55 protein-coding genes and 2 pseudogenes (1 of these 57 cut by a window edge) are annotated in these 55,814 nt (G+C 71.2%); 34 read left to right on the plus strand and 23 right to left on the minus strand.

Going from position 1 to position 55,814, the window contains the following annotated elements:
• Positions 1–91 precede the first annotated feature (91 nt).
• The 7 genes from OHB04_RS31865 to OHB04_RS31895 all read left to right on the plus strand — a co-directional run bounded on the left by OHB04_RS31865 (position 92) and on the right by OHB04_RS31895 (position 4,031).
• Positions 92–1,345 carry an aldehyde dehydrogenase family protein gene (locus OHB04_RS31865; protein ID WP_326808810.1) on the plus strand — a complete coding sequence of 418 codons (1,254 nt, stop codon included), beginning with the start codon at positions 92–94 and terminating at the stop codon, positions 1,343–1,345.
• Between the two features lie 149 nt (positions 1,346–1,494).
• A complete protein-coding gene (locus OHB04_RS31870) occupies positions 1,495–1,833 on the plus strand; it encodes a TcmI family type II polyketide cyclase (protein WP_326808811.1) in 339 nt (112 codons plus the stop codon).
• Complete coding sequence (locus tag OHB04_RS31875) at positions 1,830–2,090, plus strand: acyl carrier protein (protein ID WP_326691098.1); 261 nt, start codon at positions 1,830–1,832, stop codon at positions 2,088–2,090. The genes OHB04_RS31870 and OHB04_RS31875 overlap by 4 nt, the downstream gene beginning before the upstream one ends.
• The gene (locus tag OHB04_RS31880) at positions 2,087–2,854 is read left to right on the plus strand and encodes an SDR family NAD(P)-dependent oxidoreductase (protein ID WP_326691099.1); all 768 of its coding nucleotides are present in this window, start codon (positions 2,087–2,089) and stop codon (positions 2,852–2,854) included. Before OHB04_RS31875 ends, OHB04_RS31880 begins: the two co-directional genes overlap by 4 nt.
• Complete coding sequence (locus tag OHB04_RS31885; protein WP_326691100.1) at positions 2,854–3,234, plus strand: TcmI family type II polyketide cyclase; 381 nt, start codon at positions 2,854–2,856, stop codon at positions 3,232–3,234. Before OHB04_RS31880 ends, OHB04_RS31885 begins: the two co-directional genes overlap by 1 nt.
• A 4-nt stretch (positions 3,235–3,238) precedes the next feature.
• Entirely contained in the window at positions 3,239–3,700 is a 462-nt protein-coding gene (locus OHB04_RS31890) for an anthrone oxygenase family protein (RefSeq protein ID WP_326808812.1), read from the plus strand.
• A gap of 115 nt (positions 3,701–3,815) precedes the next feature.
• On the plus strand, positions 3,816–4,031 hold the full coding sequence (locus OHB04_RS31895; RefSeq protein WP_326691102.1) for a hypothetical protein: 216 nt from the start codon (positions 3,816–3,818) through the stop codon (positions 4,029–4,031).
• Positions 4,032–4,156: 125 nt separating this feature from the next.
• Here OHB04_RS31895 and OHB04_RS31900 read toward each other — a convergent pair whose 3' ends face one another.
• Positions 4,157–4,837, minus strand: coding sequence for a GntR family transcriptional regulator (locus tag OHB04_RS31900; protein WP_326691103.1), 681 nt, complete (start codon positions 4,835–4,837; stop codon positions 4,157–4,159).
• A gap of 115 nt (positions 4,838–4,952) precedes the next feature.
• Here OHB04_RS31900 and OHB04_RS31905 point away from each other — a divergent pair, with 115 nt between their 5' ends.
• From OHB04_RS31905 to OHB04_RS31925, 5 genes are all read left to right on the plus strand, one after another.
• Positions 4,953–5,720, plus strand: coding sequence for a sulfite exporter TauE/SafE family protein (locus OHB04_RS31905; RefSeq protein WP_326691104.1), 768 nt, complete (start codon positions 4,953–4,955; stop codon positions 5,718–5,720).
• Positions 5,710–7,062, plus strand: coding sequence for an amidohydrolase family protein (locus OHB04_RS31910; protein WP_326808813.1), 1,353 nt, complete (start codon positions 5,710–5,712; stop codon positions 7,060–7,062). The genes OHB04_RS31905 and OHB04_RS31910 overlap by 11 nt, the downstream gene beginning before the upstream one ends.
• A gap of 70 nt (positions 7,063–7,132) precedes the next feature.
• Positions 7,133–8,377 (plus strand): MFS transporter, encoded by a 1,245-nt coding sequence (locus OHB04_RS31915; RefSeq protein WP_326808814.1) that lies wholly within the window; start codon positions 7,133–7,135, stop codon positions 8,375–8,377.
• The gene (locus OHB04_RS31920; RefSeq protein WP_326691108.1) at positions 8,374–9,084 is read left to right on the plus strand and encodes a fumarylacetoacetate hydrolase family protein; all 711 of its coding nucleotides are present in this window, start codon (positions 8,374–8,376) and stop codon (positions 9,082–9,084) included. The genes OHB04_RS31915 and OHB04_RS31920 overlap by 4 nt, the downstream gene beginning before the upstream one ends.
• Entirely contained in the window at positions 9,074–9,973 is a 900-nt protein-coding gene (locus tag OHB04_RS31925) for a polysaccharide deacetylase family protein (RefSeq protein WP_326691109.1), read from the plus strand. Before OHB04_RS31920 ends, OHB04_RS31925 begins: the two co-directional genes overlap by 11 nt.
• Before the next feature lie 79 nt (positions 9,974–10,052).
• Here the strand turns inward: OHB04_RS31925 and OHB04_RS31930 are convergent, their stop codons facing one another.
• Both OHB04_RS31930 and OHB04_RS31935 read right to left on the minus strand, forming a co-directional pair.
• Positions 10,053–11,471 (minus strand): multicopper oxidase family protein, encoded by a 1,419-nt coding sequence (locus tag OHB04_RS31930; protein WP_326691110.1) that lies wholly within the window; start codon positions 11,469–11,471, stop codon positions 10,053–10,055.
• A 129-nt stretch (positions 11,472–11,600) separates the two neighbouring features.
• On the minus strand, positions 11,601–11,969 hold the full coding sequence (locus tag OHB04_RS31935) for a SchA/CurD-like domain-containing protein (RefSeq protein WP_326691111.1): 369 nt from the start codon (positions 11,967–11,969) through the stop codon (positions 11,601–11,603).
• A gap of 252 nt (positions 11,970–12,221) precedes the next feature.
• On the opposite strand from OHB04_RS31935, the gene OHB04_RS31940 reads away from it, so the two are divergent.
• The 13 genes from OHB04_RS31940 (at position 12,222) to OHB04_RS32000 (ending at position 24,739) form a co-directional block, all read left to right on the plus strand.
• On the plus strand, positions 12,222–12,656 hold the full coding sequence (locus tag OHB04_RS31940; protein ID WP_326691112.1) for a cupin domain-containing protein: 435 nt from the start codon (positions 12,222–12,224) through the stop codon (positions 12,654–12,656).
• A complete protein-coding gene (locus OHB04_RS31945) occupies positions 12,653–13,942 on the plus strand; it encodes a beta-ketoacyl-[acyl-carrier-protein] synthase family protein (protein WP_326691113.1) in 1,290 nt (429 codons plus the stop codon). The genes OHB04_RS31940 and OHB04_RS31945 overlap by 4 nt, the downstream gene beginning before the upstream one ends.
• Positions 13,939–15,282, plus strand: coding sequence for a ketosynthase chain-length factor (locus OHB04_RS31950; protein ID WP_326691114.1), 1,344 nt, complete (start codon positions 13,939–13,941; stop codon positions 15,280–15,282). The genes OHB04_RS31945 and OHB04_RS31950 overlap by 4 nt, the downstream gene beginning before the upstream one ends.
• 11 nt (positions 15,283–15,293) lie before the next feature.
• A complete protein-coding gene (locus tag OHB04_RS31955; protein WP_326691115.1) occupies positions 15,294–15,752 on the plus strand; it encodes an SRPBCC family protein in 459 nt (152 codons plus the stop codon).
• The gene (locus OHB04_RS31960; RefSeq protein WP_326691116.1) at positions 15,749–16,210 is read left to right on the plus strand and encodes a DUF1772 domain-containing protein; all 462 of its coding nucleotides are present in this window, start codon (positions 15,749–15,751) and stop codon (positions 16,208–16,210) included. Before OHB04_RS31955 ends, OHB04_RS31960 begins: the two co-directional genes overlap by 4 nt.
• A 59-nt stretch (positions 16,211–16,269) precedes the next feature.
• On the plus strand, positions 16,270–17,022 hold the full coding sequence (locus tag OHB04_RS31965) for an SDR family NAD(P)-dependent oxidoreductase (RefSeq protein WP_326808815.1): 753 nt from the start codon (positions 16,270–16,272) through the stop codon (positions 17,020–17,022).
• The gene (locus tag OHB04_RS31970) at positions 17,022–17,381 is read left to right on the plus strand and encodes an antibiotic biosynthesis monooxygenase family protein (protein WP_326808816.1); all 360 of its coding nucleotides are present in this window, start codon (positions 17,022–17,024) and stop codon (positions 17,379–17,381) included. Before OHB04_RS31965 ends, OHB04_RS31970 begins: the two co-directional genes overlap by 1 nt.
• Positions 17,371–17,682 carry an antibiotic biosynthesis monooxygenase family protein gene (locus OHB04_RS31975; RefSeq protein ID WP_326691119.1) on the plus strand — a complete coding sequence of 104 codons (312 nt, stop codon included), beginning with the start codon at positions 17,371–17,373 and terminating at the stop codon, positions 17,680–17,682. Before OHB04_RS31970 ends, OHB04_RS31975 begins: the two co-directional genes overlap by 11 nt.
• A 132-nt stretch (positions 17,683–17,814) precedes the next feature.
• Positions 17,815–19,512 carry an acetyl-CoA carboxylase, carboxyltransferase subunit beta gene (accD, locus tag OHB04_RS31980; RefSeq protein WP_326808817.1) on the plus strand — a complete coding sequence of 566 codons (1,698 nt, stop codon included), beginning with the start codon at positions 17,815–17,817 and terminating at the stop codon, positions 19,510–19,512.
• Between the two features lie 73 nt (positions 19,513–19,585).
• A complete protein-coding gene (locus tag OHB04_RS31985; RefSeq protein WP_326691121.1) occupies positions 19,586–20,140 on the plus strand; it encodes an acetyl-CoA carboxylase biotin carboxyl carrier protein in 555 nt (184 codons plus the stop codon).
• A 2-nt stretch (positions 20,141–20,142) separates the two neighbouring features.
• Positions 20,143–21,486, plus strand: a complete 1,344-nt coding sequence (locus OHB04_RS31990) for an acetyl-CoA carboxylase biotin carboxylase subunit (protein ID WP_326691122.1) — start codon at positions 20,143–20,145, stop codon at positions 21,484–21,486.
• Between the two features lie 116 nt (positions 21,487–21,602).
• Positions 21,603–23,849, plus strand: coding sequence for an MMPL family transporter (locus tag OHB04_RS31995; protein WP_326691123.1), 2,247 nt, complete (start codon positions 21,603–21,605; stop codon positions 23,847–23,849).
• Positions 23,846–24,739 carry a methyltransferase domain-containing protein gene (locus OHB04_RS32000; protein ID WP_326691124.1) on the plus strand — a complete coding sequence of 298 codons (894 nt, stop codon included), beginning with the start codon at positions 23,846–23,848 and terminating at the stop codon, positions 24,737–24,739. The genes OHB04_RS31995 and OHB04_RS32000 overlap by 4 nt, the downstream gene beginning before the upstream one ends.
• Positions 24,740–24,822: 83 nt before the next feature.
• Here the strand turns inward: OHB04_RS32000 and OHB04_RS32005 are convergent, their stop codons facing one another.
• The 15 genes from OHB04_RS32005 to OHB04_RS32075 form a co-directional block, all read right to left on the minus strand.
• Positions 24,823–25,398, minus strand: coding sequence for an NADPH-dependent FMN reductase (locus OHB04_RS32005; protein WP_326691125.1), 576 nt, complete (start codon positions 25,396–25,398; stop codon positions 24,823–24,825).
• Entirely contained in the window at positions 25,395–27,167 is a 1,773-nt protein-coding gene (locus OHB04_RS32010; protein WP_326808818.1) for an AMP-binding protein, read from the minus strand. Before OHB04_RS32010 ends, OHB04_RS32005 begins: the two co-directional genes overlap by 4 nt.
• A 32-nt stretch (positions 27,168–27,199) precedes the next feature.
• Complete coding sequence (locus tag OHB04_RS32015; protein ID WP_326808819.1) at positions 27,200–28,690, minus strand: aminotransferase class III-fold pyridoxal phosphate-dependent enzyme; 1,491 nt, start codon at positions 28,688–28,690, stop codon at positions 27,200–27,202.
• Positions 28,691–28,763: 73 nt separating this feature from the next.
• Positions 28,764–30,236 carry an aminotransferase class III-fold pyridoxal phosphate-dependent enzyme gene (locus tag OHB04_RS32020; protein ID WP_326808820.1) on the minus strand — a complete coding sequence of 491 codons (1,473 nt, stop codon included), beginning with the start codon at positions 30,234–30,236 and terminating at the stop codon, positions 28,764–28,766.
• Between the two features lie 43 nt (positions 30,237–30,279).
• A complete protein-coding gene (locus OHB04_RS32025; RefSeq protein WP_326808821.1) occupies positions 30,280–31,356 on the minus strand; it encodes a type III polyketide synthase in 1,077 nt (358 codons plus the stop codon).
• Entirely contained in the window at positions 31,353–31,847 is a 495-nt protein-coding gene (locus OHB04_RS32030; protein WP_326808822.1) for a hypothetical protein, read from the minus strand. The genes OHB04_RS32025 and OHB04_RS32030 overlap by 4 nt, the downstream gene beginning before the upstream one ends.
• A complete protein-coding gene (gene ubiG, locus OHB04_RS32035) occupies positions 31,844–32,686 on the minus strand; it encodes a bifunctional 2-polyprenyl-6-hydroxyphenol methylase/3-demethylubiquinol 3-O-methyltransferase UbiG (protein WP_326691131.1) in 843 nt (280 codons plus the stop codon). The genes OHB04_RS32030 and ubiG overlap by 4 nt, the downstream gene beginning before the upstream one ends.
• Positions 32,686–33,540 (minus strand): acyl-CoA dehydrogenase family protein, encoded by an 855-nt coding sequence (locus OHB04_RS32040; protein WP_326691133.1) that lies wholly within the window; start codon positions 33,538–33,540, stop codon positions 32,686–32,688. The genes ubiG and OHB04_RS32040 overlap by 1 nt, the downstream gene beginning before the upstream one ends.
• Before the next feature lie 29 nt (positions 33,541–33,569).
• On the minus strand, positions 33,570–34,772 hold the full coding sequence (locus OHB04_RS32045; RefSeq protein WP_326808823.1) for an acyl-CoA dehydrogenase family protein: 1,203 nt from the start codon (positions 34,770–34,772) through the stop codon (positions 33,570–33,572).
• Positions 34,765–35,067: a hypothetical protein gene (locus OHB04_RS32050; RefSeq protein ID WP_326691136.1), complete on the minus strand. Its 303-nt coding sequence runs from the start codon at positions 35,065–35,067 to the stop codon at positions 34,765–34,767. Before OHB04_RS32050 ends, OHB04_RS32045 begins: the two co-directional genes overlap by 8 nt.
• A gap of 251 nt (positions 35,068–35,318) precedes the next feature.
• Complete coding sequence (locus OHB04_RS32055) at positions 35,319–37,031, minus strand: MFS transporter (protein ID WP_326808824.1); 1,713 nt, start codon at positions 37,029–37,031, stop codon at positions 35,319–35,321.
• Between the two features lie 101 nt (positions 37,032–37,132).
• Positions 37,133–38,362 carry a cytochrome P450 gene (locus OHB04_RS32060; RefSeq protein WP_326691138.1) on the minus strand — a complete coding sequence of 410 codons (1,230 nt, stop codon included), beginning with the start codon at positions 38,360–38,362 and terminating at the stop codon, positions 37,133–37,135.
• A 115-nt stretch (positions 38,363–38,477) separates the two neighbouring features.
• Positions 38,478–38,903, minus strand: a complete 426-nt coding sequence (locus tag OHB04_RS32065; protein WP_326691139.1) for a VOC family protein — start codon at positions 38,901–38,903, stop codon at positions 38,478–38,480.
• A gap of 244 nt (positions 38,904–39,147) precedes the next feature.
• Positions 39,148–39,552, minus strand: coding sequence for a VOC family protein (locus OHB04_RS32070; protein ID WP_326691140.1), 405 nt, complete (start codon positions 39,550–39,552; stop codon positions 39,148–39,150).
• A 119-nt stretch (positions 39,553–39,671) separates the two neighbouring features.
• On the minus strand, positions 39,672–40,358 hold the full coding sequence (locus OHB04_RS32075; RefSeq protein ID WP_326691141.1) for an SDR family NAD(P)-dependent oxidoreductase: 687 nt from the start codon (positions 40,356–40,358) through the stop codon (positions 39,672–39,674).
• A gap of 218 nt (positions 40,359–40,576) precedes the next feature.
• Here OHB04_RS32075 and OHB04_RS32080 point away from each other — a divergent pair, with 218 nt between their 5' ends.
• From OHB04_RS32080 to OHB04_RS32105, 6 genes are all read left to right on the plus strand, one after another.
• Positions 40,577–42,232 (plus strand): multicopper oxidase family protein, encoded by a 1,656-nt coding sequence (locus OHB04_RS32080; RefSeq protein WP_326691142.1) that lies wholly within the window; start codon positions 40,577–40,579, stop codon positions 42,230–42,232.
• A 162-nt stretch (positions 42,233–42,394) separates the two neighbouring features.
• Positions 42,395–43,618, plus strand: a complete 1,224-nt coding sequence (locus OHB04_RS32085) for an FAD-dependent monooxygenase (protein WP_326691143.1) — start codon at positions 42,395–42,397, stop codon at positions 43,616–43,618.
• A gap of 285 nt (positions 43,619–43,903) precedes the next feature.
• Positions 43,904–45,307 (plus strand): NAD(P)/FAD-dependent oxidoreductase, encoded by a 1,404-nt coding sequence (locus OHB04_RS32090; protein WP_326691144.1) that lies wholly within the window; start codon positions 43,904–43,906, stop codon positions 45,305–45,307.
• The gene (locus tag OHB04_RS32095; protein ID WP_326808825.1) at positions 45,304–46,959 is read left to right on the plus strand and encodes a peptide MFS transporter; all 1,656 of its coding nucleotides are present in this window, start codon (positions 45,304–45,306) and stop codon (positions 46,957–46,959) included. The genes OHB04_RS32090 and OHB04_RS32095 overlap by 4 nt, the downstream gene beginning before the upstream one ends.
• Complete coding sequence (locus OHB04_RS32100; protein WP_326808826.1) at positions 46,956–48,041, plus strand: methyltransferase; 1,086 nt, start codon at positions 46,956–46,958, stop codon at positions 48,039–48,041. The genes OHB04_RS32095 and OHB04_RS32100 overlap by 4 nt, the downstream gene beginning before the upstream one ends.
• 26 nt (positions 48,042–48,067) lie before the next feature.
• Positions 48,068–48,934, plus strand: coding sequence for an LLM class flavin-dependent oxidoreductase (locus tag OHB04_RS32105; protein ID WP_326808827.1), 867 nt, complete (start codon positions 48,068–48,070; stop codon positions 48,932–48,934).
• A gap of 92 nt (positions 48,935–49,026) precedes the next feature.
• On the opposite strand, the gene OHB04_RS32110 is transcribed toward OHB04_RS32105, so the two are convergent.
• Positions 49,027–49,671 (minus strand): transferase, encoded by a 645-nt coding sequence (locus tag OHB04_RS32110; RefSeq protein ID WP_326808828.1) that lies wholly within the window; start codon positions 49,669–49,671, stop codon positions 49,027–49,029.
• A 127-nt stretch (positions 49,672–49,798) separates the two neighbouring features.
• Between OHB04_RS32110 and OHB04_RS32115 the strand changes: the two are divergent.
• A pseudogene (locus tag OHB04_RS32115) lies at positions 49,799–50,673 on the plus strand (glycosyltransferase family 2 protein).
• Here OHB04_RS32115 and OHB04_RS32120 read toward each other — a convergent pair.
• Positions 50,670–50,846, minus strand: coding sequence for a hypothetical protein (locus OHB04_RS32120; protein ID WP_326809618.1), 177 nt, complete (start codon positions 50,844–50,846; stop codon positions 50,670–50,672). The pseudogene OHB04_RS32115 and the gene OHB04_RS32120 sit on opposite strands and share 4 nt — an antisense overlap.
• Positions 50,847–50,953: 107 nt before the next feature.
• Positions 50,954–51,895 (minus strand): annotated as a pseudogene (locus tag OHB04_RS32125) (NAD-dependent epimerase/dehydratase family protein); the annotation flags it as partial.
• A 72-nt stretch (positions 51,896–51,967) separates the two neighbouring features.
• Here OHB04_RS32125 and OHB04_RS32130 point away from each other — a divergent pair.
• On the plus strand, positions 51,968–53,323 hold the full coding sequence (locus OHB04_RS32130) for a helix-turn-helix domain-containing protein (protein WP_326808829.1): 1,356 nt from the start codon (positions 51,968–51,970) through the stop codon (positions 53,321–53,323).
• Between the two features lie 135 nt (positions 53,324–53,458).
• Here OHB04_RS32130 and OHB04_RS32135 read toward each other — a convergent pair whose 3' ends face one another.
• Together OHB04_RS32135 and OHB04_RS32140 are read right to left on the minus strand one after the other, a co-directional pair.
• Positions 53,459–54,808, minus strand: a complete 1,350-nt coding sequence (locus OHB04_RS32135) for a cation:proton antiporter (RefSeq protein ID WP_326691152.1) — start codon at positions 54,806–54,808, stop codon at positions 53,459–53,461.
• Positions 54,809–54,903: 95 nt separating this feature from the next.
• Positions 54,904–55,458 (minus strand): hypothetical protein, encoded by a 555-nt coding sequence (locus tag OHB04_RS32140; protein WP_326808830.1) that lies wholly within the window; start codon positions 55,456–55,458, stop codon positions 54,904–54,906.
• Positions 55,459–55,588: 130 nt separating this feature from the next.
• Here OHB04_RS32140 and OHB04_RS32145 point away from each other — a divergent pair, with 130 nt between their 5' ends.
• Positions 55,589–55,814, plus strand: the beginning of a protein-coding gene (locus OHB04_RS32145; protein ID WP_326691154.1) for a MarR family winged helix-turn-helix transcriptional regulator. Its footprint extends 278 nt past the window's final position; 226 of the gene's 504 nt are visible here — the first part of the coding sequence; its start codon is at positions 55,589–55,591; its stop codon lies beyond the right edge, outside the window.

A 55,814-nucleotide genomic window follows, 5' to 3' on the forward strand; every position in this document is an offset into this window, starting at 1 on the left:
CGGCGCCGGGTTTTTCTGCGGAGGGGCAGAAAAACCTAACCCGGCGGGCTCAAGGACGAGTTGAGACCGCCCGCGTGCGAGGAGCCTCCCGATGAGCCAGCCGTCCATGCCCGTGCTGGAGTCCTTCACCCGTGCCTGGCCCGACCTCGAAGCGGCACACGAAAGAGCCATGAAGGCCGCCTCCGTGCTGCTCGGGTGCCGCGACGAGCTGCTGGCCGTGCTGACCCGGGTCGCCACCTACAGCAGCGCCCGCGACGAACTGCTGCGCTCCGTCGGCACGCTGTCGGGCGCCCCCTGGGAGCTGGCGCGCAACTGCCCGCCACAGCTGAACCGGCTCTCGGTCATCCTCCCGCCGGACAACGTCCTGTACTCCTACGTGCTCCACGGCCTGGTGCCCGCGCTGTACTGCGACGAGGTCGTCATCCGTCCCTCGGCGCACATCCGCGACACCGCCTACGGGCTGCACAAGGCGATCACCCGCAAGCTCCCGCCGGACCTGGCCGCGCGCATCCGGCTGTCCGACGCCTCCGCCGCCGCCTTCGGGCCCGTGTGCGCCGAGTCCGACGCGGTGGTCGTCACCGGCGGCCACGACAGTGCCCGGCAGCTGATGGCCGACGTCGGCGAGAGCCCCCTCGTCCTCCTCGCCGGATCGGGCCCCAACCCGCTGATCGTCGGCCCTCGCACCGACCCTTCGGCGGCCTGCCGGACGGTCCTGCGCACCCGGCTCCACAACTCCGGCCAGGACGCGCTGTGCCCCGACGTGCTCTTCGTGCACCGGCTGCGGCTCGACGCGCTGGTCGAACAGCTGCGCGCGGAGCTGTCCGTACTCACCGTCGGCGCCCGCAGCTGGCCGGACGCCGTGCTCACCTCGCTCGTGCACCCGGAAGCGGTGGAGCGCACGGCCGCGTTCCTGGCCGAGCACGCCGGCTGTCTCGTCGCGGGCGGTACGGCCGACCCCGAACGGATGCTGGTGGAGCCCTCGCTGCTCGTCTTCGACGAGGACGCCGCCTTCCACCCGCCCGAGCTGCTCGCGCCCGTCTTCTGCGTCGTGCCCTACGAGGACCCCGAGATGCTGCGCGAGTGGGCGCGGGCGCCCGAGGAGCTGGAGCGCGGCATGTACGCCTCCGCGCTCGGCGAACCCCGGCTGACCGGCGAGACGCTGGGCACCGCGGTCCTCACCCGCAACGCCACGGCGCTGGACGCCAAGGACGGCAACCAGCCCTTCGGCGGCTACGGAGCGCGCGCCAGCGCCGTGCGCCGCGACGGCAGGATCATCGGCAGGCCGCTGCTGCTCTCCCAGGAGGCGGCCCTGCGCCGCTCCGTGATCACCGGCCCGCTGCGCTGAGCGCCGCCCCAGCGTCGGGCGGGGCCGTGGGCACTTGGATCGAGCGGAACCCGCAGCCGGATCGAGCGGGGCTGTAGAGGCCGCTGGCACGCTGCGCGCAGCCCGCCAGATGCGGACTTCTCCCAGCCCTTTCCCGAAGGAGGCCGACGGTGGCGCACCGGACGCTCATCGTGGCGCGGATGGAGCCAGGCAAGGCCGACTCCATCGCCAGCATCTTCCAGGAGTCGGACGCGAGCGAACTGCCCCACATGGTGGGCGTCTCGCGGCGGACGCTCTTCACGTTCCACGACCTGTACTTCCACCTCGTCGAGGCCGACGAGGACATCACCCCCAACCTCTACCGCGCCCGCAGCCACCCGCTCTACGACGACATCAACACCCGCCTCGCGCAGTGCGTGTCGCCCTACGACCCGAACTGGCAGGAGCCCAAGGACGCGATGGCCAACCCGTTCTACGTCTGGACGAAAGAGGGAGGGAGGATCCAGTGAGCGAGTTCACCCAGCGCGAGCTGGCCGACAAGCTGCTCGAGTGCGCCGGTGAGTCCGAAGGGGTCGACCTGACCGCCGAGGACGCACTCGACGTGCCCTTCATCGACCTGGGATACGACTCCCTGGCGCTGCTCCAGGTGACCGGCGTCATCAAGCGGGAGTACGGCGTCGAGCTGTCCGACGACGCCGTCGTCGAGGCGGAGACGCCCCGGCTGCTGCTCAAAATGATCAACGCGAGTCTGCCCGAGGCGGCATGAGCGCCGGCGAGGCCCAGGCAACCGTGCCGGGTCCAGGGCTGGCGGGCAAGCGGGTCCTGGTAACCGGCGGCACCCGCGGCATCGGCCGGGCCACGGCCCTCGCCTTCGCCGCCGCGGGCTCCCGACTGGTGGTGGCACACCGCACCACGGGTGAGGACGCCCGCACGCTGGCGGACGAGCTGAGCGCGAGCGGCGCCGAGCACCACCTGGTGCGCGCCGACGTGAGCACCAAGGAGGGAGCCGAGCGCCTGGCCGAGGCGTGCGGCACCCACCTGGAGGGCCTGGACGTCCTGGTCAACAACGTCGGCGTCGACGGGCACAGCAAGTTCGCCGACCTGGACGAGGCCGAGTGGCACCGGCTGATCGACAGCAACGTCACCTCGGCCTACCTCGTCACCCGCGCGACGCTCGACCTGCTCGCCGACGGCGCCTCCGTCATCAACGTCGGCGCCTCGGTCGCGCTGCGCGGCCGGGCCTTCGGCGTCCACTACTCCGCCTCCAAGGCGGCACTCGTCGGCTTCGGCCGTGCGCTGTGCAAGGAGGTCGGAGCGCGCGGGATCCGCGTCAACACGGTGGCGCCCGGCGTCACCGAGACCGAGCCCGGCGGCGGGCTGCCGCCCCAGCTCGTCGAGCGCCTCGCCGGTATGACCGCGCTGGGCCGGCTCGGCAGCCCCGCCGACGTGGCCGGCGCCGTCCTCTACCTCGCGGGCGACGCCTCCCGCTATGTCACCGGGGCCACGATCACAGTCGATGGAGGAATCTGATGCCGTACGCGGCGATCACATACCGGGTCAAGCCCGGCCACGAGGAGGAGATCGCGGAGATCTTCGCCGCTTTCAAGCGCGTCGACACCCCCGAACTGCCCGGCGACGACGGCCAGGCGGCCGGGCGGCTGCTTGGCACCGGCGTGTTCATCAAGGACGACGTGATGGTGCGCGTCATCCACTACGAGGGCGACTTCGCCGCCGTCGGCAAGCACATGGCCACGCAGAAGGGGGTGCACGTGCTGGAGGAGAAGCTCCAGCCCTACCTCTCCGAGGAGCGCGACACCTCCTCGCCCGCGGCCTTCGCGGCGTACTTCCGCGACGCGACGATGCGGTCGATCGCGCAGCTCACCGTCGACACCCACCCCGCGGGGGCCTGAGGCGATGAGCGTGGACGAGGTGCTCGGTACCGCCGTGCTCCTCGGCAGCGGCGTCACGGCGGGGGTGCTCTTCGCCGTGGCGCTGAGCGTGCTGCCCGCGCTCTTCGCGATGCCGACGGGAACGTATGTGTACGCGCACAAGTTGCTGGGGCGCAACTGGGATCCCACGATGCCGGTCGTCGTCCTGTCGTCGACGGGGCTTGCCGTCGCGCTGGCCGTCGTGGCCGACGGGGTGGGCGCGCGGACTCTTTTTGCCGTCGCCTCGGTGCTGCTGCTCGGCGTTTCCGCCGTCTCCCACCTGGCCAATGTGCCGATCAATCGGCGGGTGAAGGCGGTTGAGGACCCGGAGGTCCTGCCCGCCGACTGGGAGGACCCGCGGCCGTTGTGGCGGCGGTGGCATTTGCTGCGGACCGTGCTTGCCGTGCTGGCGCTTTTGCTCAACGCCGTCGGGGTCGCGGTCCTTTAGAGAGCCCCTGCCCGGCCCTTTCCCGTTTGTGGGCCCGTCCGCCTTGAGCCGGACCACAAGGTCGTCATTCGTACTGGTCATACGGTGGCGCCAGCAGCAATGGGCCCAGAGACCCGTGCCGCACACCCAGCCCAACAGGCTCGACGGCACGTTCGGCCCCCAGGTGCGCTTCCAGGCCCTCGCGCCGGACGCGGAGCGCAACAATCCGGCGTACGGCTACCAGTACTTCGGCGAGGTCGACATCGACGGCTCGTCCGAGGTCATGACCGTACGGCTGCGCGACATCGACGGGAAGGTGCTCCACTCCGTGGGAATCGACCCGCAGCGCTGAGGAATCCGCAGAACCAGCAAGGCCGCGGGCCGGGACGCGCCGTTCACGTCCCGGCCTTCAGTCCGGGCTCTGGCTCGGCGACGAGGCCGCAGGCGCGCAAGGGCCGCGCCTGGGCCGGCAGCCGGTCACCCCCGGCCGTGGGCGTCGCTGTAGACGCGCATCGCCGACAGGATGTGCTCCTCCGCGGCGCGGCGGGCGGCGTCCTCGTCTCCAGCGATCATGGCTTGGCATATTTCGTGGTGCTGGGTGAGTACGGTGCGCGCCCACTCTCCGTCGGAGAGGTTCGACACCGTGGAGATCGCGATGCGGTCCCACACCCGGTGCAGCGCATCCGTCAGGAAGACGTTGCCGGGAGCTTGGCCGAATGCCCGGTGGAAGGCCAGGTTGGCCCGTGCCGATTGCTTCGCGTCGCCCTCCGCGACCGCTCGCTCCACTTCCTCCGCGGCCTTCTCGATGGTGCGGAGGTGCGCAGGCGCGATCTGCCCGGCTGCTTGCAGGCGGGCGGTCTGGGCCGCGGCGAGCCCTTCCAGCGCGGCGCGCAGATCGTAGAGCTGCTCGATCTCGGCGCTGCTGAGCGTCGCTACCGCGACACCGCGCGCCATGGGTACGACGAGACCGTCCGCCTGTAGCCGGCCCAGTGCCTCGCGCACCGGCGTGCGGCTCACTCCGAGCTCATGCGCCAAGGCGGCCTCGGTGAGCCGCTCGGCCGGTGCGAGCTCCCCTTCGGCGAAGCGTCGGCGCAACGTCAGATACACGGTGTCGGCGCTGCTCGCCGCCGGGTTGGAAAGCGATCCGATGTGTTCCACGGGTCAGAGCATACAGGGCATACGTTGCATGCAAAGAGTGCGTCCGATCATGGATCACTCGTTGACATGCATTGCATGCAATGCATACCTTCCCTGCGGAAGGGAGGTGGTGGACGTGGCGGTGACCGATCTGTGGGAGCTCGGGCTCCTGGCCGTGGTCGGCCTGCTGGCCGGCGCTGTGAACGCGGTGGCAGGCGGGGGCTCGATGATCTCTTTCCCCGTGCTGGTGGCCGTGGGTGTCCCGCCGGTCACGGCGAACGTCACCAACTCTGTCGCGGCCCTGCCTGGCTACCTCGGCGGCTCGCTCGGCTACCGGGCCGAGCTGGCAGGCCAGGGCCGGCAAGTCGGCAGACTCGCCCTGGTCGGGGTGCCCGGCGCGATCGGCGGGGCGCTCACCTTGCTCGCGGTGAGCGACGAGGTGTTCCGCGCCGTCGTGCCGTGGCTGGTTCTCGCGTCCGCCGTGATGCTCGCCGCGCAACCCCGGCTCGCCGCCTTGGCAGCGCGGCGCGGTGCCGGGCCGAACCGGATCGGACTGCTGTCCTCGCAGTTCGTGGTGGCCTTCTACGGCGGCTTCTTCGTCGCAGGGCTCGGCATCGTCATGCTGGCGGTCCTCGGCGTGTTCCTGACCGGCACGACACATCGACTCAACGCCCTCAAGGGCGTGCTCTCGCTCATCGTCGGGTCGGTGTCCGCTCTCGCGTTCGTCGCTCTCACCTCGGTGGCCTGGGGCCCTGCCCTGCTCCTGGCCGTCACCGGACTCGTCGGCGGCCGACTGGGCGTGTGGGCCGCGCGGCGCATATCGCCGTCGGCACTGCGCCGGGCGGTCGCCGTGTGGGGTGTGGGTGTCGCCACAGCACTGGAAGTGAGCTTGCATGTTTCCTGAATCCGAAGACCTGCCCGAGCGTCAGGAGCTGGTCCTGGCCGGCGTCACTGCGGTCACGATGGACCCGCGACTGGGCGACCTTGAGCACGCGACGGTGATCGTGACCGATGGCGTGATCACCTCGGTCACCGCCGACGCGCACGCGGCCACCCCACCCGGCGCCACGGTGATCGACGGGAGCGGACTCATCGCGTTGCCCGGCTTCGTCGACACGCACTGGCACCTGTGGAACAGCCTGCTGCGCGGCTCCGTCAGCGACGCGCCCGGCCGCGACTACTTCGCCGTCAAGCGCGCGCTCGGCCCGCACCACGACCTTGAGGACTTCTACTGGGCCGCCCGGTTCGCTCTCGCCGAGGCGGTCACCGCCGGCATCTCCACCGTGCACAACTGGGATCACAACGTCCGCTCGCCCGAGGACGCTGATGTCAACGTCAGCGCCCAGCTCCATGCCGGCGTCCGCGGCCGGTTCTCGTACGGACCGCGCGACTCCACCCCGGCCGACGAGTCGATGGACCTCGACGACCTCCGGCGCTTCTCCGCGCGCTGGCCCGCCGAGCGGCTCGACGGCCTGCTGGACTTCGGTGTGGCGCTGCGCGGCCCCTACCGCACGCCGGCCCGGGTCTGCCGGAGCGAATGGGGAGCCGCCCGTGAGCTGGGCCTGCCGATCACCATGCACTGTGACCGCTGCCTGCGCGAGGAGGGCTGCCGTTCCTGCGGCCTCACCCGGCTCGCCGACGAGGACCTGCTCGGACCCGACGTGCAGATCGTGCACGCCGTCCACGCCTCGCCGCCCGACGTCGCCGCGCTGGCCGCCACCGGCACGCGCGTGTCGCTCAGCCCGATCACGGAGCTGCGCACCATGGGCTTCCCCCTGTTCAGCGAGTTGTTCAAGGCTGGGGTGCCCGTGTCGTTGTCGACGGACACCCTGGCCATGCCGACCGCACCTGATGTGTTCACGACGCTGCGCACCGTGGAGGCCGTCGAAGCCGCCCGAACCGGGTCGTCCGAGGTCACGCCGCGCCGGCTGTTGCAGATGGCAACGCTCGAGGGCGCGCAGGACCTCGGCCTCGGCGACGTGACCGGGTCGATCACCCCCGGCAAACGGGCCGACCTGCTGCTGGTCGACGCCCGCACCCCCAACCTCCTGCCGTCGGGCGACCCGGCCGAGGCGCTGGTCCGGCAGGGCCGAGCCACCGACATCGTCACGGTCGTCGTCGACGGCCGGGTACTGCTCGACCGGGGCCGGCTCACCCAGCCCTCGGCGCGAGCCGCGATCTCCGGCGCCGATGACCGCCGCGACGTGCTCGTCGCGCGGGCCCGTGCCGCCGGTGACTGGAAATGAGGTCTTCCATGGCAGCTCCTCCCGCACAGCCACAGTTCTCCCGCGGCGACAACGATCCGGCGGTGCACGGATGACCATCAGTGCGGCATCGGCCCGGCCCGCGCCCCCCGCCGTCGTGGGCGCCCCCGCTGTCGCCATGTACGGACTGCTCCTGCTGGCGTACTCGGTGAACGCGATGGACCGGATGGTCTTCCCCGTCCTGCTCTCCGAGGTCCGGCAGGAATACGGATTCAGCCTCGACCAGTCCGGCTTGCAGTCCACGATCTTCGCCCTGGGAATGGGGATCGTCGGCATACCCGCCGGAATCGCACTCGCCCGCTTCGGCCGCAAGTTGCTCGTCGTCATCGGCACCGCCGCCTTCTCCGCCGCGACCGTGCTGACGGTCTTCAGCACCGGCTTCGCCGACATGCTGGTCTGGCGGGTGCTCTCCGGTGTCGGTGAAGCGCTGCAACTGGCCGCGATACTGACCGTCGCCGCAGGAGCCTTCCCACGTCACCGGGGACTGGCGATCGGGGCCGTGAACATGGCGTTCGCCACCGGCTCGGTCGTCGGGCCCGTGGCGGCAACCGCTCTCCTGGACCATTACGGCACATGGCACGCGCCGATGTTCGCGTTCGGCGCGCTGGGCCTGCTCGTGACCATCGCGGTGGTCTTCTTCGTGCCGCGCCGGTTCACCGAGGCGACCGGCGAGCAGACGCGGGAGCACACTGTCGGCGGGTCCCGTTCGGTCCTGAGATGGAATCCGATGCTGCTCGCCGCCATCACCGTGCTGTTCGGTCTCGCCGACTTCGCCTACATCGGCCTCTACGCGACCTACCTTCGCGACGAACTCGGCTTCACCTCGGGCCAGGCCGGTCTCGCCGTCGGGCTGTCCGGGCTGGCCGCGTTCGCCTCGCCACTCGGCGGCTGGCTCACCGACCGGGTCGACCCGCGCGTCTGCCTCGGCTCGATGAACACGCTGGCCGCCGCGGCGGCAGCCGCGCTGTTCCTCGGCCCGCACGATCCGGCCTGGCAGGCCGTGCTCTCGTTCCTGTTCGGGCTGTTCGCCAGCGGCGGGGCGTACGTCGCCCTCGCCGGCCTGCTGGTGAAGTCCGTTCAACCCGCCATCGCGGGACATGGCTCGGGCATGTTCATCACCTGCGTCTACGTTGCCGCCGGCGTCTCCGGCTGGGTCTTCAGCCGGTTCGTGGCCGCCCTCGGGTGGACCGGTGCCGGACTCGTGCAGATCACCGGCTTCTCCCTGGCCGGCGCGCTGCTCGCCCTGCTGCTGCGCCCGGCCCTGTTCAGCACCACAGCCCGATCGGAGTTCTCATGACGCTGCTGTTCACGCCACCGACCGTGTCGGTGCCCGTCTCCGGAATCGCCGAGCGTTTCCCCGTGCGCCGGGTCTACTGTGTCGGCCGCAACTACGTCGACCACGTCCGCGAGATGCGCGAGGGCGACGAGCGGGACGACCCGTTCTTCTTCCAGAAGCCGGCTGACGCGGTCGTCGGCGGCGACACCCCGGTGCCCTACCCGCCCCGCACCTCCGACTTCCAGTTCGAGGGCGAACTCGTCGTGGCGATCGGCGCCGAGGGCGTCGACGTACCTGCGGCGCAGGCGCTGGAGCTGGTGTTCGGCTTCGCGGCCGGTATCGACCTGACCCGCCGCGACCGTCAGCGTGACTGCCGGGAGCGGCGGATCTCCTGGGAGGCCGGCAAGGCATTCGACGCCTCCGCGCCGTGCGGGCCGATCACCCCCCGCGAGTCGGCGGGCGACCTCGCCACGGCCGAACTGCGGCTCGCGGTCAACGGCGAGGTCCGCCAGCGCACCCCGCTCGCGCTGATGATCTGGAACGTCGCCGAGATCATCGCTCACCTGTCCACCGACTACCGGCTCCGCGCCGGCGACCTTGTCTACACCGGCACACCCGCCGGCGTCGACTCGCTCGTCCCGGGGGACGTCGTCCGCGCCGAAGTCAGCGGCCTCGCACCGCTGTCCGTCACCATCACCGAGAACGGGAGTCACCACGATGCCCGGTAACGCCGGCATGAAGCCCACCGAGCGGATCGACTACGACCCCGTCGAGGGGCGCGCTGCCCTGCACCTTCCGGACGGGGCACGCGTAGCCGTCTGGCTCATCGTCAACATCGAGGAGTGGTCGGACACCGAGCCGATGCCGCGCACCGTACTCTCCCCGCCGGCCGGCGGGGTGCCCTCGCCGGACGTACCGAACTGGGCCTGGCACGAGTACGGCAACCGAGTCGGATTCTGGCGGATGCTCCGGGTGATCGACCAGCACGGCATCCCCGCGGTCCTCGCCGTCAACGGCTCCGCGATCACCGCCTACCCGCAGATCACCGAGGCCGCCCTCCGGCGCCGGTGGGAGTTCATCGGCCACGGCTTCACACAGAAGAACATGCAGAAGGTGCCCGACGAGCGGCTCGACATCCAGCGCACCCGCGACGCGATCACCACCGCAGCGGGCAAGCCGCCCCGCGGCTGGCTCGGCCCAGGTCTCACCGAGACCTGGGAGACCCCCGACCTGTTGGCCGAAGAGGGCTACGAGTACGTCTGCGACTGGGTGCTGGACGACCAGCCGACCCAACTGCGCACCCGCACCACTCCCATCGTCAACGTGCCCTACACACAGGAGTGCAACGACGTGGCGATGATGCTCATCCAGCACCACGCCGCCGACGAGTACCGGCGCCGTGCCGTCGACCAGTTCGATCAGCTCCTCGCCGACGCCCGCGCCGACGGCTCCGCGCGCGTCATGGCACTGGTCGTCCACCCCTACATCATGGGCGCGCCACACCGGCTGAAGTACCTGGACCTGGCCCTGCAACACATCCGCAGCCACGCCGAGGCGACCTTCTGCACAGGCGGGCGGATCCACGACTGGTATACCGGCCGGACCGCCGCAGAGTGACGATCCCGACCGTCGGGAGATGCCGGCGTCGGTCTCCAACGGAAGGCCACTACGCGCGATTCTTCGGCGGCCGGGGCACTCAGCGACCGATCTCCATCTGCCCCATCATCCCCATCTGGAGATGCCCCAGCATGTGGCAGTGGTACATGAACCGCCCCGTGTAGTCCGTGAACCGGAGCTGGACCCGGGCGCTCTCGCCGGCCATGACGGTGATGGTGTCCTTGAGACCGGCTTCGCCCGCCGCGGGCGGTTCGCCGTTGCGGTCCAGGATGCGGAAAGCGTCCAGGTGGGGATGCAGCGAGTGGGGGATGCCGAACTGGGTGTCGGCGTTGGTGATCCGCCACGTCTCGGTGACGTTCAGCCGGGGCCGGATGTCGACCCGGTCGGTGTCGAACGGCTTGTTGTTGATGAGGTGCTCGCCCGTCCGGGCGTTGAAGGAGAGGGTGAACTCCCGCTCCACAGCGGAGGTCCCCAGGTCCGGGACGGACCGCAGGGTGGCGGGGACGCTGCTCGGGTCGGGCGCGGTGCGCACCACGTCGAAGCGCATGACCTCGGGGGCCTCGCCCTCGTACGGGTAGGTGTTGTTGAGCACCAGCTTCCTGCCCACCGCGTAGCGGCCGAAGTCCACGACGATCTCGTGGCGCTCGCCGGGCCACAGCTGGAGCGTCCGGGTGGGGACGGGCGCCGGCAGCAGGCCGCCGTCCGTGCCGATGTGGGTGAACTCCTCGCCGTCACCGAGCTGGAGCAGGAAGAGCCGCTCGTTGGAGGTGTTGACCAGCCGCAGCCGGTACTTGCGCGCCGCCACCTCGAAGTAGGGGCGGGGTGAGCCGTTGACCAGGAGGGTGTGGCGGCCCTCGAAGTCGTGCAGGTCCCAATCCAGCGCCCCGTTCTCGCCGAACTTGGCGTCCCGCAGCTGGAGCGGCACGTCGTAGCGCCCCTTGGGCAGCGGCAGCCGGTCCTCGAAGTCGTCGGTGAGGACATAGGTGGCGGCCAGGCCGCGGTAGATGTTCTCCGCGTGCGAGTGGTGCGAGTGGTCGTGGATCCACAAGGTGGAGGCGCGCTGCTGGTTCGGGTAGCGGAAGATCCGCTTCCCGCCGGGCTTCACCTCGTTCTCGGGGTGGCCGTCCGAGCCCCCGGGGACGTGGCCGCCGTGCAGGTGCATGGAGAAGGGCACGTTGAGCGAGTTGATCTGCTCGATGACGACGGGCCTGCCGCGTCTGGCCACGATCAGCGGGCTCATCACGCCGTTGAAGGAGCGGATGCGGGTCCTGGTGCCCGGCAGCAGCGTGACGTCCGCCTCGCGGGTGGTGAGCCGGTAGAAGTCGTGGCCCGCCAGCCGGGTCGGCCGCAGCGGTGTCCGCACCTTCAGCGGCACCCTGAACGGCGACTCGGCGGCGCGTGCGACACCGGAGCGCCCGCCGATGACCAGGCTCGCCGGGACGGTGGACAGGACACCGGCGGCGGCGCCGGCACGGAGCACGTTTCTGCGGGTGAGCACGGATTGCTCCTTTCGGAGGCGGACGAGGGTGCTGAGCAGGGGGTGCCCCTGGCTGTGCTTTGCAGGGTGCGAGTCCGTCGTGGCTGGTCGCGCAGTTCCCCGCGCTCCTTTGGGCGCCCGGCCGGAGGCTTACTTGTCCCGGACCGACATCTGCGCCATGCAGGTCAGCAGGCTGCGCCGGAAGGTGGCCACGAAGCCCTCGACGGTGTCGGTGTCGCGGGGCCTGGTCAGGTACGGGGCCAGCTTCGCCTCCACCTCCTCGACCCCCGGCTGGGTCGCCATGTGGCGGGCGATGACGTCCAGGTCGCCCTCGTACTCGATGACCCGGACCATCGTGTCGTCGCGGATGAAGACGGCCGTGGACAGGATGCGTGCCGCCTCCTCGCCGCCCTCGCCCTTGACCACGGGCGAGCCGACCCTGCGGAAGCCGGTGAAGATCTCGGTGATCTCCTTCTCGTAGCCGGGCTTGATGTCGTAGGTGATGGCGGCGAACGGCATGGACGCTCCTCCTCATGGCGGCAGCGGGGCATTGGTGGCAGCCGGCCTTGACGGCAGCCGGGCCGAGGTCCGGCCCCGCCATTCGCACCCAGGCCGCTAGTCGCCCGCTCGAAGGCGGCTGGTGCGCTCTCCCGCCCCCGCAGGCTCCGTCAACGGCGGCTTGAGCGGGTTTGTAGGTGTGGCTGCGACGGTGCTCAGCGCCGCGGACCCGCGAGAAGCCAGCCGAGAACCAGGGATCAGGAGGCGGGGTCAGTGACCACCGAGATCACGCGCACCGTCCGGGTGCACGCCGACGACGTCGAGGCCAACACCCGGCGCGGCGGCGACATCAGGACCACGCTCAGCCCGAAGACCACCGGATGCACCAGCGGTTTCGGCGGGGTGCTCACCCTGGCGCCGGGCGAGCACGTCACCGAGCACTACCACCCGTACTCGGAGGAGTTCCTGCACCTCGTCACGGGGCAGCTGGAGATGACGATGGACGGCCAGGCCGTCCCGCTCGGCCCCGGCGACTCGCTGCTGATACCCATCGGCGTACGGCACCGGCTGGTGAACACCGGCACGGAGACCGCGCACGCCGCCTTTCACCTGTCCCCGCTGGCGCCCCGGCCCGACCTGGGGCACGTGGACACCGAGAAGGTCAGCAGGCCCGAGCAGCCCAACCCCGCGGTCGGCGGTGCCTCGTGAGCCGTAGGGCCGTCATCACCGGAGTCGGCGTGGTCGCCCCCGGCGGCGTGGGACGAGAGGCGTTCTGGAAGCTGCTGTCGGACGGGCGCACCGCCACCCGCCGCATCTCGCTGTTCGATCCGACGTCCTTCCGCTCCCAGATGGCGGCCGAGGTCGACTTCGACCCGGTGGCCGCCGGGCTGGGCCCCCGCCAGATCCGGCGCATGGACCGCGCGGCCCAGTTCGCCGTGGTCAGCGCGCGGGAGGCCGTCGAGGACAGCGGCTACGACTTCGCCGCCGCCGACCCCGCGCGCACCGGAGTGAGCCTCGGCAGCGCCGTGGGCTGCACCATGGGCCTGGAGGAGGAGTACGTCCTGCTCTCCGACGGGGGCAAGCACTGGCTGGTCGACCACACCTACGGAGTCCCGCACCTGTACGGCTACATGGTGCCCTCCACGCTCGCCGTCGAGGTCGCCTGGGAGGTCGGCGCCGAGGGACCCGTGGCGCTGATCTCCACCGGCTGCACCTCGGGCCTGGACTCCATCGGGCACGGCGTGCAGCTCATCGAGGAGGGCACCAGCGACGTGGTGCTCGCGGGGGCGACCGACGCCCCGCTCTCCCCGATCACCTCCGCCTGCTTCGACGCCATCAAGGCCACCTCGCCCAACAACGACGATCCCGAGCACGCCTCCCGCCCCTTCGACGCCGGGCGCGACGGATTCGTCCTCGGCGAGGGCGCGGCCGTGCTGGTGCTGGAGGAGAAGTCGGCCGCCGAGGCGCGCGGGGCGCGGATCTACGGCGAGATCGTCGGCTACGCGGGCCGCAGCAACGCCTTCCACATGACCGGGCTCAAGGCCAACGGGCGCGAGATGGCCGAGGCCATCAAGGTCTGCCTGGACCGCGCCCGGCTCGACCCCACAGCCGTCGACTACATCAACGCGCACGGCTCCGGCACCAAGCAGAACGACCGGCACGAGACCGCCGCCTTCAAGCGCAGCCTCGGGGAGCACGCCTACCGCGTCCCGGTCAGCTCGATCAAGTCCATGGTGGGCCACTCGCTGGGCGCCATCGGCTCCATCGAGGTCGCCGCCTGCGCCCTGGCACTCGACCGGCAGGTCGTCCCGCCGACCGCCAACCTGCGCGAGGCCGATCCCGAGTGCGACCTGGACTACGTGCCGCTGACCGCGCGCGAGCACGCCATGGACGTGGTCCTCAGCGTCGGCAGCGGCTTCGGCGGGTTCCAGAGCGCCACGGCGTTGGCCAGGCCGGGCGTCGTGGACCACGAGAGGGAGGCGAACGCCGCATGAGCGCCGTCACCGAGCCCGCGCCGCGTTCCGCCACCGGGGTCACCACCGCCGTACGCGCCCCGGTCGTCACCGGGCTGGGCATCGTGGCACCGACCGGCGGCGACACCGCGGCCCACTGGCGTGCGGTCCTGGACGGCACCTCCGCCATCGGCCGCATCACGTTGTTCGACCCCTCGTCCTACCCGGTGCGGCTCGCGGGCCAGGTGCCAGGCTTCTCCGCCAAGGAGCGGGTGCCCAGCAGGCTCATCCAGCAGACCGACCGCTGGACCCACCTGGGCCTGGCCGCCGCCGAGGCGGCCCTGGCCGACGCCGGGGTGCACCCGGCCGAACTGCCCGAGTACGAACTGGCCGTGGTCACCGCCAGCTCCTCCGGCGGCACCGAATTCGGGCAGCACGAGATGGAGAACCTCTACCAGCACAGCCCCGACTGGGTCGGCGCCTACCAGTCCATCGCCTGGTTCTACGCGGCCACCACCGGACAGGTCTCCATCCGGCACGGGCTGCGCGGCCCCTGCGGGGTGCTGTGCTGCGAACAGGCCGGCGGGCTGGACGCCATCGGCCAGTCCCGCAGGCTGATCCGTACCGGCGCCAAGCTGGTGATGACCGGCGGCACCGACGCCTCGCTGTGCCCCTACGGGCTGACGGCCCAGCTCACCACCGGACAGCTGTCCACCGTGCAGGACCCGGCACGCGCCTACCTGCCCTTCGACAGCGAGGCCGGCGGCTACCTGCCCGGTGAGGGCGGCGCGCTGCTCGTCGTCGAGGACGCCGACGCCGCCGAGGCACGCGGCGCCCACGTCTACGGCCGTGTCCTGGGCTACGCCGCCGGCTTCGACCCCCCGCCGGACTCCGACCGGGCCCCCGCGCTGGCCCGTACGGTCCGCGCGGCGCTCGCCGACGCCGGCCTCGAACCCGGCCAGGTGGACGTGGTGTTCGCCGACGCGCTCGGCGTGCCCGAGGCCGACCGGGCCGAGGCCGCCGCGCTCGCCGAGGTGTTCGGGCCGCGCGCCGTGCCCGTCACCGCGCCCAAGACCCTGACCGGGCGGCTCTACGGCGGGGGAGCGGCCCTGGACGCCGCGACGGCGCTGCTCGCGCTGCGCGACCAGGTCGTCCCGCACACCGTAGGACCCTCCGGGCCCGCGCCCGGCTACGAGATCGACCTCGTGCTGGGCGAGCCGCGCCGCCAGGAGCTGCGCACCGCGCTGGTCGTGGCGCGGGGCTACGGCGGCTTCAACGCGGCGCTCGTGCTGGGACACCACGGATTCCCGGCACCCGACGACTTCCTGGCACACAGCGAATCCCCGGAACTCAGCGAATTCCCGGAACACAGCGAGAAGTGAGAGGAGACGACATGGCCGGCCACACCGACAACAGCATCGTCATCGACGCACCCATGGACCTGGTCTGGGACATGACCAACGACCTCAAGTCCTGGCCCCAGCTGTTCAGCGAGTACGCCGCCGTCGAGGTGCTGGAGGAGAACGACAAGGGGATCACCTTCCGGCTCACGATGCACCCCGACGAGGACGGCAACGCCTGGAGCTGGGTCTCCAAGCGCCTGCCCGACCCGGTGCGGCGCGAGGTGAACGCCCACCGGGTGGAGACCGGGCCCTTCGAGTACATGAACATCCACTGGGAGTACGTGTCCGAGGGCGACGGCGTCAAGATGCGCTGGGTCCAGGACTTCCACATGAAGGAAGCGGCCCCCGTCACCGACGACGGCATGACCGAGCACCTCAACCGCAACACCTTGGTCCAGATGAAGCTCATCAAGGAGAAGGTCGAGGCAGCCGCTGCGGGGAAGCGGTGATCGCGTATCTCGCTCCCCTGGTGGTGCTGTTCAACGGGCTGGCCGCCGGGGTCCTCTTCGGCACCCAGCTCGGCGGCTGGCCGCTGCTGGCCGCGCTCCCGGCGGACCGCTACGTGCACGCGCACGCGTTCTTCGCCACCCGCTACGACCCCGCCATGCCCATCTGTCTGCTGGGCACCCTGGCCGGCGACATCTGGCTGGCGGTGATCAGTCCGGGCGCGGCGGCCCGCGCGCTGTTCGTCGCGGGCGCCGTGCTGGCGGCGGCCACCGTCACCATCTCGCTCACCAAGAACGTGCCCGTCAACAAATGGGTGCGGAACCTCGACCCGGACGACCTGCCGCCCGACTTCGCCGACCGCGACCCGCGATGGCGCTGGGGTGCCTGGAACCAGCGCCGCAGTGCGCTGACCGTGCTCGCACTGGTCGCCAACTGCGCGGCCCTCACGATCCTGCTGTGACGCAAGCTCCCGACAGACACATTCACCCGGAGACCCCCGACTCACTTGGAGGAATACTCATGGATCTCGGCCTCAAGGGCAAGAAGGCCCTGGTCACCGGCGGAACCAGGGGCGTGGGCCGGGGCATCGCGCTCGCCCTGGCCGAGGCCGGTGCCGATGTGCTGACCTGCTATCAGAACGAGAGCGAGGCGGTGGCCTCACTGGAGACCGCGCTCAAGGAGACCGACGGCGACCACCACGTCGTGTGCGCCGACGTCTCCGACCCCCACAGCGTGGGCGCTCTTCTCGCCGAGGCCCGCACCCGCTGGGGCCGCCTCGATGTCGTCGTCAACAACGCCGGCGCCATCAGCCACATCCCCTACGCCGAACTCCCCCTGGCGGAGTGGCGGCGGATCGTGGACACCAACCTGACCGGCGTCCACCTGGTCACCCAGGGCGCGCTGCCGCTGCTGGGCGAGGGCTCCTCGGTCATCAGCATCGGCTCCAAGGCCGTCGAGGCGGGCATCCCGCTGCGCTCCCACTACACCGCGACCAAGGCCGCACTCGTCGGCCTGAACCGCTCCCTGGCCAAGGAGTTCGGCGGCAAGGGCATCCGGTTCAACATCGTCGCGCTCGGCGTCGTCGAGACGGAGAACCTGCACAAGATGCCCGAGGACCAGCAGAAACTCATGATCGAGCGGTACAGCGCCAAGACCGCGCTCGGCAGGCTCGGCACCCCCGACGAGGTGGCGGGCGCCATCCTCTGGCTGGCCAGCGACCTGTCGCGTTATGTCACCGGCGCCACCATCGGCGTGGACGGAGGGATCTCCTGATGAGCACCAACACCAAGGGCGCCTACCGGGTGCAGCTGCGGATGCAGATCAACCCCGGTATGGAGGCCGACTTCGAGAAGGTCTGGCAGGGCAGCACCGAGGCCGTCACCGGCCACCCCGCCTGCCTGGGCCAGTGGCTGGCCAAGTCCACCGACGAGGAGGCCGTCTACTACATCGTCAGCGACTGGGTGGACGAGCCCGGCTTCCGCGCCTTCGAGACCAGCGAAGCCCACCTCGCCCACCGCGAGCGCCTGCACCCCTACCGCTCCCAGGGCTCCTTCAACACCATGCACGTGGTCGCACACATCGATGGCACGGCGGGCACGGCGGGCACGGCAGGCGGGGCACATGCCCGGTGAAGTCCGGGTGCTGGTCTACCAGGCGGCACACGACGAGGAGCAGCTGGCCGCGGTACGCGAGGCGTACCACCTGGTCAGCAAGCGGATGGCGGGGGTGCCCGGCATGCTCGGCAACGAGCTGCTGCGCTCACCCGCCGACCCGAGCGCGCTCGTCGTCGTGAGCCGCTGGACCGGAATGGCGGCCTTCCGCGAGTGGGAGGAGGGCACGGCCCACAAGGACGACACGGCCCCGCTGCGGCCGTACCGCGATACGCGGCTGAAGGTGCCGTTCGGCATCTACGAGGTCGAGGCCGAGTACTGAGGGCCCCACATTTCTCCGCCGCCCCTCCTTCCGCCGCCCCTCTTCCTCAGCGCCGCGCTCCCTTTCCGCCGCGACGGCGCGTACCCCTCGGCGCGGACCGGCGGTGCCGAACTCAGCCAACCAGGAGCACAGATGACGACCCCCGCAAAGCTGAAAGGCCCACCGACAGCGGCGGAACAACCCTCGTGGGTCTCATGCACGAACTGCCGCTCCCTCGTCTACGGCAAGCGTTACAAACGCCTGCTGAACGTGTGCCCCGAGTGCGGGACACACGCGCGACTGGACGCGCCCGCGCGCATCGCGCAGCTCTTCGACGAGGGCAGCGTCGTCCCCCTCGACGTACCGGAGACCCAGATCAACCCGCTGGACTTCGTCGACCAGCGCCCCTACGCGGAGCGCCTGACGCAGGCCCGCCACAAGACGGGCCAGCAGGACGCCGTCCTGGCGGTCAGGGGCCGCATCGAGAACCGTCCACTGACGGCCGCCGTCATGGACTTCCGCTTCTTCGGCGGCAGCCTCGGCGTCGCCGCGGGCGAGGCCGTCACCACGGCGGCCGAGACCGCGCTGCGCGACCGTACCCCCCTCCTCCTCGTCACCGCCTCCGGCGGAGCCCGGATGCAGGAGGGCGCGCTGTCGCTGATGCAGATGGCCAAGACCAGCAACGCGCTGGCCGAGCTGGACGAGGCCGGGCTGCTGACCGTCACCCTGGTCACCGACCCGACCTACGGCGGAGTGGCGGCCTCCTTCGCCACGCTCTCCGACGTGGTGGTCGCCGAACCGGGCGCCCGCATGGGCTTCGCGGGGCCGCGCGTCATCGAGCAGACCATCCGGCAGAAGCTGCCCGAAGGCTTCCAGACCGCGGAATTCCTGCGCGACCACGGGCTGGTGGACGGCGTGTGGGAGCGCAGCGAACTGCGGCCCAAGCTGGCCCGGCTGCTGGCCGTCGCCGACACGCCGGGGCCCGAGTGGGGCGGCGGCGAGTCCGACCCCGTCGTCCGCGACAGCCAGCTCCTGGACCAACTCCCCGCCTGGGACTGCGTCCAGCTCGCCCGCGAGGCGGAGCGGCCCACCACGCTGGAGCACATCGGCTACTGGCTGGACGGCTTCGTGGAGCTGACCGGGGACCGCGCGGGTGAGGAGTGCGCGGCGATCGTCGGCGGCATCGGCCGGCTGGACGACCTGCCGGTGATGGTCATCGGGCACCAGAAGGGCCACACCACCGCCGAACTCGTCCGCCGCAACTTCGGCATGCCCTCGCCGGCCGGGTACCGCAAGGCCGCCCGGCTGATGCGGCTGGCGGCCAAGCTGCGCCTGCCCGTCGTCACCCTCATCGACACCCCCGGCGCCTACCCGGGCATCACGGCCGAGGAGACGGGGCAGTCCGGTGCCATCGCGGAGAACCTGCGGCTGATGGGCTCGCTGCCCGTGCCAGTCGTCGCCGTGGTCACCGGGGAGGGCGGCAGCGGTGGCGCGCTGGCACTCGGCGTCGCCGACCGGGTGCTGATCTGCGCGAACGCGACCTACTCGGTGATCAGCCCGGAGGGCTGCGCCGCGATCTTGTGGAAGAACGCGACGGAAGCCGCCGTGGCCGCCGACGAACTCGCCCTGGACGCCGCCTCGTTGCTACGGCTCGGCGTCGTCGACGGGGTGATCCCCGAACCCGAGGGCGGCGGTCACACCGACACCACGACGATGAGCGACGCGGTGCGCCGCGCCGTCGTCGTCGCCCTGCGCGAATTGCGCTCCGCGCCGGATGTGGAGGGCTCAACCGTGAGCCCGGTGCCGGCGCGGAGGCGCCGCTTCCGATCCTTCGGCCTCGCGGAGACCTAGAAGGGGACGGGACATGCAAGGGGGCAACGGACGCAACGGAAACGGCAACGGCAGGTACTACGGAGAGACACTCATGAACGAGCTGACCAAGGAAAGTCCGCGCGCCCAGTCCGACGACGCGCTCGCCGGGCTGGACTACGACAACAGTGGCCTCGCCCTTACCGATATCTGCCGGAGCATCGCCGAGGTCGTGCGCGTGGGCCCCGACAGGCCGCGCAGGGTACGCATCGCGCTGGGCGCCGCCAGCATCGAGGTCGAGTGGGACAGCCAGGAGACCCCCGGCGCCCCGGCGCCCGCGGGGCAGTACCTGGGCGGGGCCGGCGCGGCGGGGGGCGCCGGGGCCGAGGTCCAGACCGTGTTCGAGGGCCACCGCGAGTGCGCCCCGCTGGTGGGCACCTTCTACGCGGCCCCGTCGCCCGGCGCCCCGCCCTTCGTCCAGCCCGGCGACCGGGTCGAGACGGGCCAGCAGCTCGGCATCATCGAGGCGATGAAGCTGATGAACCCGCTGGAGGCCACGCGCCCAGGGCGGGTCGTCGAAGTGCTGGTCGGCGACGGGGAGCCGGTCGAGTACGGCGAGCCGCTGGTGCTCATCGACCCCGACCTCACCGACGTGGACGAGGGGGCCTGACCGTGGGATTCGGCACCGTCCTGGTGGCCAACCGGGGCGAGATAGCGATACGCGTCATGCGCACCTGCCGGGAGATGGGCATCCGCACCGTCGCCGTCCACTCCACGGCCGACCGCGACAGCAGCCACGTACGGGACGCCGACGCCGCCGTGCAGATCGGCCCCGGCGCGCCCCGCAAGTCGTACTTGTCGGCCCCGGCCGTCATCGAGGCGGCGCTGCGCGCCGGGGCCGACGCGGTGCACCCGGGCTACGGATTCCTGTCCGAGGACCCGGACTTCGCTGAGATCTGCGCCGAGAACGGGCTCACCTTCATCGGGCCGCGCCCCGAAGTGCTGGCCCGGCTCGGCGACAAGGCCGAGGCCAGGGCGCTGATGACCGACGCCGGGCTGCCCGTGCTGCCCGGCAGCCCCGGCACCGTCGACAGCGCCACCGAGGCCACCGACCTGGCCACCAGGATCGGCTACCCGCTGATCATCAAGGCCGTGGCGGGCGGCGGCGGACGCGGCATGACCGTGGTGCGCCACGCCACCGACCTGCTGCCGGCCTACCGGCAGACCCGCGCCACCGCGCAGGCCATCTTCGGCGACAACCGCGTCTACATGGAGCGGTATTGCGACAGCGCCCGGCACATCGAGGTGCAGGTCCTCGCCGACGGGCACGGCACCGTGCTGCACCTGGGCGAGCGGGACTGCTCCGTCCAGCGGCGGCACCAGAAGCTCATCGAGGAGAGCCCAGGACCCGGACTGCACCCGCAGCTGAGATCGGCCATGGCCCGCGCCGCCGTGCGCGGCGCCCGCGCCATCGGCTACACCGGAGCCGGCACCTTCGAGTTCCTGGTGCACGACGAGGGCTTCTCCTTCATGGAGATGAACTGCCGCATCCAGGTCGAACACCCGGTCACCGAGGCCGTCTACGGCATCGACCTGGTGCGCGAACAGATCCGCGTCGCCGCCGGTGAAGCGCTGCGCATGGGCCAGGAGGATCTGGTGCCCCGCGGGGTCGCCGTCGAGTGCCGCGTCAACGCGGAGGATCCCGCACGCGACTTCGCCCCCGCGCCCGGCACCCTGGAGGAGTTCGTCCCCCCGGGCGGCCCCTTCGTCCGGGTGGACACCCACGGGCGGGCCGGGTGGAAGGTGCCCCCGCAGTACGACTCGCTGCTCGCCAAGGTCATCTGCTGGGCGCCCGAACGGGACGAGGCGCTGGACCGGATGGACCGGGCGCTGGGCGAGTTCCGCATCAGCGGTCCCGGTGTGCACACCACCGTGCCGCTGCTGCGCGACATCCTCAACGACCGCGTCTTCCGCGAGGGCAGGCACATCACCTCCTTCCTCGACAACCGGGGCTGACTCGACAACCGGGACTGACTCGACAACCGGGGCTGAGAAGCCGGCCCTCCGCCGCTCAAGGCGCGCTTGAGCCGGAGAGGGAAGCATGGACAGTCCCCCGACCGCAGGGAGCCGTGATGGAATCCGTCATCCGCGTCGCGATCAGGCGGCCCCGCACGGTGATCGCCGTCTGGCTGGTGCTGGCGGCGCTCTGCACACCCTTGATGATGGGCCTGACCGGCGCCCTGAAGGCCGGCGGCTTCGAGAACCCGCGCGGTGAGGACCGCAAGGGACAGCAGGCACTGGAGCGGGACTTCCACGAACCGGAGGAGACCCTCCAGGCGGTGTTGCACGACCCGGACGGCGAGGTGACCCGCGCCGTGCCCGAGGCGGCGCGGCTGGCCGAGGGCTCCCCGAAGGTCACCTCCGTCCAGGACTACCGGCAGCAGTCCGCCTGGCTGTCAAAGGACCGGCACACCACCTTCCTCCAGCTCGGCTTCGACGCGGACGCCACCACGGTGCAGGGCGAGATCGACGGCCTGCGCGAGCGGCTGGACGCGGCGCTGGGGGAGCGCGGGGTCAGTGTCAAGGTCACCGGCGAGCAGGCCCTCGACTACGACATGAGCGTGCAGTCCGAGAAGGACACCGTCACCGCCGAGCTGATCGCCTTCCCGCTGCTGATCATCGTGCTGCTGCTGGTCTTCCGCTCGGTCGGCTCCATGCTGGTGCCTATCGTGCTGGCCGGGGTCGCGCTCGTGGTCGCCATGGCGGCCGGCACGCTGCTGGCCCAGGTCACCGACCTCTCGGTGCTGTTCATGAACGCGGTCACCATCATCGGCCTGGCCGTCTCGGTGGACTACTGCCTGTTCATCATCAAGCGCTACCGCGACGAACTGGCCGACAGCGCCGAACCACAGGCCGCGCTGGAGACCGCGATGCGCACCGCGGGCCATGCCGTGCGCTTCAGCGGGCTGGCCGTCGTGGTGGCGCTGCTGGCGCTGCTCATCCCGCGCATGATGGTGTTCACCAGCATCGCGCTCGCCGGGATCGTGGTCACCCTGATCGCGCTGGCCATCTCCATGACGCTGCTGCCCGCCGTGCTCCGGCTGCTGGGCCCGCGCATCAACTGGGCCTCGCTCAAGCCCCGCAGGGCGCGCGCCGCGAAGGACGCACCAGGGCCGCTGGCCCGGCTGCACCGCAGGCCGCTGCCGCTGCTGCTGATCTCCGTCGTGGTCTTCACCGCGCTGTCGCTGCCCATACTGAACGTCCGCCTCCAGGCGCCGGTGGCCAGCGCCTCGATCCTGCCCGAGGACGCCGAGTCCCGGCAGGGCATCGAACGGCTCCAGAAGGACCTGGACTCCCAGGACCTCTTCCCGCTCCAGGCCGTCTTGACCGCACCGCGCGGCACCTCGCCCGGCGAGCTGCTGGCGGCGGTCGACAAGGCGGCGAAACGGGCCGAGGGGCTGGCCGGGGCCGGCTCGGTGCGGGCCGTCACGACCCTCGGACTGCCCAGGACGGCCCAGGAAGCCGCCGCCGCCGGGCGGTTCGCCGGCCTGCCGCGCGAGGCCCGTGCCGCCTTCGAGGGGCTGTGGTCCCACCAGGACGGGCGCTACGTCAGCCGCGTCGTGGTCGTCGCCAAGGACGAGCCCGACAGCGACGGCGCCCACGACCTGGTCCGCGATCTGCGCGACGCGCTGCCCGGCGCCGAGGTCGTGCCGGGGCTGGACACGAAGGTGACGGGGGCGACAGCGCACGGCGTGGACTTCGACGACGCGCTGATCGGCGCGCTCCCCGCCATCCTGGGCGCCGTCGCGCTCATCACCCTCGCGCTGCTGACCCGGGCCTTCCGCTCCTGGCGGCTGCCGCTGCTGGCGCTGGTGCTGAACGCCATGGTGGTCGGCGCCGGCCTGGGGCTGCTCACCCTCATCAGCCAGGGTGCGCTGGGCCAGCGCATCGACAGCACCACGCCGGTGCTGCTCTTCGCCATCATGTTCGGGCTGAGCATGGACTACATGGTCATCATGATCGCCCGCATGCGGGAGCGGTACCTGCTGGTGCCCGACCACAGGAGCGCCGTCACCGAGGGCATGCGCAACACCGCGGGGCTGGTCAACGGGGCCGCCGTGATCATGGTGGCGGTCTTTGTCTCCTTCCTCGCGGCGAAGATCAGCGTCGTGCAGCAGCTCGGCCTCGGACTGGCGCTCGCCGTCGTCCTCGACGCCCTGGTGATCCGGCTGCTGGTGATGCCCGCCGCCTTGAACCTGCTCGGCCCGCGCGTGTGGGGCCGGGTGCCCGCAGCGTCCTCCGCACCCTCCGGCGGTCCGGCGCCGGAGCCGCGGCCCCCGTCCAACCCGGCGAACCCCAGCGAAGAGGTGAAGCTGTGAACACCCCGGCAACCGATACCGGACTATCGCTCTCCGGTTCCGTGGAGGAACTTCACGACGCCGTACGCGAGCACTACGACAAGCTCATCGACCTGTACGAGCAGCTGTGGGGCGAACACATCCACCACGGCTACTGGGACCTCGACCGCCCCGACGTCCCCCGCCACCGGGCCCAGGAGCGCACCACCCGCGAACTGACCGCCTTCGCCCGGCTCCCCGAGGGCGCCCGTGTCCTCGACGCCGGCTGCGGCATCGGCGCCTCCGCGCGGCTGCTCGCCACCGGGCACGGCTGCCAGGTCGACGGCATCACCCTCAGCGAGGAACAGGTCGGCCGTGCCCAGGAGAAGGCCACCGCGGCCGGGGTCGCGGACCGCGTCCGCTTCCGGCTGATGGACGCCATGGCCACCGACTACGACGACGAGACCTTCGACGCCGTCTGGGCCATGGAGAGCTGCGAGCTGATGCCCGACAAGAAGGCGTTCCTCGCCGAGTGCCGGCGCGTCCTCAAACCCGGCGGCACCCTCGCCGTCGCCACCTGGTGCTCGCGCGACGACCGTCTCGCCCCGGCCGAGGTCCGCCTGCTGCGCAGGCTCTACCGCGACTTCGCGATCTCCTTCGTGCTCCCCCTCGACCACTACGCGAAGCTCTGCGCGGAACTGGGCCTCACCGACGTCGAGACCGCCGACTGGACCGACCACGTCCGCGCCACCTGGAAGCTCTCGGCGGACATCGTCAAGCCCGTCGTCCGCGACCCCCGCGTGGTCCGCGACCTCATCAAGGCGAAGGGGTTCAACACCTTCCGCTTCCTGAACTCCGTCCCGCTGATGAAGCAGGCCTACGACAAGAACGTGATGCGCTACGGCGTCTTCCGCGCCACCAAGGCGGGGTGAGCCCCGGCGCGCGACAAGCGCCGGGCGGACCCGTGACGGGCCCGCCCGGCGATTGCTGTGTATTCCTGTTCTCGCAATTTCCGTCAGGCGCGGGTCAACGCAGCCGTGCGGGAGGCGAATTCCGTCACCTGGCCGACCATGATCTCCAAGCGTCGGAGGGTGCGGGCCGAGGACCAGACGGCGTCCTCGGTGGGGGCCATGTCCGCCGAGTTGACGGTCACGCTCATCGGCGTCACCCAGCCCCGCAGGCACATGATGGCGTTGCGGACCTCCGCGACGGCGTGGGCGGCGCCGTGTTCGCTCCAGCCGACGGCCACGGCGCCCGCGGCGCGCCCGTCCAGGTAGGCGGGCGCGTCGCCGGCGAGGTCCTCCAGATAGTCGAGGGAGTTCTTGAGCAGCCCTGACATGCCGCCGTGGTAGACGGGGGTGGCGACGATCAGGCCGTCGGCGCGGCGCACGGCGGCCAGCAGCCGCCGCGCGTCCTCGGTGCGGTGCTCGCAGCCCGGCTCGTACAGCGGCAGTCCGAGCTGGGGCGCCGGCAGCACGGTGACGTGCGCGCCCTGCCGGGCGGCCAGCTCGGCGCACACCCGCAGCACCTGCACGCTGAAGGAGCCGGGGCGCAGCGAACCGCCCAGCAGGGCGAGTTCGGGGCCGCTCACGGCAGCGTCCCCTCCGCCAGCATCCGGGCGAGCAGCGGTCGCTGCGCCTTGCCGCTGGGCGTCTTGGGCAGTGTCTTGCGGGGGACGACGACGACCTCGGCGGGCAGCAGTCCGGTGGCGCGGCTGACGGCCTGCTCGACGCGTTTGCCCAGCAGGGCCGCCTCCTCCGGGTCGGCGTGCAGCCGGGATTCGACGACCAGCACCAGCCGCTCGGTGCCCTGCACGGGGTCCAGGACGCCGACGGCGGCGACCCCGCCGGGGCGCACGCCCTCCACCGTGGTGGCGGCCAGCTCCAGCGGCTGCGGCTGGTGGTTGCCGCCGGCGATGATGATGAGGTCCTTCGAGCGGCCGGTCACGAACAGCTCGCCGTCCAGGCGGAAGCCCAGGTCGCCGGTGTTGAGCCAGCCCTCGCACAGGTCCTCGGCTGTGCGCTCGGGCATGCCGTAGTAGCCCGTCATCATCGAGTCGCTGGCCACCTGGACCGCACCCGAGTGGCCCTCGGGCAGCTCGCGGCCCCCGTCGTCGGTGATCCGTATGCGGATGCCGGGCACGGCCAGACCGGAGGAGACGTACTCCTGCGCGTCCTGCCCGGACAGCGGCGGCACCGCCACACCCCGGTCGGCCATGGCGGTGCGGGAGAGCACCTCGACGCGGGGCAGCGAGTCGACGGGCGCGAAGGAGGCCGCGAGGCCCAGCTCGGCCATGCCGTAGCAGGGCCGCATGCTCTCGGGCCGGAAGCCGTGCGGCAGCATCGCGCGGGTGAAGTCCCGCATGGTGCCGGCCTCCACGACCTCGGCGCCGTTGAAGGCCGAGCGCCAGCAGCTCAGGTCGAGCCCGGCCAGGTCCATGCGGTGCGCGGTGGAGGCGACCAGCCGGTAGGCGAAGTTGGGCGCCGGGGAGACGGTGCCGCGGTAGCGGTGGATGGTGCGCAGCCAAAGCTGCGGCCTCGTCGCGAAGGACAGCGGGCGGAACAGCGCCGAGGGCAGGTCGTGCAGGAACGTGGACAGCAGCCCGCCGACCATGCCCATGTCGTGGTGGAGCGGCAGCCAGCTGATCATGATGTCGCCGCGCCGGTAGGGGATGCCCTCGCCGATGGAGCGCGCGGCGGCGAACATGCCGCGGTGGCTGAGCATGATGCCCTTGGCCGAGGAGGTGGTGCCAGAGCTGAACTGGATCAGGGCCAGCTCCTCGGGATCGGCGTCCACCGCGGGCTCCGCGACCTGGCCCTCGGTGAACGGCGGGCAGACGACGGCGAGTCCGAGCGGCGCCAGGGCCTCGACGGCCGCCTCGCGCAGCATCTCGTCGCAGACGACGGCGGTGGGCCCGGCGACCTCGACCATGTGGGTCACCCGGTCCAGCCACAGCTTGCGGCGGCCCACCGTCAGCGGCGGCTCGGCCAGCATCGGCACGGCGCCCAGCAGCGCGGCGCCGTAGAGCGCGGCCACCAGTTCGGGCGAGGTGTCCAGGCACATGATGACCCGGTCCCCGCGGCCGAGCCCGGCGGCGGCGAGCGCCGCGCCCGCCGCGTGGGCGCGCTCGTGAAGCTGCCCCACGGTCATCCGTTCGGCGTCCTCGGGGGACTCGCCGTCCGCGGGCGCCTCGGACGCCTCGGGCAGGTAGTAGGCGACGGCGTCCGGCTCGCGCGCCGCACGGTCCACCAGCGCGGCGGCCAGGGTGCGCGCGCCGGTCAGCCGGGCGGGGGTGGGGTCGGGCCGCCACTCCCGCCGGTCGGGATGCACTGCTGCTCGGGTACTGGTCGTGCTTGTCATATCCGCTCCGGCGGTGGCTCGTCGATGGTCGGTCAGGGCAGGACGAACGGGAAGCCGTGGGTCTCCAGCTCCTGCGCGGAGCCGGTGACGGCGGCCGTCAGCTCGTCGATGTCGGCCTCGGAGTGCGCGTCGCCGAGGTAGATCATCGGCATGCTCAGCGTGAAGACACCCCTGCGCCGCAGCAGCAGGGTCAGCAGGAACGAGCCGAGCGCGTTCACGGCGGAGGCGAACTCGCGGTAGTCGGCGTAGCTCTCCTCGGCCACGAAGCCGAACGTGCCGCAGTACTCGCCGAAGCCCAGCAGCCGCAGGGGAATGCCGGTGCGCTCCCGGAACCCGGCCAGCGCGCCCTGGAGCCGGCCGGCCTTGGCGTTGATCCGCTCGTAGAAGGCGGGCCCCGCCTCCTTCAGCAGCCGCAGCGAGGAGAGCGAGGCCGCCAGCGCCAGGTGGTTGCCCGAGTGGGTGTTGACCAGGAAGGTCTTGGTGCCGATGTCGCCCGCCGACAGGCCCGAGGTGCGCATGATGTCCAGCAGCTCGGCCCGGCCGCCCAGCACGGCCAGCGAGAGGCCGAGCCCGGAGGTCACCTTGCCGTAGGCGATCAGGTCGGCGTGCAGCCCGAAGCGCGCGGCTGCCCCGCCGGGCCCGAAGCGGAAGCCGGTCAGCACCTCGTCCAGCACGAACGGCACGTTCAGGGTGCGGCAGCGCTCGGAGACCTCGCGCAGCTCGGGGATGGTGTGCTCGGTGTACGGGAACGACTGGCAGGCCGGGTCGGCGATCACGCACGCCAGCTCGTGCCGGTGCCGCTCGATCAGGGCGAGCGCGGTCGGCGCGTGGTGGGGCAGCACCAGGACGTCGGCGGGGGCGGCCCCCGCGAAGGCGGAGGCGGGCCGCACGCTGCCGTCGTCCCGCACGGCGGGGAAGGGCGCCAGGCCGGGGGTGCCGTGCGCCAGGAACGAGGTGTTGTGCGCGGCGACATCGTGGACGCCGTGCCAGCAGCCCTCGAACTTGGCCACCAGTTGCCTGCCGGTGTGCGCCCTGGCCAGCCGGATCGCGGCGCCCGTGGCGTCGGTGCCGGAGTTGAGGAAGGCGAACTTCTCACAGTGCGGCAGGAACTCGCCCAGCAGCTCGGCCAGTTCGGTCTCGACCCGGTTGAGGTAGCCGTTGCCGGTGTTGCCGCTGGTCAGCTCCTCGCGTACGGCGTCCAGTACGGGCCGCGGGTTGTGCCCGAAGAGGGACTGGCCGCCGAAGCCCACGTGCATGTCCAGGTAGGTGTTGCCGTCGACGTCGGTGATGCGGCTGCCTTCGGCGCGCACCACGGCGGGCGGGAACTGGGGTGCGTGGAAGGGCAGGAAGGCGTGGCTGGAGGAGGCCAGCGCCCCCGCGCGCCCCGCCAGCTCCGCCGAGCCGCGCTGCCGCTCGGCCAGCTCGGTGAGCAGCTCGCCCACCCACGGCTGGGACAGCAGCTCGGTCGCGAGGTCGGCGGCGCTTTCGGCGGTCTTGGACCGGGGAATCTCGGAAGTCGTCATAGGAAGGTCCGTCCACTCTCGAAAGGACAACAGGCGGCCCGGCGCCCGGACGGAGTGCCCGGACGCGGCGCGCTCAGGGCAGTACGAACGGGAAGTCGTGCTTGGCCAGCTCCCGCGCCGAGTCGATGACGGCGCCGGAGATCTCGTCGATGTCCGCGTCGCTGTGCACGTCGCCGGTGAACAGCATCGGCAGGCTCAGCGTGTAGACGCCGCGGCGGCGCAGCATCAGCGTCAGCAGGAACAGCCCGATCGGGTTGACCGCCTCGGCGAAGGCGCGGTAGTCGTCGTAGGACTCCTCGGCGGTGAAGCCGAACGAGCCGATGAAGTCGCCGAAGCCCAGCAGCCGCAGCGGGATCCCCGTCTCGGCGCGGAAGTCCGCAAGACGGGTGCGGATCAGCTCCACCTTGGCGCGGGTGCGCGCGTAGTACGCGTCGCCCTGCTCGTGCAGCAGGCTCAGCGAGGCGTAGGAGGCGGCCAGCGACAGGTGGTTGCCGGCGTGCGTGGTCTGTACGCACGTCTTGCGGCCCAGGTCGGTCAGCGCCAGGCCCGAGGTCGTCATGTGCTCCAGCAGCTCGGCCCGGCCGCCCAGCACCGACAGCGGCAGCCCGAGCCCGGTGACGACCTTGCCGTAGCAGTACAGGTCGGCGGGGATGCCGAAGTACCCGGCGGCGCCGGAGGGCCCGTAGCGGAAGCCGGTCAGCACCTCGTCCAGCACGAACGGCACGCGCAGCGCCTTGCAGCGCTCGGCGACCTGCCGGATCAGCGGCACGGTGTGCTCGGCGTAGGGGTACGAGGAGGAGACCGCCTCGCCCAGCACGCACGCCAGGTCCTCGCGGTGCCGTTCGATCAGCGCGAGCGCGGCCTCGGCGTCGTTGGGCAGGATCAGCAGCTCGGACGGGGGCGCGGGCGCCACCCCGGTCAGCGCGGGCAGCGGCGCCACCCCGTGCTCGCCGATCTCGGGGAAGGGCTCCACCGGGTGGCCGTGGTACCAGAAGGCCGTGTTGTGCGCGGCGATGTCGTGCACGCCGTGCAGCGAGCCCTCGAACTTGGCGACCATGCGGCGGCCCGTGTGGGCGCGGGTGAGCCGGATCGCGGCGGCCGTGGCGTCGGTGCCGGAGTTGAGGAAGGCGAACCGCTCGCAGTGCGGCACGAACTCGCCCAGCAGGGTGGCCAGGCGCTGCTCGACGGGGTGCAGATAGCCGTTGCCCGTCGAGCGCCCCAGCAGGTCGCGCACGGCCTCGACCACGCGGGGCGGGTTGTGCCCGAACAGCGCCTGGGCGCCGAAGCCCAGGTGGCTGTCCAGATAGGTGTTGCCGTCCACATCCGTGATCCTGCTGCCCCGCGCCTCCTCGGTGACCAGCGGGAACTGGGGTGCGTGGAAGGGCCAGAAGGCGTGCGAGGACACCGACTTCTCCCGCACCTGCCCGGAGACGGCGAGGGACTCCCGCTGCCGCTCGGACAGCTCGGTGAACAGGTCGGTCACCCACTGCTGGGTGAGCAGATCGGCGACCAGGTCCTGAATGCTGGGGGATTCACGTGTCGTCATCGGACACCGCTTTCGTCTGTTGCGGATACGAGGGGAGCCGCGCTCAGAACCTGATCAGCGCGGACTCCATGGTCAGACCGGGGCCGAAGGCCATGAAGACGCCGTACTCGCCGGGCGCGGGGCGCAGGTCGCGCATCAGGTGGTCGAGGATCAGCAGCACGGTGGGGGAGGAGCAGTTGCCCCGCGAGCCGAGGACGTCCAGCGAGGGCCGCAGCACCTCGGCAGGCAGCCCCAGCCGCTCCCCGATGAAGTCGATGATCTTCGGCCCGCCGGGGTGGATGCCCCAGTACGCGATGTCCTCGGTGCTCAGCCCGCGCGGCTCCAGCAGCCGCTGGACGAAGGGCCCGATGGTCTCCGACAGATACAGCGGCACATACGGCGACAGGGTCATCCGGAACGCGTCGTCCATCACCTTCCAGGTCATGGCCCGGAAGCTCTCCGGGTGCGTCTCGGTGTGCGTGCCCAGGATCAGGGGTCCGGAGGTGGCGGGCGGCTCGCCGGCGTCGGCGGCGGCCAGCAGCACGGTGGCCGCGGCGTCCCCGAACAGGCCGTGCACGACGACCTGTTCCTTGGTCACCTCCGGCCGCAGATGGACGGAGCAGACCTCGGCGCAGGTGACCATGGCCAGCTCGTCCGGCCGGGCCGTCAGCGAGTCCAGCGCCACCTTGATGCCGTTGAAGGCGGCGTAGCAGCCCATGTGGCCGACGAAGGTGCGCCGCAGATCCTCGCGCAGCCCGAACTCCTTGGCCAGCAGCATCTCCGGGGTCGGGCCCGCGTAGCCGGTGCAGCTGACGAAGGTGTAGCTGCCCACATCCGCCGGGGCGACCGTACCGGCGGCCCCGTCGAACACGGCGGCGACCGAGTCCCGGCCCATCGCGAAGGCGTGCTCCTCCCAGGCGGCCATGCGCTCGCGCATGCTGGGGAACCCGTCCGCGTAGTTCTTGTGCGGCGGCCAGGCCATGTAGCGCTCGCGGACCTGGGTGTTGAGGAACAGGCTCTCGGCCTCGGGGACTTCCTTGTACAGCTCGCGGTAGAAGGCGTCGAACATCTCCTGCTGGCCGACCGGCTCGCCGACCGAGGCAGGGGCGAGGCCGACGATGCGCGCCGCCGTGGCCGTCATGACACTCCCGCTCTCTGCTGCTCCGCGGCTTCCTTGATCGCTTCCAGGAATCCCTCGGTGGCCTCGTCGGTCTCCTTCTGCGCGAACGGCTCGATGAGGACGACGACCACGGGCGCCACGTCCACCGACGCCTCGGTACGGGTCTCGATGCGCACCCGCTGCTCGCCCTCCCCGGCGCCGTCCTCGATGTGGAAGGTGCCCCAGGAGCGGAAGTTGTGTTCCCCGTGCGGCTCCCAGGTGATCGCGTCGGGGTCCGAGGTGTCGAAGCGTGCCTCGTACTCTGGGGTGAAGGTGACGGCACCGTTGGAGACGGTGGCCAGGCGGTAGTGGTAGACCTCCTCGGCGGCCCCGCCGCCTTCGACACGCTCCAGCGACTCCACACCCGGCATCAGCCGGCCGCAGCCGGTCACATCGCCCAGCAGCGTGCGCAGCCGCTCCCTGCCGCAGCGCACGGTCACGCTCTTGTCGCTGGCTGATCGGACCCACGTCATGGCTGTGCCCTCCTGGGCTTGTCGGTGCTGGTGGCGGCGGATCCGGAGCCGGCCGGGCCGGACTTCACCGCGTGGCCGATGTAGCTGACCGCCGTCGAGGAGGTCGGCCCGAACTCGCCCAGCGGGCGACGGCGCGCGATCGCGGCCAGCAGCCGGTGGCGGGGCGCCGTGGGGGCCAGGCCGCGCGGCCTGGCCGGCGTCAGCCCGTGCCGCGCGAGGACGGCGTGCAGTTCGCGGGGGCGGATGAACATCCGCCAGTTGTGGGTGCCCGGATGGATGATCTTCAACAGCCGTTCCAGCACGAGGATGGCCATCAGATAGCTGGCGGCCGTGCGGTTGATGGTGTCGAAGACCAGCACCCCGCCCGGACGCAGCACCCGGGCGCACTCGGCGACGGCGCCGGGCAGGTCGTGCAGATGCTCCAGCACGTCCGAGAGCAGCACCGCGTCCAGGCTGCCGTCCTCGGCGGGCAGCTCGTAGGCCGAGCCCACCCGGTAGGTCACCTCGACGCCGGTGGTCCGCGCGTGGGCGCGCGCGGTCTCCACGGAGCCCTCGGACAGGTCGAGTCCGGTCACGGTGTAGCCCAGTTCGGCCAGCCGCTCGCTCATCAGCCCGCCGCCGCAGCCGATGTCCAGGACGCGGACGGCGGACCTGTCCTCGCCCAGGCGGGCGCGCACGGTGGTGTCGAAGTACCGCACCCGCGCCGGGTTCATGTCGTGCAGCGCCCGCAGCGGACCCTCCGGGTCCCACCACGAGTCGCCGATCTCGGAGTAGTAGTCGTTGTCGATCGCCGCCGAGGACGGGTCCAGGGCGCTCAGATGCCTGCCGGTCGCGGCCATCACAGCCACCTCGGCGTCTCGGCCGGGTCGATCCCGAACGCGGCCTTGCCGATCAGCTCGGCCGCGGTGTCGGCGTCGTAGGCGTCGTGCGCGCCGGGGGAATCCGCGCGGGTACGGGGCCCGGTCTTCAGATCCTGCCAGATCCGGGCGATGCTCCGCTCCGCCTCGCCGCCGTGCCCGCGCACCCGCTCGTACGCGGCGGAGACGACCTGCTCGGCGGCGGCAGCGGCCTGCACCCGGGGTACGGAGCTGTCGGCCCGGGTGGTGTGCTGCCCGCCCTCGTCCTCGGCCCGCGCGCAGTGCTCCAGCAGCGCGGTGGTCGCGGCGAGCGCCGCGCGCATCCTGGCGACGGCGAACTGGGTGCCGGGCAGCAGCGCCGGCGGCGGAGTGTCTTGTTCCGCTCCGGTCGAGCGCTCCTTGAGGTCGGCGACGGCCAGTGCGTAGGCGCGCTCGGCCAGCCCGAGCAGCACCGCGGCCTCGGCGTGATCGCCCAGGCGCGCGGCCCTCCCGCTGACGCCGCCCACGCCGTTGCCGTGCTCACCCGTCGAGGCGAGGCGGGCCGCCAGCGCGAAGGCCGTCGGCCCGCACCCGCCCGCCACGATCCGCAGCAGCGCGCAGGTGCGCACCAGGGTGCCGGTGGTAAGGCCCAGGTCCGGGCCGAGCGCGGCGGTCAGCTCGGCGAGGTTCTCGGTGATCCGCGCGCTGTCGGCCTCGCGTCCGCCACCGCCGGTGCGGTCGTGCTCGCCCGCGTCGGTGCGGCGCTTGCCGAAGGTGGCCGCGAGCTGCGCCGCCTCCTCGGTGCGCCGGGTCCAGGGCTCGGTCCCGGTCGCTTCGGCGGCTTCGGCGTTGCTCATCCCCACTGGTCCCTTCCTCACGGTCGCGGTCACGGCGCCGCCCCCGCCCACCGGGGCTCGGCGAACAGCGGTACGTCCAGGGCCTGTTTGCCGGCCCACTCCAGGACGACATCGGAGGCGGGCGGCACCAGCAGCCCGGCGACCACGTCCCGGTACATGCGCTGGAGCGGATCGGCCGAGGCCAGCCCGGAGCCGCCCTGCACCTGCATGGCCAAGGTCACCACCTCGTGCGCGAGGCGGGTGACGGTGAACTTCATGACGCTCATGTCGATGTAGTGGCCCAGCGGGTCGGCGGTCTCGTGGTCGGCGTGGATCGCCGCCTCCAGATACGCCTCGGCCGTCGCCAGCTTGGTGGCCATCTCCGCCACCTTGAACTGGATGCCCGGCAGATGGGCGTTGGGCTTGCCGATGACGCTGATGACCCGCTTGCGCTGGGTGGCGACCACGTGCTCCAGCGCGCCGCGCGCGATGCCGACGAAGCAGGAGGCGAAGCTGCACCAGGCCCAGTGCACCCCGTTCATGAACAGCAGTGGCAAGGTGCCCCGTTCGCCGATCGACCACTTCTCCTCGACGAACAGGTCCTCCAGGGCCAGCGAGTGGCTGCCGGTGGCGCGCATGCCCGCCGCGTCCCACTCGGCCGTGACCCGCACGCCGCGCTCGGGTTTGGGGATCAGGAAGGCCATGGGCTGCGGCAGCCCCCGGTCGTCGGTGGTGGCCGCGGAGAGGAACAGATGGGTGGCGCCGGGGAACCCGGTGAAGAAGCCCTTGCGCCCGTTGAGGACGTAACCGCCCTCCACCGGCTCGGCCTTGGTGGTCGGATGCCACCAGTTGCCGCCCACGCCCGGCTCGCTGAAACCCCCGGCGATCACGGCGCCCTCGGCGACCTGGCGGCAGGCGCGCTCGGCGCTCTCGCCGCCCAGGTTGGCGATCATCGCGAGGCCGTGGACGTGCATGTTCACCGAGAACGCCGTCGAGGCGCAGCCCGCCGCCAGCACGCGCTGCGACCGGCACAGCTCGGCCAGGCTCGCGCCGGCGCCGCCGTACTCCTCGGGCACGGTCATGGCGGTGTATCCGCTGGAGACCAGCTCGGCGAGGTTCTCGTGCGGGAAGCTGGAGTCGGCGTCGTGCGCGGCGGCGCGCTCGGCGAACCGGGGCGCCAGCTCCCGGGCCAGCGCTACGTAGTCGGTGGGACCGGTACGGCCGCCGGTGCGGCCCGCTCCGCCGCTAGACATACGGAACCCGGCCCGGCAGCGCCGCGGGCTCGGAGGCGGCCAGCGACTCGGCCATCGAGCCGACGCTGTCCGACTCGGACGCGAAGGTCTGATCGAGCCAGTGCATCAGGTCGAAGTCCGGGTATGCCTCCCGGATCCTGCGCCCCAAAGCCTCCAGGTTCATCGAGTCGAAGCCGAGGTCCTCGGTCAGCGAGGACTCGGGCGCGATCTCCTCCATCCGGAGGCTCGGCTTGACCGCGACCAGATGGACGGCCAGGGCACGCATGTGGTCGGTAACGAAAGCTCCATCGAGCACGTCGATCATCTCCCGGTCTGAGGACGGTCCCGCCCCTCCTCCCGGGAGTCCCGGGGGAGGGGGCAGGCGGACCGTGCCAGGAGAATGCCGACCCGGACTCGCAGCAGGCTTTAGGCCGTGTCCGGCGGCCGGACCGGGGCCGGCAGCGCCGGGGGCGACCGGGGCCACCCCGTTCGCCCCCATCTCCCCGGACACGACCGGAGCCCCCGCCCGGTCAAGGCGGGGGCTCCGGTCGTGTCCGGGCACATGGCTCAGCTCTTGGGCTCCGCCTGACCGTCTTCCTGCTCTTCTTCGCCCCAGCTCTCGTAGCCGCGTACCTCGCGCGGCATGGACTGGGCCAGCAGGGCGACGACCACGAGACCGCCGACGGTGAACCACACGAACTTCCCGAAGGTGTCGGTGAACATCTCCGCGCGGCTGTCCGCGACCACCGTGTCCACGGCCTTCTTCACCGCGGGGTCACGCCCGGCCTTCTCCCACACCTGGGCGCAGCTCTTCGGCTGGTTGTCCGGGTTCTCCTCCGCCGCGTAGTCGAGGAAGCAGGGCCGCAGCCGGGCCGAGATCTCCCGGACTTCGGCGGCCGGTGCGCCGGCGGCGGACAGCTTGCTGCGCAGCTCGTGCTCGTTCCCGTCGAACGCGCCGCCCGCGGCGGAGGCGAGCGGCGAGAACAGCAGCACGCCCAGCAGCGCCGCGCCTGTCGCGTTGCCGAGCTGCACGGCCGCGCTCAGTGAACCGGCCGCCGCCCCGGCGTCCCGGCCCTCGACGTGTGCGCCCGCGACCGTGAAGGCGGGGCCGATCACCCCGCCCATGCCGAGGCCCGCGAGGAAGAGGCCGGGGGCCAGCTCCCACCAGCTCGCGCCCGGTTCCAGCACCAGCGCGAACCACAGCATGCCGCCCGCCATCACCAGCGCGCCCGTGGTGAGCAGATGCCGTCCCAGCTTCCCCACCAGCCCGTCGGCGGCACCCGAGGTGAGGGCGGCGCCGATGGCCCACGGCAGGAACAGCAGACCGGTGCGCATGGCGCTGTAGCCCAGGCCGATCTGGAGGGTGAGGGAGATCGCCAGGAAGAAGCCGATCATCGTGGCGTCGAAGACGAACAGCACCACCGTGCCGGCGCTGAACCCCGGCTGCCGGAACAGCCGCAGCGGCACCAGCGAGGAGTGGTCGCGCCGCTCCTTGGCCCGCGCGTGCAGCGCGTAGACCAGCATCACGAGTGGCGCCGCGACCATCGCCGCGATCATCCAGGCCGGCCACCCGCTGGTACGTCCCTGCACGAGCGGATACAGCAGGAGCAGCAGGCTCGCGCTCACCAGCAGCACGCCGAGCAGGTCCATCCGCAGCGGGAAGTCCGACTTCGTCTCCGGCACCAGTACATACGCCGCGAACAGCGCGGCCACCCCGATCGGCACGTTGACGAGGAACACAGCGCGCCAGCCGAGCCCGAACACGTCGTACGCCACGAACACGCCGCCCAGCAGAGGTCCTGCCACGGCAGCCAGCCCGGTGACCGCGCCGTACGCGCCGCTCGCTCCGCCGCGCTCGTTCGCCGGGAAGATCGCGTAGACCGTCGCCATGATCTGCGGCACCATCAGCGCCGAGGCGACGCCCTGCACAGCACGCGCGGTCACCAGCGCCTCGACGTTGGGGGCGATGCCGCACACCAGCGAGGAGAGGGTGAACAGAGCGATGCCCAGCAGGAAGAGCCGCTTGCGCCCGTAGCGGTCGCCCATCCGGCCGCCGGTGATCAGGCCGAGTCCGAACGCCAGGGTGTAGGCCGTCACCACCCATTGAGAGGCCGCGTACCCGGCGCTCAGATCGCTCCGGATGTCGGGTAACGCGATATTGACGATCGTGACGTCGAGCAGGTCCATGAAGGCCGCAGCGAGCAGTATCCCCAGCGCCAGCCAGCGCTTGGGATACGGCCCGGCCGTCGAGGTCACCGAATTGTCCGCTGTGGTGGTCATAGAAGCTCCGCACTGTCGGTGCTGTGAGGTGGTGTGCTGTCGGGGTCCGTGAGGTGCGGTTCAGGAACGGGGCGCGGGGTGCTGGGGAGTCGGGCGCGTTGTCACCAGGCGACGGGCAGCTCCTCCAGACCGCGTATCAGCGATCCCGAGCGCCAGCTCAGGCCCTCCTCCGGCACGGCGAGGCGCAGTCCCGGGAAGCGGTCCAGCAAGGTGCCCAACGCGATCTGGAGTTCCATCCTGGCCAGTTGGGCGCCCAGACAGAAGTGCGCGCCGTGCCCCATCGCCAGGTGGTGGTTGGTCTCGCGGTGGAAGTCCAGCTCGTCGGGGTGGCCGAAGGCCGCCGGGTCGCGGTTGGCCGCGCCCAGGTCGACGATCACGGCCTCGCCGGCGGCGACCGGCACCCCGTGCAGCACGGTGTCCTCGGTCACCAGGCTGGCGAACGCCGAGCCCGCACCCGTGGGGACGTACCGCAGCAGTTCTTCCACGGCGCGCGGCATCAGCTCGGGGTGCTCCCGCAGCTCCTGCGCGCGCTCGGGCTCACCCAGGAGCACATAGGCGAAGTTGGTGATCTGGTTGAGCGTCGTCTCGTGGCCGCCGATCAGCAGCGCCACCCCGAGCCACACCAGCTCCTGCTCGCTCAGGCTGTCCTCGTCGTCCCGTGCGGTCACCAGCGCGCCGAGCAAGTCGTCGGTGGGGTTGGCGCGGCGCTCGGCGATCAACTGCGCGAAGTAGCCGAAGAAGCTCCCCATGGCGGCCTTGACCTCGTCCGAGTCGAAGGCCGTGGTGCCCATGATTCCCTCGGTGAAGGCCCGGAAGTGCTTCTCGTCCTCCACGGGAACGCCCATGATCTCGCAGATCACCCGCACCGGCAGCGGCACGGCCAGATGCCGCACCAGGTCGGCCGGGGCACCGTCCCGGGCCATGCCGTCCAGCAGCTCGTCCACGGCCTTCTGGATGCGCGGGCGCATGGCCTCCACGCGGCGGGCCGTGAACGCCTTGCTGACCAGCCGGCGCAGCCGGGAGTGTTCGGGCGGGTCGATGGTCATGATCGTCCCGGCCGGCGGGGGTTCGGGCAGCAGCCTCGGTATCCCGGGGTTCTCCGCCGCCGCCGCGCGGCTGACGGCGGGCGAGGACATCACCTCGCGCACCGCTTCGTACCCGGTCGCCAGCCAGGCGGTACCGCCGTGCGGCATGTTCACCCGGATCATCGGCGCTTCGGCGAGCAGCGAGGCGTAGCCGGGGTGCAGGTCGAGCCGCGTGGGCTCGCCCAAGGGGTAGTCGATGGTGGGTGCATGCTGTTGTTGCCGCGGGCGCGGACCTGACGTGGTCACACCTGGCTCCCTTCGGGGATGGTCGTTCGCGCGGAAGGTCGCAACGATGTGACCGGAATCACCGGCCAGGATCGCAGTCGGCCCTTGAACCTGGCTTGAGCGCGAGGGGAACGACTCAGGTGCCGCTCCACCCGTGGTCGTGGTTGCTGTGCGTGGTGATCTGCACGTAGTTGCCCTCGGGATCGGTCACATAGGCGTGCCGGTCGCCCCAGGGCTGGTCGCGCGGGTCCAGCACGACGGGCGCGCCCGCCTCCCGCAGCGCGCCCACCGTCTTGTCGACGTCCTCGACGATGACGGTGATGTCGAAGCGGTGGCCGCCCGAGCCGCCCAGGCCGGGCAGCCCTGTCGACCGGCGTACGGCCGTCTCGTCGGCCAGGGTGATGTGGAAGGCGCTCCACTTGAGCGTGATGAAGACCGGCTCCTCCTTGGTCGGGAACCGGTATGTCTCGACGAAGCCGATGGTGCGGTAGAAGGCGGCCATGGCCTCGATGTCCCCGGTGAACAGCGTGGGCTGGCCCGCCCGGATCTCGTCCCCTGTCACGTTGGATACCTCTTTCCCGTACCTGGTGGATAGGGGAGTACGCGGTGTGGTTCGCACACCGCGTACTCCGGGTACGGCCGTCGCGTATTCCGCCGGACACGGCCGTGGTGGGCTCCCGCCTCCCCCAGCCTTCGGCCGGAGGTGCCCCCAGAGCAGGGGAGACCCCGATCAAGGACTTCCGGCCGCCTTGCGATCGCACGCACCGGACGACGCTCCGTCCGGGCAAACATCGCCGGTCACGGCACTAGTCGTTCGAGGGCGGGGGCGGCTGGACCTCGGGGGTGCGCTCGCCGATGTTGAAGAGGGTGCCGAGGGAGTCCTTGAAGTCCGCGGACAGACCCCAGTGCTGCTCACTGATGTCCTCCGCGATCTCGACGCCACGCGACCGCAGTTCGGCGACCGTCTTGTGGATGTCGTCGCAGTAGAACGCCGTGTGCGAGCGCTGCCCCGCGGTGCTGGGCATGCCCTCGGGGCGCTGCGCCAGGATGAGGATGGCGCGCTTGTCCGGCGTCACCACCTCGACCCACCCCGCGCCCGGGCATTCCTCCGAGTCCAGGTGTAGCCCGAAGCCCATCTTCTGGGTCCAGAACTCCTTGGCCTTGTCTTGGTCGTCCACGAAGATGAAGATCTTGTTCACGCCGTTGATCACTGGGAATACCTCCGCTGGAGGGGTGGGATGCACTGGCCGCCCCAGGAGTAACCATCCGCACTCGAAGATGTCTGGGGACGTGGTCGTGGGCCGCCGGTGGCGGGGGCGTGGCCGGGGGACTACCAGCCGATGACGGCGTCCCGGCGGAGGAAGACCCCCGAGGGCCCGTCGTCCGGCAGCGTCGCCGCGCGCACGATGTGCTCGGCCGCCTCCCGCGGCGTCTGCGGCGCGTCGGGCCGCATGCGGGTGCGGACGAGACCCGGGTTGATCGCGTTCACGAGCACCCCGGTGCCCTCGGTCTCCTGCGCGAGCATCACCGTCAGCGCGTTGAGGGACACCTTGGAGACCGAGTAGGCGGGGCAGGCGTCGGCGATGCCGAGGGTGAACGAGCCGGTGCCGCTGGAGATGTTGACCACTCGGCCCCAGCCCCTGCGCACCATGCCCGGCACCAAGGCACCGGCCATCCGCCACGCGCCCAGGAGATTGACGTTCAGCGTACGGTCGACCAGCGCGAGGTCCGCCCGGGTCGGCCGCACGCCCCAGTCGAGCTGCACCCCGGCGTTGTTGACCAGGATGTCCACCTCCCCGGCCTCGGCCGCCAGCTTCGCGACGGAGTCCGGGTCGGTGACGTCCAGCGCGGCGGCCGTCGCCCCCTCGCCCAGCTCCCGGGCCACGGACCGTGCCTCGGCGCCGTCGCGCGCCGTGATGACCACGCGGTGGCCGCGCGTGTGCAGAAGCGTCGCGACGGCGTGCCCGATGCCGCGGTTGCCGCCGGTGACCAGAGCGGTCCTGGAGACGCCAGTCATGGGATCGCCTTCCGTTTCGTCGTGCTGGGCTTCGTCGTGCCGCCCGGCTTCGTCGCCGCGGCCGGCCGCGCACGGCCGCGGCAGGATGCCGGGCTCCGGTGGAGCGACGCTGGACCTCGCAGCGGTACGCGCGTAGCCGCCGGCAGCCCGCCGGCGCGTATGAACATCAACTGGCCGGACACCAGCATTCGTTGAGTGCGCTCCGGCATGATGAGGCGATGACCGACCAGCCACACCGCGTGACCGATGACCGCACAGGACCGGACCCGGCCGGCACCGGCGAGCATGCCGACTCTGGAGGCGGGCCGCCGGTGCGCAGGCGCCGCGGGGTGATCCGGCGCCGGGTCCTGATCACCGCGGGCTCGGTGCTCGGCCTGGGGGCGCTGACCGGTGGCGCGTACGGCCTGAACTTCACGCTCGTCTACCGCGACCGCAAGCTCTCCAACGTCGGGGAGCTGGACTTCTCCAACCGCGTCGCCATTCCCCGGCTGCTCGAACCCGACAAGGACGCGCGTGGCAGGCGGCACTTCGAGCTGAAGGCCCGTCCGGGCACCAGCACGCTCCTCCCCGGCAAGAAGACCCCCACCTGGGGCGTCAACGGGGCCTTCCTCGGCCCGACGCTGCGGGCCAGGCGCGAGGACACGGTCTCGGTGACGTTCAGCAACGGCCTGCCCGAGACCACCTCCCTGCACTGGCACGGCATGCATCTGCCCGCCGACATGGACGGTGGCCCGCACCAGGCCGTATCGCCCGGCGGGGTGTGGCGGCCGACATGGCGCGTCGACCAGCCGGCGGCGACGCTCTGGTACCACCCCCACCCGCACGGGGAGACCGCCGACCACGCCACACGCGGCATCGCGGGGATGTTCATCCTGGAGGACGAGCACTCCGAGGACTCCGGCCTCCCGAAGACCTACGGCGTGGACGACGTGCCGCTGATCCTTCAGGACCGGGCCTTCCAGGACGACGGTTCCTTCTCGCTGAAGGGAACCTCGTTCCGGGAGGAAATCTCCGGCGTCGGCACGAGCGGCGTCCTGGGCGACAAGATCTTCGTCAACGGCACCTACAACCCCCATTTGAACGTCGCCACCACACTGCTGCGGCTGCGGGTGCTGAACGCGTCCAACGCGCGCGTCTACAACCTCGGCTTCACCGACGGCCGTTCCTTCCACCTCGTCGCCCAGGAGAGCGGCCTCGTGCCTGCCCCGGTCCAGCTGCGGCGCCTCCAGCTCTCGCCGGCCGAGCGTGCCGAGATCGTGGTGCCCTTCGAGCCGGGCGACCGCGTAGTGCTGCGCAGCTACGCGCCCGACCTGGGCGTGGGCTTCCCCAGCGGGCGGCTGGACGGCGGCGAGGACACCTTCGACCTGCTCCAGTTACGTGCCGCGAAGAAGCTGCGCCGGTCTGCCGAACTGCCGGCGAAACTGTCCGGCGCGCCCCAGGCGATCAAGGAACCCAGCTCCGCGCACCGCCGGGATTTCGAGCTGTCCGGCTTCCAGATCAACGGCCGCACCATGGACATGAACCGTATCGACCAGGTCGCCCCCGCCAAGGCCGTCGAGGTGTGGGACGTCCAGGCCATAGACGGCACCCCGCACTCCTTCCATGTGCACGGCACGAGTTTCAGCGTCATCGGCTACGGCGGCGAGCCGACCCCCGAACGGTTGCGCGGCCTCAAGGACACCGTCTATCTGCCTTCGCAGAAGACCGTGCGGCTGGCCGTGCCGATGCCTGAGTACACCGACCCCGGCACGCCGTACATGTTCCACTGCCACATGCTCAAGCACGAGGACCAGGGAATGATGGGTCAGTTCACCGTCGTCAAGCCGGGAACCGAGCGCTCGGCGCCGCGCCGGGTGCCCGGCGGCCACCACTGAGCCAACGCGGCCACCACTGGGCCAACGCGGCCACCACTGAGTCTCCCGAGCCACGACTGCGCCTCGCAGGCCACACGTTCGAGCGGTCCGCAAGCGCGCCTTCGTACTCTCCGGGCACTGCGGCAGAAGCGCTGCCCGGTCTGACGACAAGCGAGGACGACCATGGGTAACGGAGAAGCGCCAGGACCGCTGAGCACCGGGCCGGGTCCGCGCAGGGCGCTGCTGATCGGCTGCGGAATCGCCGGGCCCGTGCTGGCTCTCTTCCTCCAGCGGATCGGCGTCGAAGCGGTCATCCACGAGGCGAGCGAGGACCCGCGCGACGACGTGGGTGCCTTCCTCAACCTCGCCCCCAACGGACTCGCCGTCCTGGAGACCCTGGGCATCCGTGAGAACGTCGAGAAGTACGGTTCCCCGACCACCAGCACCGCCTTCCTGAACCACCGCGGCAAGCAGCTCGGAGAGAACCCGGCCGAGACGCTGCTGCTCAAGCGCGGCCTGCTCAACAAGGCGCTGCGCGAGGCCGCGCTGGAGCGCGGCATCACCATCGAGTTCGGCAAGTTCTTCGAGAGCGTCACCGAGAGCCCCGACGGCGGCGGTGTCGTCGTACGGTTCCGCGACGGCAGCACCGCCGAGGGCGACTTCCTCGTCGGCTGCGACGGCATCCACTCCAAGACCCGCTACAGCGTGCTGCCCGACGCGCCGAAGCCCGCCTACACGGGCGTGATCGGCACCGCCGGATACACGCACTCCGCCCACGGGGCACCGGAGGACGGCACCATGCGGATGTCGTTCTGCCTGGACGGCTTCTTCGGCCACCAGACCACGCCCGGCGGGGAGATCTACTGGTTCGAGAACTACCACCAGGCGCACGAACCGGGCCGCGGGGAGGTCGAGGCCGTCTCCCACGAGGTCTGGCAGCGCCGGCTGCTGGACAAGCACCGCAAGGACCACGCCCCCGTGCCCCAGCTCATCCAGGACACCCAGGACGGCATCCTCGGCTACCCCATCTACGACATGCCCTCCATCCCCACCTGGTACAAGGGCCGCGTCTGTCTCGTCGGCGACGCCGCACACGCCACCTCGCCGCACGTCGGCCAGGGTGCCTCGATGGCAATGGAGGACTCCATCGTGCTCGCCAAGTGCCTGCGCGACCTGCCGGACGTGAAGACGGCCTTCGCCGCCTTCCAGGGGCTGCGCAAGGAGCGTGTCGAGAAGATCATCAAGGAGGGCCGCAAGACCGGGAACCAGAAGGCCGCCACCAACGGCCTCCAGCGCACCGTCCGCGACCTGGTCCTGCCCTTCTTCCTCAAGCTCGGCGTGAAGGCGACCCTGCCCGTCTACTCCTACCGGGTGGACTGGGACGAGAGGGTCACGTCGGCGCGGTGACGGGCCCGCACGGAAGCGGCTCCCCACGGAAACGGCCCCGCGCGTGAGGGGGGCGCGCCGGGCGGCGCGCCCCCCTTACCGCGTCTCGCCCCCTTACCGCGTCTGTCTCCGGGGCCGGAGACAGCGGCTCTCAAGGCAGGGAGCCGCTCCACAGGCGCGCCATGCGGCCCGCGCCGCGGCATCGAGGATCTCTCCACCGCTTCTCCGGCACCCGGGTGGACGGTGCCCCGGTGGGTCCGACCCGGAGACCGACCTGTCCAGGACCCCGGAGGATTGGAGAAGTTCATGCGTGGTTCCACCCAGATCCTCGTCATCGGGGGAGGGCCCGCCGGATCGACGGCGGCGGGACTGCTGGCCAAGGAGGGCTTCGAGGTCACGCTGCTGGAGCGCGACCAGTTCCCCCGCTACCACATCGGTGAGTCGATCCTCCCCTCGTGCCGGCCGATCCTGGAGCTGCTCGGCGTCTGGGACAAGGTGCAGGCCCACGGCTTCCAGCCCAAGGGCGGCGCCTACTTCTTCTGGGGGCCGGAGGAGTGGGAGGTGAAGTTCGACAGCCTCGGCAACGACGGCACCAACGCCTGGCAGGTCATCCGCTCCGAGTTCGACGAGCTGCTGCTGCGGCATGCCGAGAGCCTGGGCGTCGAGGTCGTGGAGAACGTCAGCGTCAAGGAGCTGGAGTTCGACGGCGAGCGGCCCGTCGCCGCCCTGTGGGCCGGCACCAAGGACCCCTCGCGCGGCGGGCGGATCAGCTTCGACTACGTCATCGACGCCTCGGGGCGCGGCGGCGTGCTGGCGGCCAAGCACGTCAAGAACCGCGAGTACCACGAGATCTTCCGCAACGTCGCCGCCTGGACGTACTGGAAGGGCGTCAAGCCGCTCGACCGGGGCCCCCGGGGCGCCATCGCCGTGTGCTCGGCGCCCGACGGCTGGTTCTGGGTCATCCCGCTGCACGACGGCACCACCAGCATCGGCCTGGTGACCGGCCGGGACATCTTCAACGAGAAGAAGAACCGCCTCGGCGGCATCCAGGAGGTCTACGACCAGGTGCTGGACGAGTGCCCCGTCGTGCAGAAGCTGCTGGGCGGCGCCGAGCAGGTCGCCGGTATGAAGGTCGAGCAGGACTATTCCTACACCGCCGAGAACTTCGGCAAGCCCGGCTACCTGATGTGCGGCGACGCGGCCTGCTTCCTGGACCCGCTGCTGTCCACCGGAGTGCACCTGGCCACCTACAGCGCCATGCTCGCCAGCGCCACGCTCACCAGCGTCATCCGGGGCGAGGTCGAGGAGAAGGAGGCGTGGGGGTTCTTCAACACCGTCTACCGGCACGCCTACGAGCGGCTGCTGGTGCTGGTCTCGGTGTTCTACGAGAGCTACCGCGGCAAGGAGCACCACTTCTACAACGCGCAGAAGCTCACCCAGTCCCAGCGCGACGGCCTCAACCTCCAGGACGCCTTCGACCGCATCATCACCGGCCTCGCCGACATGGAGGACGCGCAGGACGTGTACGCCAGCGTGCACGCGCACCTCAACGGTGCCGAGAGCGGCGACCCGAACCCGCTGGCCAACCTCAACAAGGTGCACGAGCAGAAGCAGGCCCCCATGAGCGAGCAGAACGCCGTCGGCGGCCTCTACCTGTCCTTCCGTCCCCGCCTGCACCTGGCCCGCGCCGAGGGAGGCCCCGCCGCATGACAGCCACTCACCCCCCGTCCCCGCCTTCCTCCCCCTCCCCGCCGCCGTCGTCCCCCTCGTCCCCGTCCCCGCAGGGGTCGGGCTCCCTGCGGCCGTGGCCGAACTGGTTCCGCACCCTGTTCATGAGCGACCTGTGGGAGCGCTTCGGGTTCTTCGGGATGCAGGCGATCCTCGTCCTGTTCGCCGTCGCTCCCCGTGACGAGGGCGGGCTCGGGCTGGCCAAGGCGGACGCCGCGGCGCTGTTCGGCGCCTGGATCGGGCTCGCCTTCATGCTGTGCCTGCCCGGCGGCTGGGTGGCCGACCGCGTGCTGGGGCCGCGCCGCACACTGGTCCTCGGCGCCGCCGTCACCACCGTCGGACACTTCGCGCTGGCGACGCCGCTGCTGTGGCTCACCCCTGTCGCGCTGATCCTGCTGGCCGTCGGCATGGGCCTCTACAAGCCCAACCACCAGGCCATGCTCAACTTGATGTTCAAGGACAGCGGGCGCCGGGAGGCGGGCATCTCGCTGATCTACGTCGGCATCCAGGTCAGCGCCCTGACCTCGCCGCTGATCGCCGGATTCCTCGGCGAGCGCGTCGACTGGCGGCTCGGCTTCGCCGTCTCCGGCACCGCCATGCTCATCGGCACCGTCCAGGTCGCCCTGGCCCAGCACCAGTTCCAGGGCATCGGCGCCAAGCCGGGCCGCCCGCTGGACGAGCCCGAGGCGCGCCGCGCCAAGCGGCTGAGCGGCGCAGCCCTCGCGGTGGTCGCCTTGCTGCTGACCGGCATGGCCGCGGGCGGCGGGCTGAACCCGGCCAGCGGCATCGCGCTCGTCGGCATGATCACGATCATCGCCCCGGTCGTCGCCTACACCGTGCTCTACCGCAGCCGCGAGCTGTCCGGGGGCGACCGCAGGAGACTCCGCTCCTTCTTGTGGATCTTCCTCGGCTCGACGCTGTTCTGGTCGCTGATCGCCCAGGACGGCTCCTCGCTGACGCTGTTCGCCAAGCACTCAACCGACCGCGAGGTGCTCGGCTTCGAGGTCCCGGTCAGCTGGCTCCAGTCGGCGACTCCGCTGTTCATCCTCGTCCTGGCCCCGGTCTTCGCCTGGTTCCTGCTCAAGCACGGGGGCGGCCGGGCCGGGGTGCCCGCGAAGTTCTCCGCCGGGCTGCTGCTGACCGGCGTCAGCTTCCTGGTCATGGCGGGCGCGGCCGGGCTGGCCTCGGGCGAGGAGAAGGTCTCCCCGCTGTGGCTGCTGGTGGTCTATCTGATGCACGCCTGCGGCGAACTCATCGTCGCCGCCGTCGGCATCGCGGCCGTCGCCGACGTGCTGCCGCGCCGCTTCATCGCGCACATGCTCGGCCTGCTGTGGCTGTTCGCCGCGCTCGGCGGCGGCGCGGGCAGCGGCCTGGTGCGACTGATCGACGTCATTCCCGAGGCCCTCTACTACCTGCTGCTCGCCGTACTGGCGCTGTCGGTCGGCGGCACGCTCGCCCTGCGCCGGCACTCGGTCGCCCGCGGTCTGGCGCCCGAGACGGCGGCGGAGGCGGCGGCGGCGTCGGAGGACGGCCCCGGGCCCACCACCGGCAAGACCTCTCCTTCCACCGGCAAGACCTCTCCTTCCACCGGCAAGACCTCTCCTTCCACCGGCAAGGATGGCGACCACGCATGACATCGGCGACCACCCCCGCCCCCGGGCCGCTCACCGGCCCGGGGGCCGACCCCCGCGCCCCCCGGGCCGCGGGAGGTACGAGCGACCCCAACGACCCCTTCGGCATCGCCGCGTTCGGCCTGGGCTTCGCCTCCGCCAAGCTGCTGCTGAGCGCTCTGGAACTGGGCGTGTTCACCGCGCTGGCCGAGACCGCCGACGGCACGGCCGAGGCCGAGGAACTGCGCGCCGCGCTCAGCCTCCACCCGCGTGCCGCCTCCGACTTCTTCGACGCGCTCACCGCCGCCGGGCTCCTGGAGCGGCAGCACGGCCGCTACCGCAACAGCGAGGCGGCCCAGCGCCATCTGGTGCGCGGCCCCGGCTACCAGGGAGGCTTCCTGGAGGGCGCCAACTTCGTCCTCTACCCGGCCTGGGGACGGCTGACCGAGGCGCTGCGCAGCGGACAGCCGCAGGCCGAGGGCGACTTCGAGGCGATGCTGAGCGACCCGCAGGCCCGCCGGATGTTCCTGGCCATGCAGGACTCGCTCAGCCAGCCCCTGATCCCGCACCTGCTGGACGCGCTCGACTGGTCCGGGTACACGACCCTCACCGACGTGGGCGGCGCCCGGGGCAACCTGACAGGCCAGATCCTGCGTGCGCGCCCCGGGCTGACCGGCACCGTTTTCGACCGTCCGCAGAACGCCGAACCCTGCGCCGAGCACGCCGCCGGACTGGGCGTCGCCGAACGGATCACCTTCGCCGGCGGCGACTTCTTCAGCGACCCGCTGCCGCCCGCCGACGTCGTCGTCATCGGCCACGTCCTCGCGGACTTCTCCCGCGACGAGCGCCGCACGCTGATCGAGAAGGCGTACACAGCCGTCCACGACGGCGGCGCGCTGCTCGTCTACGACCCCATGAACGGCGACAAGCCCGAACTGGCCTCGCTGATCGCCAGCCTCCACATGCTCGTGATGACCCCGGCGGGCGCCGGATACCACCCGGACCACTGCGCGGGCTGGATGGAGCAGGCCGGATTCACCGATGTGACCAGCCGCCCGCTCCCGCTGGGCAACACCCTGCTGATCGCCCGCAAAAGGGCGGCCTGACTCCCTGACGCCGTAAGGAGACCACCGTGGAGATCGGAGTGGGCCTGCCCACCACCGTGCCCGACATCGACGGGCAGCGCCTCGTGGAGTGGGCCAGGCGCGCGGAGGAGCACGGCTTTTCCACCCTGGGCGTGCTCGACCGCCTCGTCTACGACAACTACGAACCCCTCACCTCGCTCGCCGCCGCGGCTGCCGTCACCCAACGGATCAAGCTCGCGACGACGATCCTGCTGGCGGCCTACCGGCCGGGCACCCCGCTGCTGGCCAAACAGCTCGCCACGATTCACGAGATCTCCGGCGGACGGCTGGTGGTAGGGGCGGCGGCAGGCGGACGCGAGGACGACTTCCAAGCGACGGGCGCCACCTACGCGGACCGGGGCCGCCGCCTGGACGCGATGCTGACCGAGCTGCGCGGCATCTGGGACGGCAAGGAGACGGACACCGGCGTCGCGGGGATCGGCCCCCGGCCCGGCGGCGCCGGGCCGGAGATCATCGTCGGCGGCCACACCCCCGCCGCGATGCGCCGCGCCGCCCGGCACGCCAACGGCTGGATAGCGGGCGGCAGTTCGGCCACCGGCTACGCGGATCTGGCGGCACAGGCCCGCGCCGCCTGGCAAGCGGAGGGCCGCACCGACAGCCCGCGGCTGGTCGCGCTCGTCTACGCCTGCCTGGGCCCCGGTGCGGCCCGCACGGCGGAGAGCTATCTGCGCGCCTACTACGCCTTCATCGGGCCCAAGGCCGAGATGGCCGCGAAGGCCGTCATCACCGACGCGGGCTCGCTCCGCGAGACGACCGCCGCCTACGCCGAGGCCGGCTGCGACGAGCTGCTGGTCTTCCCCTGCACCGCCGACCCGGCCCAGCTCGATCTCCTCGCCGAGGCGGCCTTGCCCTGAGGCTCGCCGGCCACTGAACGCCCGTCCGCGCTGGGACGGGCGTTCAGCGTTGCCGCATGCGGCTGTCCCCGCGGCGCGGCTGTCCCTGCGGGCTACCTCCGTCGCTGACGCACGTGTGCTTCGGCGGTGTGCGGCGCGGTCACGGTGCTGCGCTCCGGGAGGGTGCGTCCGGCCAGGGTGACGCCGCTGGCGATGCGAGACTCTCGCCCGACCGCAAGCCCCGGACCCAGGCTGACGTTGTTGCCTGTCTGGACGCCGTCGCCGAGGAGTGCCCCGAAGCGGGGCGTTCCACAGCGGTAGATCCCGCCGGGTGCCCGGAAACGAATTTCGCGCTCGGGCATGGACAGGTGAGGGCTCCACATGCTGATCGCGGCGACGGTGACGTTGGCGGAGAGATGCGCCTGGTCACCGACGAGGGTGCGATTGAGGCCGATGCGGTGCCCGAGAATTGTGCCTTCACCGAGGAACGACCGTGTCACTTCGCAGTTGAAGCCGACACTGACTCCCGCGCTGAGTACCGAGCCGGACCGTACGGTGGAGAACTCCCACACCCGCACGCCAGGCCCAATGATGACGTCCTCTCCGATGAGGGCCGTTCGATGGATCTCGGCAGTGGGGTGGATGCGGTGAGGATGGGGGAATCGCGCGAGCGCGCGGCAATGCCACTCCTCCCACGCCGCCAGGAAGTCAGCCAACTCTGCATCGCCCATGTCGGCATACGGGGTGTCAGCGAGCATCCCGGAGCGGGGTGCGGTGACGTAGTCGCCGATACGTAGCTGGGGCATGAAGACCTCTTTCTCACGGTGGCTCCGTCGCCCGGATCGTTAGCATCTGCGTCAGTCCCGAGGAACGGAGCGTTCATCTGTGAGTAGTCCGCGCATCGGCGTCGCCATCTTGACGATGGGTAACCGACCAGCCGAACTAATGGAGCTGCTGGAGTCGGTTGCGGTGCAGAAGACGCCTGCGCAGCGGATCGTGGTAATCGGGAACGGGGCGCCGCCGCCGCTGCCCGACGGGGTGACCGGTCTCGAACTGACGGAGAACCTGGGCGTGGCCGGCGGCCGGAACGCGGCGCTCGCCCGTCTGGCGGAGTTCGGGGACGTCGATCTGGTGGTGGACCTGGACGATGATGGCCTGCTGATCAGCCCGGATGTCTTCACCCGCTTGGTCGGCCTCTACGAGCAGGATGAACAACTGGGCATCGTCAGCTTCCGTATCTGTGATGAGCGCGGCCGTACCCAGCGGCGCCATGTGCCACGGCTGCGGGCCGGTGACCCGATGCGCGGTGGACTGGTCACCACCTTCCTCGGCGGTGGGCACGCGCTCTCGGCCCGGATGCTGGAGCAGACCGGCGGCTGGCCGGATGCCTTTTTCTATGCCCACGAGGAAACCGATCTGGCCTGGCGCGCCCTGGACGCGGGATGGAAGGTGCTCTACGAGCCCGCCCTGGTGCTTCAGCACCCGTGGACCTCGCCGACCCGGCACGCGGTCTTTCACCGCATGGTCGCCCGCAACCGGGTATGGCTGGCCAAACGCCACCTGCCCGCACCGCTCGTCCCGGCCTACCTGGGCGCATGGGGACCCTTCTGACCCTTCTCCGCACCCGCTCTTGGGGCGGCCTTCGGGCGTGGTGGGGAGGCTTTACCGAGGGGGTGCGCACTCCCTGCCCGCCGCGTCGGCCGATGCGGTGGGCCACGGTCTGGCGTATGACCCGCCTCGGCCGCCCTCCGGTGCTCTAGAAAGCGGCGGCCTGCTCGCTGCGCAGCCAGTCCGGCACCGCGTCCGGGGTCCTACCCAGCCACCGCACGTAGCGGGCCACGCCCTCGGCGACAGTGATGGACGGCTTCCACTCCAGCGTTGCGGCCAGCCGGTGAGGCGAGGCGTAGCCGCCCAGCGGGTCACCGGGCGGCATCGGCGTCTCCAGCAGTTGGGTGCCGGGGAAGTTTCGGCGATCAAGCCGGCCACGGTGCGCACACTGATGGGAGTACCTGTCCCGATATTGATCGTCTCGTTGTGGGCGCGCGGTGCAACCAGGCTGCGCACCGTTGCGGCAGCCACGTCGTCGACATGTACCAGGTCGCGAATCTGCCGACCGCCGCCGTGCAGGTGCAGCGGCAATCCCAGAGCGGCGCGCGCAGCGAACCAGGCGACCATCCACGAATGGCTGTTCTGTTTGACGATCTGGGGTTCTCCGTAGACGGAGAAGCAGCGTACGACGGTGTGTGAGACGCCGACCGCGCTCAGGATCAGCCGGGTCTGTGTCTCGCCCCACGCCTTCGTGCTCCCGTAGACCGAGACGGGCCGCAACGGCGACTCCTCGGTGAACAGGGTGGGGGCCTGCCCGTAGACGGACTCCAGCAGTTGCCGCATCGAACGCAGCTCTGCACATCGGGGGGAGTTGTCTGGTTCGCCGTTGCCGTAGACGCTGGCGGAGGAGACGAACACGAACCGACGCAGCTGGTCACTGGCAGCGGCAGCGTCCAACACGGTCTGCGTACCGGTGATGTTGGCTGCGAGCGCGTTGTGCGGATGGCGCGTACAGGCCGCCACATCGGCTAGAGCCGCCGCGTGGATGACGTAGTCGGCCCCATCGACAGCACGCGCCACGGCGGCTCGATCAGTGACGCTTCCCTCGATGGCATCAGGGCTGTCGAGGTCGACGTCGAAGACGTCCCGATAAGTGTGAGGAGGGTAGGGGTCCAGCGCGCACAGCACGCGGGGATGCGCCCCCAGCTTGCGCAGTTGAGCAGTGACGCGGCTGCCGATCAATCCGGCGCCTCCGGTCACCAGGACAGTTCGCCCAGCCAGCTCTGACAGATACGTGTCGGTCACGTTGCCTCCTGTTGCGGTAGGGGGAGGCGCCGCACCGCAGTTTGAGTGGGGGCGCCACATCGATTGGGCCCCATTCAGGGAGGGAGAGGGAGGCGCGTCTGGCCGGCGCGCACAGCTTTTGCATCTCATGCAAAAGTGACTGCGATCACGTTTTCAGCTCCTAGGATTGGGTGCTCCGGAAGCACGACCCAGGGGGTACCGATGCGATCGGTGATTCGCTTACGGTCTACTCCATCGGCCGAGCACGAAGCTCCGGGCCAACTGGTCCGCCGTATCAGGCGGGAGCAGGGCGTCACGCTGGAGCAACTGGGACAGAAGACCGGGTACTCGGCCGCGCAACTCTCCCGCCTGGAACGCGGACTCTCTCCGATGACGGTCGAGGGCCTCCGCCGCTTCGCCGACGCTCTCGGCATTCCACCCCGTTCTCTGGGGCCCCTCCTTGACACCCTGTCGGGCCGACACGATGAGCTAACCGTCCCCTATCCCCGCATCCCCGTGCCTACGCTGAGAGGCAGGGAGGACGGTGAGAGCGTGAGACGTCGGCAGTTTCTCGCAGGCAGCGCTGCCGTAGCGGCGAGCGCCGGAGCTCTACCCGTCGACGACACCCCCGCCCAGGCCAGTGAGGCTCAGCTGGGCGAAGTCCTCGTCGCACGGCTACGGGACGCGATGCTCGGACTCGACAGCTCGACGTCCGCCCAGGACTCCGCTCACTTGGCCGCCGAACTCGACCACGCGCACCGCGATTACCGCACCTGCGGGTACGCCAGCCTCGCCGTACGCTTGCCGCGCCTCATCACCACCGCCCACGCGGCCTCCACTACGGACCACGCCCTGCTGGGCCGCGGGTATCTCCTCGCGACCCGGCTCCTGATCAAGCTGGACGAGCAGCAACTGGGGTGGATGGCCGCCGACCGTGCTCGGCAGTTGGCGGCAGCAGCCGGGGAGCCACTCGTCGTCGCCGAGTCGGCACGCCAACTCGCCGTCCTTGCCCGTAAAGCCGGGTGGCACGACCAAGCGCTCACCCTCGCACTCAACGCGGCCGACGCGCCCGAGCTGCGCGAGGCGGGCGCACCGGGCACCGCGCTGCGGGGACTGCTGGTGCAGTCCGCCGCCTACACCGCCGCCTGGAACGGAGACCCCGTCGGCATGCGGGAATTCACCGCTGAAGCTGCCGCCCTCGCCTCCAGCCTCGGCGACATCCAGTTGAGAGATCTTGGCGGCTTCAGCCCCGCCACTGTGCAGCTGCATCTCGTCTCGGCTGAGAACAGCGTGGGGGACCCGGCCCGGGCTCTGGCCGCAGCACACGCCATCGACCCAGCCGCGCTGCCCAGCACCGAGCGACGCGCTCGCCTGTATACGGACATGGCCCACGCCCACCACCGGTGGGGGCACCGGGACGCGTGCGTTACCAGCCTTCTGGCAGCCGAACGCTGCGCCCCTCAGGAGACACACGCACGCCCCGCCGTCCAAGCCCTCGTGTCCGGCCTGCTGCTGTCCGGCCGTACGACACCCGATCTCCGGGGCCTTGCCACCCGCTTCGGGGCCTTCCACGCCTGACCGGCTCCGGCCCCCACCTGCGGAGAGGTCCGGCCGCCCGGGCCATGGGCATGGCTCTCGGAGCAACAGCGGCCACGCTGAGGTGGGGGTTCGGGGTGGGAGGGGCGGGGTGCGCCCGGCGAGGAGGCGGGGGACTCACCGCCGTGCGGGGTGCTCCTCGTCGCGGCGAGGTGAGGGAGCGCGGCGGGCGGCGGGGTCAGGGGTCTTCTTCGTAGGGCCGCGCTCGGTGAACTCGAAGTCGCCCAGTGCCTCCGCGCCTCCACCGCGGCGGCCCATGAGCTGGAGCAGCGGGCCCGCCATGGCCGTGGTGACGAGTGCCATGACGACCATCAGGGCGTACAGGTCGGAGCTGATGACGCCCAGTTGCAGGCCGACGGTGAGGATGACCAGCTCGGTGAGGCCGCGGGTGTTCATGAGGGTGGCCAGCACTCCGCTCTGCACCGTGGGCACCCTGTTGAGCCGCGCGCCCGCGTAGGCGCCGGCGAACTTGCCGGTGATGGCCGTCAGCAGGATCAGGCCCAGCTCGCCCAGGCCGCGCATGCCGGTCTTGGACAGGTCCACCTGAAGTCCCGCCACCACGAAGAAGGCGGGCAGCAGCAGGAGCCTGGTCAGATACTCGAACCGGTCGGTGACCTGGTGCTGGATCCGCCGTGAGGTGTCGCGCGGCATCATCACGCCGAACAGGAAGGCGCCGAAGACGAAGTGCGCGCCCATCCACTCGGTCGCCAGGCACGACAGCAGCAGGCCGCCGAGGACGACGATGAGCTGATCGGCCGTCACATGCTCGTGCGCCCAGCCGTCCCACCCGGCGCGCTTGCCGGGCCGCGCGGCGAACAGCTTGCGCAGTCCGGGCCGTACGAGCAGCAGCATCACCGCGATGTAGACCGGCGCGAAGAACATCTTCCACTGGCCCGTACCGCCCGAGACGGTGACGACGACGGCCAGCAGCGACCAGGCGACGATGTCGTCGATGGCGGCGCTGGCCAGCGCGATGCCGCCGACCCTGGTGCGGCCCAGGCCGCTGTCGGCCAGGATGCGCGCCAGCACGGGGAACGCGGTGACCGACATGGCGGCGCCGAGGAACAGGACGAAGCCGGTGTGGCTCGCCGGGGCGTGCCGTCCGGCCAGGTGGAGCGCGAGCAGCCCGCCCAGCGTGAAGGGCGCCAGCACGGAGCACAGGGAGACGCTGGCGGCCACCCGTTCCTTGCCGCGCAGCCGCGAGAGGTCCAGCTCGTAGCCGATGACGAACATGAACAGCACGAGGCCGAGATTGGCCAGGGCCGCGAGCATCGGCCGGATGTCGGCCGGGAAGAGGTGTTCGGCCAGCGCACCGTTGAAGAGGGTCGGGCCGACGAGGATGCCGGCGAGGATCTCGCCGACCACGGGCGGCTGCCCCAGCTTTCGGGCCGCCGCGCCCAGCAGTCGGCTGAGGGCCAGGATGGCGGCGAGTCCGATGAAGAGGGACTGGATCTGATCGGGTGTCATGAGTGCGCCCCCTGCGCTGCTCTCACGGCCGCCGGGCGGAGTCCGGCAGCGTCGGCGGCAGCGTAGGGGGACGCGCTCGAGGTGCTGATGAGGGATCAGCGGGGCGTGCTCGCGGCCTCCTTGGGAGCCGCGTACACCTCCCCGGGGTCGGGGAGCACCGGCGAGGTGCCCTGGCGGTGGGCGGTGCGGCAGTCGTCGAGGAACTCGCGCGAGAACATCGCGCTGAGGGTGGCGACCCCGCCGCGCGCCACCCGTATCTCGCTGCGCCGCAGGATGCCGGTCAGCGTGATGAGCCGTCCGGCGTGCGGGGCGTGGCGCTCGCGGTCCTTGACGGTGCTGCGGCCCTCCAGCGTCAGCTCCCGCTCGTCCAGGGCGGCGTCCTGGGGGAGCAGCAGCTTGAGCATCGTGCGCTCGCACGACAGCCGCAGCTCGATGCCGTCGGTGGGCAACTGGACGGAGCGCAGGTCGAGATGGACGGTGGAGCGGCGCGTGCGCACGTCGATGCGGCGAGCCCGCGTCCAGTGGCCGAGCCGCTTGACGCTGGTGTAGAAGGCTTCGACGGCTTCGGTCTCTTCGACGGCTCCGGTGCCGGGCTGGGCGTCGGAGTGGGTGCGGGTGTCGGAGTCGGTGTGGGTGTGCTGGTTGCTCAACGCAGCGTTCCTTCCGGGAACCCGGGCAACAACCGAGAGGTACGGCCCGATCTTGGAATTATCTTGAGAGTCGGCTACCTTGATTATCAAGGTAAGCCGTTGTCTTTAGTTTGAGAGTCGAGATACTTGTATGTCAAGTGAAAAGGAAGAGGAACTTCGCGAGCTGCTCGGCGCGGAGGTCCGCGTGCTCCAGAGCGCCACCGACGCGGTCGACGCCGCCACCGCGGCGCGCCTCGGCGTCAACCGCACCGACCTGCACTGCCTCGACGTCCTCACCCAGCGCGAGAGCGCGACCCCCAGCGAGCTGGGCGCCGCGCTGGGCCTGACCACCGGCAGCGTCACCGCGATGCTCGACC

The sequence above is a fragment of the Streptomyces sp. NBC_01775 genome, assembly GCF_035917675.1.
Taxonomy (GTDB): Bacteria; Actinomycetota; Actinomycetes; order Streptomycetales; family Streptomycetaceae; genus Streptomyces.

What these genes read in the sequence shown, in the direction of transcription:
- OHB04_RS31865 (WP_326808810.1), top strand. Translation starts at nt 92, where the DNA reads ATGAGCCAGCCGTCCATGCCCGTGCTGGAGTCCTTCACCCGTGCCTGG.
- OHB04_RS31880 (WP_326691099.1), top strand. Translation starts at nt 2,087, where the DNA reads ATGAGCGCCGGCGAGGCCCAGGCAACCGTGCCGGGTCCAGGGCTGGCG.
- OHB04_RS31885 (WP_326691100.1), top strand. Translation starts at nt 2,854, where the DNA reads ATGCCGTACGCGGCGATCACATACCGGGTCAAGCCCGGCCACGAGGAG.
- OHB04_RS31890 (WP_326808812.1), top strand. Translation starts at nt 3,239, where the DNA reads ATGAGCGTGGACGAGGTGCTCGGTACCGCCGTGCTCCTCGGCAGCGGC.
- OHB04_RS31910 (WP_326808813.1), top strand. Translation starts at nt 5,710, where the DNA reads ATGTTTCCTGAATCCGAAGACCTGCCCGAGCGTCAGGAGCTGGTCCTG.
- OHB04_RS31915 (WP_326808814.1), top strand. Translation starts at nt 7,133, where the DNA reads ATGACCATCAGTGCGGCATCGGCCCGGCCCGCGCCCCCCGCCGTCGTG.
- OHB04_RS31920 (WP_326691108.1), top strand. Translation starts at nt 8,374, where the DNA reads ATGACGCTGCTGTTCACGCCACCGACCGTGTCGGTGCCCGTCTCCGGA.
- OHB04_RS31925 (WP_326691109.1), top strand. Translation starts at nt 9,074, where the DNA reads ATGCCCGGTAACGCCGGCATGAAGCCCACCGAGCGGATCGACTACGAC.
- OHB04_RS31935 (WP_326691111.1), bottom strand. Translation starts at nt 11,969, where the DNA reads ATGCCGTTCGCCGCCATCACCTACGACATCAAGCCCGGCTACGAGAAG.
- OHB04_RS31950 (WP_326691114.1), top strand. Translation starts at nt 13,939, where the DNA reads ATGAGCGCCGTCACCGAGCCCGCGCCGCGTTCCGCCACCGGGGTCACC.
- OHB04_RS31955 (WP_326691115.1), top strand. Translation starts at nt 15,294, where the DNA reads ATGGCCGGCCACACCGACAACAGCATCGTCATCGACGCACCCATGGAC.
- OHB04_RS31965 (WP_326808815.1), top strand. Translation starts at nt 16,270, where the DNA reads ATGGATCTCGGCCTCAAGGGCAAGAAGGCCCTGGTCACCGGCGGAACC.
- OHB04_RS31970 (WP_326808816.1), top strand. Translation starts at nt 17,022, where the DNA reads ATGAGCACCAACACCAAGGGCGCCTACCGGGTGCAGCTGCGGATGCAG.
- OHB04_RS31975 (WP_326691119.1), top strand. Translation starts at nt 17,371, where the DNA reads ATGCCCGGTGAAGTCCGGGTGCTGGTCTACCAGGCGGCACACGACGAG.
- accD (WP_326808817.1), top strand. Translation starts at nt 17,815, where the DNA reads ATGACGACCCCCGCAAAGCTGAAAGGCCCACCGACAGCGGCGGAACAA.
- OHB04_RS31985 (WP_326691121.1), top strand. Translation starts at nt 19,586, where the DNA reads ATGAACGAGCTGACCAAGGAAAGTCCGCGCGCCCAGTCCGACGACGCG.
- OHB04_RS31995 (WP_326691123.1), top strand. Translation starts at nt 21,603, where the DNA reads ATGGAATCCGTCATCCGCGTCGCGATCAGGCGGCCCCGCACGGTGATC.
- OHB04_RS32010 (WP_326808818.1), bottom strand. Translation starts at nt 27,167, where the DNA reads ATGACAAGCACGACCAGTACCCGAGCAGCAGTGCATCCCGACCGGCGG.
- OHB04_RS32015 (WP_326808819.1), bottom strand. Translation starts at nt 28,690, where the DNA reads ATGACGACTTCCGAGATTCCCCGGTCCAAGACCGCCGAAAGCGCCGCC.
- OHB04_RS32020 (WP_326808820.1), bottom strand. Translation starts at nt 30,236, where the DNA reads ATGACGACACGTGAATCCCCCAGCATTCAGGACCTGGTCGCCGATCTG.
- OHB04_RS32025 (WP_326808821.1), bottom strand. Translation starts at nt 31,356, where the DNA reads ATGACGGCCACGGCGGCGCGCATCGTCGGCCTCGCCCCTGCCTCGGTC.
- OHB04_RS32030 (WP_326808822.1), bottom strand. Translation starts at nt 31,847, where the DNA reads ATGACGTGGGTCCGATCAGCCAGCGACAAGAGCGTGACCGTGCGCTGC.
- ubiG (WP_326691131.1), bottom strand. Translation starts at nt 32,686, where the DNA reads ATGGCCGCGACCGGCAGGCATCTGAGCGCCCTGGACCCGTCCTCGGCG.
- OHB04_RS32040 (WP_326691133.1), bottom strand. Translation starts at nt 33,540, where the DNA reads ATGAGCAACGCCGAAGCCGCCGAAGCGACCGGGACCGAGCCCTGGACC.
- OHB04_RS32045 (WP_326808823.1), bottom strand. Translation starts at nt 34,772, where the DNA reads ATGTCTAGCGGCGGAGCGGGCCGCACCGGCGGCCGTACCGGTCCCACC.
- OHB04_RS32055 (WP_326808824.1), bottom strand. Translation starts at nt 37,031, where the DNA reads ATGACCACCACAGCGGACAATTCGGTGACCTCGACGGCCGGGCCGTAT.
- OHB04_RS32075 (WP_326691141.1), bottom strand. Translation starts at nt 40,358, where the DNA reads ATGACTGGCGTCTCCAGGACCGCTCTGGTCACCGGCGGCAACCGCGGC.
- OHB04_RS32080 (WP_326691142.1), top strand. Translation starts at nt 40,577, where the DNA reads ATGACCGACCAGCCACACCGCGTGACCGATGACCGCACAGGACCGGAC.
- OHB04_RS32085 (WP_326691143.1), top strand. Translation starts at nt 42,395, where the DNA reads ATGGGTAACGGAGAAGCGCCAGGACCGCTGAGCACCGGGCCGGGTCCG.
- OHB04_RS32090 (WP_326691144.1), top strand. Translation starts at nt 43,904, where the DNA reads ATGCGTGGTTCCACCCAGATCCTCGTCATCGGGGGAGGGCCCGCCGGA.
- OHB04_RS32095 (WP_326808825.1), top strand. Translation starts at nt 45,304, where the DNA reads ATGACAGCCACTCACCCCCCGTCCCCGCCTTCCTCCCCCTCCCCGCCG.
- OHB04_RS32100 (WP_326808826.1), top strand. Translation starts at nt 46,956, where the DNA reads ATGACATCGGCGACCACCCCCGCCCCCGGGCCGCTCACCGGCCCGGGG.
- OHB04_RS32110 (WP_326808828.1), bottom strand. Translation starts at nt 49,671, where the DNA reads ATGCTCGCTGACACCCCGTATGCCGACATGGGCGATGCAGAGTTGGCT.
- OHB04_RS32120 (WP_326809618.1), bottom strand. Translation starts at nt 50,846, where the DNA reads ATGCCGCCCGGTGACCCGCTGGGCGGCTACGCCTCGCCTCACCGGCTG.
- OHB04_RS32130 (WP_326808829.1), top strand. Translation starts at nt 51,968, where the DNA reads ATGCGATCGGTGATTCGCTTACGGTCTACTCCATCGGCCGAGCACGAA.
- OHB04_RS32135 (WP_326691152.1), bottom strand. Translation starts at nt 54,808, where the DNA reads ATGACACCCGATCAGATCCAGTCCCTCTTCATCGGACTCGCCGCCATC.